At 64.2% G+C, this 43,549-nt stretch carries 43 protein-coding genes and 1 tRNA gene; 29 read left to right on the top strand and 15 right to left on the bottom strand.

The window, feature by feature from the left end; genetic code table 11:
• Nucleotides 1–95: 95 nt before the first annotated feature.
• From NZ849_RS02565 to NZ849_RS02555, 3 genes are all read right to left on the bottom strand, one after another.
• Nucleotides 96–917 (bottom strand): carbohydrate ABC transporter permease, encoded by an 822-nt coding sequence (locus NZ849_RS02565; RefSeq protein WP_295403710.1) that lies wholly within the window; start codon nucleotides 915–917, stop codon nucleotides 96–98.
• A 255-nt stretch (nucleotides 918–1,172) separates the two neighbouring features.
• Nucleotides 1,173–2,405: an extracellular solute-binding protein gene (locus NZ849_RS02560; protein ID WP_295403708.1), complete on the bottom strand. Its 1,233-nt coding sequence runs from the start codon at nucleotides 2,403–2,405 to the stop codon at nucleotides 1,173–1,175.
• 106 nt (nucleotides 2,406–2,511) lie between these two features.
• Nucleotides 2,512–3,537 (bottom strand): LacI family DNA-binding transcriptional regulator, encoded by a 1,026-nt coding sequence (locus NZ849_RS02555; RefSeq protein WP_295403704.1) that lies wholly within the window; start codon nucleotides 3,535–3,537, stop codon nucleotides 2,512–2,514.
• A gap of 98 nt (nucleotides 3,538–3,635) precedes the next feature.
• On the opposite strand from NZ849_RS02555, the gene NZ849_RS02550 reads away from it, so the two are divergent.
• From NZ849_RS02550 to NZ849_RS02485, 14 genes are all read left to right on the top strand, one after another.
• The gene (locus NZ849_RS02550; protein ID WP_295403701.1) at nucleotides 3,636–4,460 is read left to right on the top strand and encodes a hypothetical protein; all 825 of its coding nucleotides are present in this window, start codon (nucleotides 3,636–3,638) and stop codon (nucleotides 4,458–4,460) included.
• 116 nt (nucleotides 4,461–4,576) lie between these two features.
• The gene (locus NZ849_RS02545) at nucleotides 4,577–6,283 is read left to right on the top strand and encodes an ABC transporter ATP-binding protein (protein ID WP_295403698.1); all 1,707 of its coding nucleotides are present in this window, start codon (nucleotides 4,577–4,579) and stop codon (nucleotides 6,281–6,283) included.
• Nucleotides 6,284–6,288: 5 nt separating this feature from the next.
• Nucleotides 6,289–8,115 carry an ABC transporter ATP-binding protein gene (locus tag NZ849_RS02540; protein WP_295403695.1) on the top strand — a complete coding sequence of 609 codons (1,827 nt, stop codon included), beginning with the start codon at nucleotides 6,289–6,291 and terminating at the stop codon, nucleotides 8,113–8,115.
• A 42-nt stretch (nucleotides 8,116–8,157) separates the two neighbouring features.
• Nucleotides 8,158–8,823 carry a heme exporter protein CcmB gene (locus tag NZ849_RS02535; RefSeq protein ID WP_295403692.1) on the top strand — a complete coding sequence of 222 codons (666 nt, stop codon included), beginning with the start codon at nucleotides 8,158–8,160 and terminating at the stop codon, nucleotides 8,821–8,823.
• A 159-nt stretch (nucleotides 8,824–8,982) separates the two neighbouring features.
• A complete protein-coding gene (gene ccsA / locus NZ849_RS02530) occupies nucleotides 8,983–9,675 on the top strand; it encodes a cytochrome c biogenesis protein CcsA (RefSeq protein ID WP_295403690.1) in 693 nt (230 codons plus the stop codon).
• A gap of 1 nt (nucleotide 9,676) precedes the next feature.
• Nucleotides 9,677–9,805 (top strand): hypothetical protein, encoded by a 129-nt coding sequence (locus NZ849_RS02525; protein ID WP_295403688.1) that lies wholly within the window; start codon nucleotides 9,677–9,679, stop codon nucleotides 9,803–9,805.
• Nucleotides 9,802–10,233, top strand: a complete 432-nt coding sequence (gene ccmE / locus NZ849_RS02520; protein WP_295403685.1) for a cytochrome c maturation protein CcmE — start codon at nucleotides 9,802–9,804, stop codon at nucleotides 10,231–10,233. The genes NZ849_RS02525 and ccmE overlap by 4 nt, the downstream gene beginning before the upstream one ends.
• Complete coding sequence (locus NZ849_RS02515) at nucleotides 10,230–12,221, top strand: cytochrome c-type biogenesis CcmF C-terminal domain-containing protein (protein ID WP_295403683.1); 1,992 nt, start codon at nucleotides 10,230–10,232, stop codon at nucleotides 12,219–12,221. Before ccmE ends, NZ849_RS02515 begins: the two co-directional genes overlap by 4 nt.
• A gap of 2 nt (nucleotides 12,222–12,223) precedes the next feature.
• Nucleotides 12,224–12,748 (top strand): redoxin domain-containing protein, encoded by a 525-nt coding sequence (locus NZ849_RS02510; RefSeq protein ID WP_295403681.1) that lies wholly within the window; start codon nucleotides 12,224–12,226, stop codon nucleotides 12,746–12,748.
• Nucleotides 12,749–12,753: 5 nt separating this feature from the next.
• On the top strand, nucleotides 12,754–13,209 hold the full coding sequence (locus NZ849_RS02505; protein ID WP_295403713.1) for a cytochrome c-type biogenesis protein: 456 nt from the start codon (nucleotides 12,754–12,756) through the stop codon (nucleotides 13,207–13,209).
• On the top strand, nucleotides 13,206–14,195 hold the full coding sequence (locus NZ849_RS02500; RefSeq protein ID WP_295403679.1) for a c-type cytochrome: 990 nt from the start codon (nucleotides 13,206–13,208) through the stop codon (nucleotides 14,193–14,195). The genes NZ849_RS02505 and NZ849_RS02500 overlap by 4 nt, the downstream gene beginning before the upstream one ends.
• A complete protein-coding gene (locus NZ849_RS02495; RefSeq protein ID WP_295403677.1) occupies nucleotides 14,192–14,767 on the top strand; it encodes a ubiquinol-cytochrome c reductase iron-sulfur subunit in 576 nt (191 codons plus the stop codon). Before NZ849_RS02500 ends, NZ849_RS02495 begins: the two co-directional genes overlap by 4 nt.
• A 269-nt stretch (nucleotides 14,768–15,036) precedes the next feature.
• Nucleotides 15,037–15,684: a monothiol bacilliredoxin BrxC family protein gene (locus tag NZ849_RS02490; RefSeq protein ID WP_295403674.1), complete on the top strand. Its 648-nt coding sequence runs from the start codon at nucleotides 15,037–15,039 to the stop codon at nucleotides 15,682–15,684.
• Nucleotides 15,685–15,703: 19 nt separating this feature from the next.
• On the top strand, nucleotides 15,704–16,594 hold the full coding sequence (locus tag NZ849_RS02485) for a histone deacetylase (protein ID WP_295403671.1): 891 nt from the start codon (nucleotides 15,704–15,706) through the stop codon (nucleotides 16,592–16,594).
• A gap of 10 nt (nucleotides 16,595–16,604) precedes the next feature.
• Here the strand turns inward: NZ849_RS02485 and NZ849_RS02480 are convergent, their stop codons facing one another.
• A complete protein-coding gene (locus NZ849_RS02480) occupies nucleotides 16,605–17,477 on the bottom strand; it encodes a universal stress protein (protein ID WP_295403668.1) in 873 nt (290 codons plus the stop codon).
• Between the two features lie 8 nt (nucleotides 17,478–17,485).
• Nucleotides 17,486–18,613, bottom strand: coding sequence for a VLRF1 family aeRF1-type release factor (locus NZ849_RS02475; protein WP_295403665.1), 1,128 nt, complete (start codon nucleotides 18,611–18,613; stop codon nucleotides 17,486–17,488).
• Between the two features lie 89 nt (nucleotides 18,614–18,702).
• Here NZ849_RS02475 and NZ849_RS02470 point away from each other — a divergent pair, with 89 nt between their 5' ends.
• Genes NZ849_RS02470 through NZ849_RS02455 form a run of 4 tightly spaced genes read left to right on the top strand, consistent with a single transcriptional unit; the run spans nucleotide 18,703 to nucleotide 21,360 of the window.
• The gene (locus tag NZ849_RS02470; RefSeq protein WP_295403662.1) at nucleotides 18,703–19,455 is read left to right on the top strand and encodes a Nif3-like dinuclear metal center hexameric protein; all 753 of its coding nucleotides are present in this window, start codon (nucleotides 18,703–18,705) and stop codon (nucleotides 19,453–19,455) included.
• Nucleotides 19,455–20,081 (top strand): dTMP kinase, encoded by a 627-nt coding sequence (gene tmk, locus NZ849_RS02465; protein ID WP_295403660.1) that lies wholly within the window; start codon nucleotides 19,455–19,457, stop codon nucleotides 20,079–20,081. The genes NZ849_RS02470 and tmk overlap by 1 nt, the downstream gene beginning before the upstream one ends.
• A 35-nt stretch (nucleotides 20,082–20,116) precedes the next feature.
• Nucleotides 20,117–20,869, top strand: a complete 753-nt coding sequence (locus NZ849_RS02460; RefSeq protein WP_295403657.1) for a glutaminyl-peptide cyclotransferase — start codon at nucleotides 20,117–20,119, stop codon at nucleotides 20,867–20,869.
• Complete coding sequence (locus tag NZ849_RS02455; protein WP_295403654.1) at nucleotides 20,866–21,360, top strand: DUF192 domain-containing protein; 495 nt, start codon at nucleotides 20,866–20,868, stop codon at nucleotides 21,358–21,360. The genes NZ849_RS02460 and NZ849_RS02455 overlap by 4 nt, the downstream gene beginning before the upstream one ends.
• Before the next feature lie 54 nt (nucleotides 21,361–21,414).
• Here the strand turns inward: NZ849_RS02455 and NZ849_RS02450 are convergent, their stop codons facing one another.
• Together NZ849_RS02450 and NZ849_RS02445 are read right to left on the bottom strand one after the other, a co-directional pair.
• Complete coding sequence (locus NZ849_RS02450) at nucleotides 21,415–22,371, bottom strand: SPFH domain-containing protein (protein WP_295403651.1); 957 nt, start codon at nucleotides 22,369–22,371, stop codon at nucleotides 21,415–21,417.
• Between the two features lie 92 nt (nucleotides 22,372–22,463).
• Nucleotides 22,464–22,691 (bottom strand): FmdB family transcriptional regulator, encoded by a 228-nt coding sequence (locus NZ849_RS02445; protein ID WP_295403648.1) that lies wholly within the window; start codon nucleotides 22,689–22,691, stop codon nucleotides 22,464–22,466.
• Between the two features lie 115 nt (nucleotides 22,692–22,806).
• On the opposite strand from NZ849_RS02445, the gene NZ849_RS02440 reads away from it, so the two are divergent.
• On the top strand, nucleotides 22,807–23,352 hold the full coding sequence (locus tag NZ849_RS02440) for a 5-formyltetrahydrofolate cyclo-ligase (RefSeq protein ID WP_295403647.1): 546 nt from the start codon (nucleotides 22,807–22,809) through the stop codon (nucleotides 23,350–23,352).
• Here the strand turns inward: NZ849_RS02440 and NZ849_RS02435 are convergent.
• The 3 genes from NZ849_RS02435 to NZ849_RS02425 form a co-directional block, all read right to left on the bottom strand.
• Nucleotides 23,339–24,328: a M23 family metallopeptidase gene (locus NZ849_RS02435; protein ID WP_295403644.1), complete on the bottom strand. Its 990-nt coding sequence runs from the start codon at nucleotides 24,326–24,328 to the stop codon at nucleotides 23,339–23,341. The two genes, NZ849_RS02440 and NZ849_RS02435, sit on opposite strands and share 14 nt — an antisense overlap.
• Nucleotides 24,329–24,335: 7 nt before the next feature.
• Nucleotides 24,336–25,550 carry an MFS transporter gene (locus tag NZ849_RS02430; RefSeq protein ID WP_295403641.1) on the bottom strand — a complete coding sequence of 405 codons (1,215 nt, stop codon included), beginning with the start codon at nucleotides 25,548–25,550 and terminating at the stop codon, nucleotides 24,336–24,338.
• Between the two features lie 56 nt (nucleotides 25,551–25,606).
• Nucleotides 25,607–25,681: transfer RNA gene (locus tag NZ849_RS02425), tRNA-Lys, on the bottom strand.
• 284 nt (nucleotides 25,682–25,965) lie between these two features.
• Here NZ849_RS02425 and rplS point away from each other — a divergent pair.
• Complete coding sequence (gene rplS / locus NZ849_RS02420; protein WP_295403637.1) at nucleotides 25,966–26,400, top strand: 50S ribosomal protein L19; 435 nt, start codon at nucleotides 25,966–25,968, stop codon at nucleotides 26,398–26,400.
• 103 nt (nucleotides 26,401–26,503) lie between these two features.
• A complete protein-coding gene (gene ispG, locus NZ849_RS02415) occupies nucleotides 26,504–27,724 on the top strand; it encodes a flavodoxin-dependent (E)-4-hydroxy-3-methylbut-2-enyl-diphosphate synthase (protein WP_295403634.1) in 1,221 nt (406 codons plus the stop codon).
• Here the strand turns inward: ispG and NZ849_RS02410 are convergent.
• Complete coding sequence (locus NZ849_RS02410) at nucleotides 27,721–28,107, bottom strand: hypothetical protein (RefSeq protein ID WP_295403631.1); 387 nt, start codon at nucleotides 28,105–28,107, stop codon at nucleotides 27,721–27,723. The genes ispG and NZ849_RS02410 overlap by 4 nt on opposite strands.
• Nucleotides 28,108–28,159: 52 nt before the next feature.
• The gene (locus NZ849_RS02405) at nucleotides 28,160–29,149 is read right to left on the bottom strand and encodes a malate dehydrogenase (RefSeq protein WP_295403628.1); all 990 of its coding nucleotides are present in this window, start codon (nucleotides 29,147–29,149) and stop codon (nucleotides 28,160–28,162) included.
• Nucleotides 29,150–29,330: 181 nt separating this feature from the next.
• Between NZ849_RS02405 and NZ849_RS02400 the strand changes: the two genes are divergently transcribed.
• Nucleotides 29,331–31,388, top strand: coding sequence for a (Fe-S)-binding protein (locus tag NZ849_RS02400; protein WP_295403625.1), 2,058 nt, complete (start codon nucleotides 29,331–29,333; stop codon nucleotides 31,386–31,388).
• Nucleotides 31,389–31,622: 234 nt separating this feature from the next.
• Nucleotides 31,623–32,768: an ABC transporter ATP-binding protein gene (locus tag NZ849_RS02395; RefSeq protein WP_295403621.1), complete on the top strand. Its 1,146-nt coding sequence runs from the start codon at nucleotides 31,623–31,625 to the stop codon at nucleotides 32,766–32,768.
• Nucleotides 32,769–32,774: 6 nt separating this feature from the next.
• Here NZ849_RS02395 and NZ849_RS02390 read toward each other — a convergent pair whose 3' ends face one another.
• On the bottom strand, nucleotides 32,775–33,716 hold the full coding sequence (locus tag NZ849_RS02390; RefSeq protein WP_295403618.1) for a carbohydrate kinase family protein: 942 nt from the start codon (nucleotides 33,714–33,716) through the stop codon (nucleotides 32,775–32,777).
• A 57-nt stretch (nucleotides 33,717–33,773) separates the two neighbouring features.
• Between NZ849_RS02390 and udk the strand changes: the two genes are divergently transcribed.
• The 3 genes from udk to csaB are packed head-to-tail and all read left to right on the top strand — an operon-like array spanning nucleotide 33,774 to nucleotide 37,212.
• The gene (gene udk / locus NZ849_RS02385; RefSeq protein WP_295403615.1) at nucleotides 33,774–34,418 is read left to right on the top strand and encodes a uridine kinase; all 645 of its coding nucleotides are present in this window, start codon (nucleotides 33,774–33,776) and stop codon (nucleotides 34,416–34,418) included.
• A gap of 10 nt (nucleotides 34,419–34,428) precedes the next feature.
• Complete coding sequence (locus NZ849_RS02380) at nucleotides 34,429–36,162, top strand: DUF5693 family protein (protein WP_295403612.1); 1,734 nt, start codon at nucleotides 34,429–34,431, stop codon at nucleotides 36,160–36,162.
• A gap of 57 nt (nucleotides 36,163–36,219) precedes the next feature.
• On the top strand, nucleotides 36,220–37,212 hold the full coding sequence (gene csaB / locus NZ849_RS02375) for a polysaccharide pyruvyl transferase CsaB (protein ID WP_295403609.1): 993 nt from the start codon (nucleotides 36,220–36,222) through the stop codon (nucleotides 37,210–37,212).
• Between the two features lie 3 nt (nucleotides 37,213–37,215).
• On the opposite strand, the gene NZ849_RS02370 is transcribed toward csaB, so the two are convergent.
• Nucleotides 37,216–38,286 carry a J domain-containing protein gene (locus tag NZ849_RS02370; protein ID WP_295403606.1) on the bottom strand — a complete coding sequence of 357 codons (1,071 nt, stop codon included), beginning with the start codon at nucleotides 38,284–38,286 and terminating at the stop codon, nucleotides 37,216–37,218.
• A gap of 253 nt (nucleotides 38,287–38,539) precedes the next feature.
• Here NZ849_RS02370 and NZ849_RS02365 point away from each other — a divergent pair, with 253 nt between their 5' ends.
• Nucleotides 38,540–39,655, top strand: a complete 1,116-nt coding sequence (locus NZ849_RS02365) for an aminotransferase class V-fold PLP-dependent enzyme (RefSeq protein ID WP_295403603.1) — start codon at nucleotides 38,540–38,542, stop codon at nucleotides 39,653–39,655.
• Here the strand turns inward: NZ849_RS02365 and NZ849_RS02360 are convergent.
• A complete protein-coding gene (locus NZ849_RS02360; RefSeq protein WP_295403601.1) occupies nucleotides 39,641–40,351 on the bottom strand; it encodes a diguanylate cyclase in 711 nt (236 codons plus the stop codon). The two genes, NZ849_RS02365 and NZ849_RS02360, sit on opposite strands and share 15 nt — an antisense overlap.
• Nucleotides 40,352–40,421: 70 nt before the next feature.
• Between NZ849_RS02360 and NZ849_RS02355 the strand changes: the two genes are divergently transcribed.
• Nucleotides 40,422–41,681 carry a replication-associated recombination protein A gene (locus tag NZ849_RS02355; RefSeq protein WP_295403598.1) on the top strand — a complete coding sequence of 420 codons (1,260 nt, stop codon included), beginning with the start codon at nucleotides 40,422–40,424 and terminating at the stop codon, nucleotides 41,679–41,681.
• A gap of 79 nt (nucleotides 41,682–41,760) precedes the next feature.
• On the top strand, nucleotides 41,761–43,470 hold the full coding sequence (locus NZ849_RS02350) for a VanW family protein (protein WP_295403595.1): 1,710 nt from the start codon (nucleotides 41,761–41,763) through the stop codon (nucleotides 43,468–43,470).
• The last annotated feature ends 79 nt before the right edge of the window (nucleotides 43,471–43,549 follow it).

The raw sequence follows: 43,549 nt of genomic DNA, 5'->3' as shown, positions 1-43,549 counted from the left end.
GCGCCACCGCCAGCACTCCTCCTATAGCCAAAAGGGCATACCCCCCCAGGCGCAGCAGCCACCTTCCCAAAGAGGGCTTTCCTTGCTTTGACATTTCAGTCACCCCCTCGAGCCGCACGGCCGAAAACCAGGTGGTTGAGGTAGGTGAGGATGCCGATGAAAACGAAGAGAATCCAGGCAATGGAAGCTGCGGTCCCCATCTCGAGCCACTCAAAGGCGGTGCGGTACATGTACATGGTCACGGTCTGGCCGCCGGGCGTGGCAGCACTGGCCCCACCGTTCAGAAGCACAAAGGGCTGCTCAAATAGCTGCATGTTGCCAATAATGGTGAGGCTCACTGCGAAAAACATCATGGGGCGCAAAAGGGGCAGGGTGATGTAGCGAAACTGTTGCCAACGGCCAGCTCCGTCCACCTCAGCGGCCTCATAGAGGTCTTTGGGAATGGCCTGAATAGCCGAGAGGTAGAGCAGGATATTCCAACCGGTAAATTGCCAGACCACCACCACCGCCAGCGCATACTTGATGTTGGCGCTGGTGAACCAGTTGATGTTCTGGTCGGGCAACAGCACCCCCAAAAGCGGCCAGGTGTTGAGATGAGCGATGGTCAGGTTGATCACTCCATTGTGGGTGGCAAAAAGGGTGTTGAAGATAAGCGCGATAGCTACCGAAGAGGTGATGTAGGGTAGAAAGTAGACCGCGGTAACAAAGGTCTTAAAGCGGCTCAGCACCATGTGAATTACGAAAGCCATTGGGATGGCGATGAGGTGCTGCGGGACTCCTGAGAACACCCCTAGCCAAACCGTATTCCATACGGAGCGCCAGAACATGGGGTCTGTGAGGGTGAAAGCGTAGTTCTCAAAGCCCACAAACTTCCAGCGGCCCCAGCCGTCGCTGGGCGTCCAGGTCTGAAAGGACATGTACAGCGAAAAAAGGGAGGGGTACAGGCCAAATATCAGAAATAGAATGAAAAATGGGCTGATGAAGATATAAGGTGCATAGCGCCGCTGAAATCTGCTCCAGCGCATAGCCCAGCGGGAAGGCTCAGGAAGAAGGCCGACTTTGCTAAGGCTCTCTTGCACACTTCCTCCTTATCGTTGACCCCAGAATTTCTGTTCTGTGTTTAGACAGAGCCACAGAAAGGGGAGAAGGAATTACCCTTCTCCCCTCTCCTGCTAGCGCATTCGGCGCTCAATGAGCCGCTTAGCCTCAGCCAAGGCAGAGGGGATATCCTTCCCCTCATCCAGCACCTGCGAAAGCGCAGCGGTGATAATTTCGTAGGCGATACGGTCGTATTTGTTGGCCTTGAGGGGCTTGACACGGCGAGCCGCATCGCGCCAGAGTAGCCGGGCTTGCTGGCCGCCCAGGAATTCTATGGGCTCAGAAAAAGAGGGATCGTTCTGAGCCGCAAGCAATGCAGGAAAGGCACCAATAGCCTTGAATGCGGCAATCTGGGCCTCCTCGGTGGTGGTTACGTACTTGATGAACTCCCAGGCCAAGGTCTTGTTCCTCGAAGCGGTGGGGATGCCGTAGAAGCTACCACCCCAGGAGGCGTACATCCCCTCGGGAAGCTGTTGCACCCTCCACAGGCCTTTGGTCTCGGGAGCCATCCAGTTTTGTAGATGGCCCTGCAGCCAGGCCCCAGAGAACTGGGTGGCTACGGTACCCTTCTTGAAAGCGTCGTACCACTCGTTGGTCCAAGCCCCGATGCGAGCATCCAACCCTGCGACGCGGATATTCCGGGCCAGTTCGAAAGCCCGTACGAAGCGGGGGCTATCCACCACTACGTTTCCTTTCTCATCGAAGTAAGGGCTGTTGTTGGCGGGGGTGGTGGCGAAGATGTTAATCCAGGCCACGTCAGCAGCATCTGCAATAAGGAAAGCACCGGTGGTGCTCTTGATTCTACGCCCTGCTGCAATATAGCCGGGCCAGGTCAACATGTTCCTAGGGTCTACCCCAGCTTTTTGTAGGATGTCGAGCCGATAGAAAAAGGTACCGGGGCCGATGTCGGTGGGCATAGCAATGAACCGACCATCGGCTGATGTGGCCTGGGCAATGGTGTAGGGGGTGAAAAGCCGCTTATATTGGCCAGCGTTGTAAGGAGCTTTGTTTAGGTCCTCAAAGCCTTGACCCTCGGCAAAACGCCCCACAAAACCAACCTCAATGGCCGCCACATCAGGCAGGCCCTGCCCAGTGGCTAGAGCAGTGGTAAGGGCGTTGTGGTGGTCGGCGTACTGCTGGATGACCAGCTTTACCTCGACATTCGGGAACTTCTTGTTGAAAAGGGTAATCTGGGCCTTTAGAGCGTCGTCCAGGTTGGGGAAAACCGCCACCGTGAGGGTGGTTTTCTGGGCCAACCCCAGACCAAAGAACGCCAGCAGGGCCAACAAGGTAAGGATTCGTTTCACAAAACCTCCTTTTGGAGCTTCCCGCTCCCTGGATTGCCTTGAGCCTTTTTGAAAGCGCTTTCAAAGAAATTTTCTGCTCCGTTTCACCTCCTTACCAAGCCGAAAACTAGTCGGGGTGTACCCAGCGCACCCCAGAAGATCGCAACAGGGCGGTAGACTCGCGTATCACCAAGCGGGCCGCAAGAGGTTTGGGGTTATACTCGCCTCCCTCGAGCAACGCCAAGACCAGCCGGGCTGCCTCCCAGCCCATCTCCAGGCCAGGCTGGCGCACCGTGGTCAGGGGTGGAGTGAAGTAGCTGGAGCTGGGCAGGTCGTCAAAACCCACTAAGGAAACGTCGTGGGGTACCCGGATGCCCCGGCGATACAGGGCCACGTTGGCCCCGTAGGCCATCTGGTCGTTGGCAGCGAAAATGGCGGTAAACAAGGCTCCTCGGGTCAAAAGGGCCTCCACTGCCAAAAGGCCGGAGGGCTCGAGGTAGTCCCCCTCTACCACCAAGGCTGGGTCAAAGGGGAGGCCTGCCTCCTCCAAGGCTCGTTTGTAGCCGCGCAGACGCTCAACGGCATCAAGGTGGGACTGAGGGCCTGCAATATGGGCAATCCGGCGGTGTCCTAGCTCAATCAGGTGCCGGGTACCCTCGTAAGCCCCCTGGAGGTTGTCGATACTCAAGCAGCACAGGCCCGGGATATCCCGCCCCACCACCACCACCGGCATGCTCTGGGCCAGCTCAAGGAGCCTCTCCGCCGGTACGCTTCCGTCCATAACGATCAGGCCATCCACCTGCCGCCCTACCAGCACCTTGAGGGCAGCTTCCTCCTGGTCGGCCCGCCAGTGCCCACTGGCAAAGATTGGGTGGTAGGGGGTGCCTTCCAAAGCCTGCTCCACCCCCTTGAGCATTTCACCGTAGTAAGGGCTGCTAATCTCCTGGGTGACCACCCCGACGGTGAGGGAGCGCCCCTGGGCCAACCCTTTGGCCATTAGGTTAGGCCGGTAACCCAGCCGTTCTATGGCCCTGAGCACCGCCTCACGCTTACGGGCATCCACCCGGGCCGTACCGTTGATCACCCGAGAAACGGTACTCGGAGAAACCCCTGCCTCGCGGGCCACGTCGCTCAAGGTTACATTCTCGCGCAACTAAACCTCCAAACTCACGGGGTTTTTTGAAAAAAGTAAAACAGATTTTGAAAGCGCTGTCAAGAACCTTTCACCCAACCTTTAGGTAAGATGTTCAGGTGCGGGTTGGCATTTTGCAAAGCTGGCTGGGGGACCGTTACCTCCCCTTTTGGGAGGCCTACCTGCGGGCCTTGGAGGTTGAGGTGGTTCGGCCCCAGGGCCTGGAGGGGGAGCTTCCCCTACCCCTGCCGATCCGGCGAGTGGTGCAGGAGGCGCTCGAGCTGAAGGGGCAAGGGGTGGATTACCTCCTGCTTCCCGACGCCCAGCTCGGGGTAGAAGCCAAAAGGGGTAGCCCCTCCTTGTGGATGGTGGATTTGGAGGCCGCCCTGGCCCAGTTCGTACCGGGCCTGCCCCCGGTCCTGGAGGTGCCTGCCGAGCTCTCCCCCGAGCTGGCCGGCCTGGCCGCTCAGGTGGGGCAGACCCTGAGCAAGAACCCCATGCTGGCCCGGCGGGCTTTGGAGCGCACCAAGCGCCTGCTGGAGCCCTCCTACAAACCGCCACAGCCGCTCGGGGAGGGGGTGGGAATCGTGGCCCAGCCGATGCTCCTGCAGGGGGAGTGGCTCGAGGGGCTTCGGTCGGCCCTGGGACAGAAGGGTCTGCGGCTGCTCCGGGCAGACAAACCCCCGGCTGAGCTGAGGCAGGAGGGGGCTCATCTGGAGCTGGGCCTGGAGTTGCCCACCGACCTGGAGGCGGCTGGAATGCACCGCTACCTCTCCCGCCTAGGGCGGGTGCGGTCGTTGCTCTACGTGCACGACCCCGAGTACCTTCCCTTGCCCACCCCGCTGCGCAAGCTGCTGCGGCGTCACCCTCCCCCCAAGCCCTGGCAGGTGGTGGGGCTCGAGGACGACTGGAGCAAGGTAGCCTCGGGGCTCGTTCCCGATTAGGGAAAAGCTCACGCTCGTCCGGCGGAGGGGAGAATAGAGTGGTGCGGATGCAGGCAGGCCTTGAAGTTCCAATTGGGAGAACTGACCAGTCAGTTTTTAGCCCCCTGCGGGCCCTCATGCCCTACCTCCGCCGCTACGGCCCCCAGTACCTGTGGGGCATGCTGGCCGGAATTGCCGCCGTGGGAACCTCGGCGCTATCCCCCTACTTTCTGCGGCACGCCGTCGACGCCATCCGTGCAGGGGAGGCCTACCTCCCCTGGGCCGGGGCCATTCTGGCGGCGGCCCTGGCCTCTGCCCTTTTTGGCTGGGCTAATCGGCAGCTCCTTGTGGTCGCCAGCCGCTACATCGAGCACGACCTGCGGATGGACCTGTTCCGTAAAGCCCTTTCCCTGGACGCCTACTTCTACAGCCAAAATCGCATTGGCGACCTGATGAACAAGTTCACCACCGACCTAGGCGCAGTGCGGGAGATGCTGGGAGCCGGAATCAACATGGGCAGCCGGCTCCTGATGTTCGTCGTCTTCGCTCTCTTCTCGATGTACCTGGTCAACGTACCCCTAGCGCTGCTGCTCAGCCTGGTCTTCCCCTTGATTTTTGGCGTGATGTACCATGTGCTGCGCCTTATTGACCACCGCTACCGGGAAAGCCAGGAATCGTTTGACCGCATCTCCACCAAGGCCCAGGAGAACTTCTCCGGGATTCGGGTAGTAAAGGGCTTCGCCCTGGAGGAACGCGAACTCGCCGAATTCCAGGCCCTAAACAAGGACTACATCGCCAAAAGCCTAGCCTTGGCCCGAGTAGAAGGGCCGGTGCGGGCCCTGATGGGCCTTCTGATGGGTTTCGCCTTTCTCATCGTCCTGTGGGTCGGAGGAGGGATGGTGATCCGGAATGAGATGACGGTGGGCCAGTTTGTGCAGTTCAACGCCTACCTGATGATGATGGGCTGGCCCATCATAGGCCTGGGCTATACCCTCACCATCTTCCAGCGGGGCTCCACCAGCTACCGGCGGCTGGAAGCGTTTTGGCTCGAGCCAGCCCGCATTGCAGACCCCAAACCCAGCGGTGAGGAAGGCCTGGTCCTCTCGGGAGAAGTTCGGTTTGAAAACGTGAGCCTGGAGCTGGGGGGGCGCAAGGTGCTGGATGGCATCACCCTAACCATCCCCGAGGGCACCACCCTGGGCATCACCGGGCGTACTGGAAGTGGGAAAAGCCTTCTGGTAAGCCTGATCCCGCGCCTCCTCGACCCCACCGAGGGCCGGGTCTGGGTGGGGGGGCACGACGTCCGCACCCTGCCCCTGCACACCCTGCGCTCGGCTATCGGAATGGTTCCACAGGAACCCTTTCTCTTCTCCGATACCCTTTTGGAAAACATATGCTTTGGACTACCCAGCCCCGACCCCTCCCAGGCTGAATGGGCGGCCCGGCTGGCTGGGGTCCACGAGGACATCGAGAGCTTTCCCAAGGGCTACCAGACCTCGCTGGGCGAGCGGGGGGTAACCCTCTCGGGGGGCCAACGGCAGCGGGTGGCCCTGGCTCGAGCCCTGGCCCGCAGACCCAAGATCCTCATCTTAGACGACGCCATGAGCGCCGTGGATACCGAGACTGAGTCGCGCATTCTCCAAGGGCTTAGGAGCGTGCTGGGCCAGCAGACCACCCTGCTCATCGCCCATCGCACCTCAACCCTGCAACACGCCGACTGGATTGTGGTGCTAGAGGGCGGTCGCATCGTAGAGGAGGGCACCCATGAGATGCTCCTCTCCCAGGGGGGGCTGTACGCCGAACTGGACCGCATCCAACGCCTTCAGGAGGAGGTAGGGGAGTAAGCCCTATGCACGAAGAGGAAGCCTTCAAGAAGAGCTTTGACGCCCGGCTGGCCCGACGCATCCTGGGGTACGTACGCCCCTACTGGAAACAGGTGGGGCTGGCCCTTCTGGCCCTGGTGGTGAGCACCCTCACCGCAGCCTCCACGCCCCTTTTCCTCAAGTACGCCATTGACCACGCCATCGTGCCCAAGGAAGCGCTACCCCTGGCGGAGCGCTACGAGGTGCTTCTGCTCCTAGCGGCGGTTTTCCTAGCGGTGCGGGCGGTGGACTTCATCGCCAACTACGCCCAGACCTACCTGATCAGCTGGGTCGGCCAGCACATCCTTTACGACCTTCGCTCGGAGATTTTCGCCAAGCTACAGAGGCTGCACCTGGGCTACTTCGACCGCAATCCGGTAGGCCGGCTGATGACCCGGGTTACCTCCGACGTGGACGCCATCAACCAGTTCATCACCGGCGGGCTGGTGGGCCTCATTGCCGACTTCGCCCTGGTGATAGGTCTGATGAGCTTCATGCTGGCCCTGGACTGGCGGCTTGCGCTGGTCACCTTCACCATCATCCCGGTCTTTGTCGGGGTCACCACCTGGATCCGCAACGGCATGCGGGAGGCCTACCGCACCATGCGGCTCCGCCTCTCCCGGCTTAACGCCTCCCTCCAGGAAAACCTTGCTGGCGTACAGACCACCCAACTTTTCAGCCGGGAAGGGAAAAACGAGGCCCAGTTCAACCTCCTCTCCACCGAGCTTCGCAAAGCCTGGGTGGAGATTATCAAGTGGTTTGCCCTCTTCTTCCCGCTGGTAGGCCTGATGGGCGAGGTCACCGTGGCCTTGGTGGTGTGGTATGGGGGCGGCCAGGTGGTCCAGCAAGCCATTACCCTGGGGCTCCTGGTGGCCTTCACCGACTACGTTCGCCAGCTCTTCCAGCCCCTGCAGGACCTCTCCGATAAGTTCAACATCTTCCAAGCCGCCATGGCCTCTGCAGAGCGAATCTTCAGCCTGCTGGACACTGAGGAAGAGGTGCAAGACAGGCCCAAGGCCCTCCCAGTGCGGCGTTTCCGGGGGCAGATTGACTTCGAAGACGTGTGGTTCGCCTACGGCAAGCGGGAGAAAAAAGACCCCGACTCCCCCAGCGAATGGGACTGGGTGCTGCGGGGGGTGAGTTTCCGGGTGCGGCCCGGTGAAAAGGTAGCCTTGGTAGGGGCTACTGGGGCGGGCAAATCAAGCGTGATCAGCCTCATCGCCCGCTTCTACGACGTGCAGAAGGGGGCGGTCAAGATCGACGGGGTGGACGTGCGGGACTACGCCCAGCGCGATCTGCGCCGCGCCATCGGCATGGTGCAGCAAGACCCCTTCCTCTTCAGTGGAACTATAGAGTCCAACCTGCGCTTGGGGGATGAGCAGATCGGCCTGGAACGCATTCGGGAGGTCTGCGCCTTCGTGGGGGCTGATGAGTTCATCGCCCGGCTGCCGCAAGGCTACCAAACCCTGCTGCACGAGCGAGGCGGGGGTCTTTCCACTGGGCAGAAGCAACTCCTAGCGCTGGCCCGGGCCCTCCTGCACAACCCAGACATACTGCTTATCCTGGACGAGGCCACTGCCAACGTGGACGCCGAGACCGAGCAGAAGATCCAGGCCGCCCTGGAAAGGGTGATGCAGGGGCGCACCTCCATCGTAATCGCCCACCGCCTCTCCACCATCCGGCACGTGGACCGTATCCTCGTCTTCCGCAAGGGACGGCTGGTGGAGGAGGGCAGCCACGAAGAACTGGTGCGCAAAGGGGGGTACTACGCCAAGCTCCACGAGCTGCAGTACGCCCACGGGAGCGGAGACTAACCCCTCCTTCCCTTTTGGGGGCAGAACCGCTAGCCTTTCCCTGTGGGGCGAATTCTCTGGCTGGCCTGGCGGGATTTGACCCTCGAGCTCCGCGGCCGCACCGGCCTGCTTTCGGCGGTGTTCTTTCTTGCGGTGATGCTCCTCATCCTGGCCATGGCCTTTGGTCCAGCCCCTCAGGACCTACGCAAAGCAGCCCCAGGTGCCCTTTGGGTGGCTCTGGCCTTTGCTGGAAGCCTCCTGGCTGGCCGGGCCTTCGGCCTGGAAGTGGAGGATGGTACCCTGGACGACCTCCTGCTCACCCCGGGAGGCCGTGAGTGGATCTACTTCGGCAAGCTCCTCTTCCAGCTCACCCTGCTGACGCTGGTGGGCCTGGTGCTGCTGCTCCTTGCTGGGGGGCTTTTCTACCTTCCGCTTCAGCAGGCCGGTTGGCTCCTGGCGGTTCTGCTGCTGGGGGCCTTAGGCTACGCGGCCGTCTCTACCTTCTATGCCGGGATGCTGGCCCGGCTGCGCGGCCGGGAAGTGCTCCTACCGCTGCTCCTATTCCCCTTGGTTGTCCCGGTGGTGCTGGCCGCGGTCCGCTTTACCCAAGGCTTGGCTGAGGGACTCCCGGTAACCGAGCTTCTAGACTGGCTGCGGCTGCTCATGGTTTTTGACGCCATCTACGTGGCGGCCTGCGCGATGCTCTTTCCCCTTATCCTGGAGGGTTAGAACCCTAAGCTATAGCTGACATAACCCAAAGTGCACGGGGCCCGGCGCCACGGCTACCCCAAGGGGGTAAGCTGGGAGGGAACCGCCCGCGGGGCCATGGTTGTAATCTGATTTACGGCGCCCCGGCCCCACAGGGCCAAAATTCTAAAGAGAGGTGTTATGCAGCTTGCGCGTTCCAACCCTAAAAGCCGCCTGGATGGCCTAACCTGGCTCGTCCTGAGCCTAGGGGTTCTGGGAGCGGTGGTGGGGTTTTTCATGGCCATGTCCTCCCCACCGGATCAGAACCAGGGCTTTGTGGCCCGCATCTTCCACATGCACGTGCCCACCGCTTGGATGGCCTACCTGGCCAGCTTTGGGGCCCTCTTCTACTCCGTGGCCTACCTAGTGCGCCGGCAGGCCCACTTTGACCGGGTGGCCGCGGCAGCAGTGGAGGTAGGCCTCATCTTCATGGCCCTGGCCCTCCTCACTGGCATGCTCTGGGCCAGGCCCACCTGGGGGGTGTACTGGGACTGGGAACCCCGCCTCACCACCACCGCCATCCTCTTTGCCATCTATGTGGGCTACATGGTCGTACGTGGGGCCATTGAAGACCCCGAGCTAAGGGCCAAAGCAGCTGCAGGGGTAGCTATTCTGGGGGCCATCAACGTACCCATAAGCTACATGTCGGTCAAGTGGTGGCGCAGCCTGCACCAGACCCAGTCCATAGACCTGACCACCGGGAAAATCATGGTAGACTCGGCAATCTTGATACCCATGTTGGTCAACCTGGCCGCCTTTACCCTGCTGTACGTCGGGATGGTGCGGCTCAGAGGCATCATTGCGGCCCGCGAGGCGGCCCAGGAGGAAGCCTAGGATGGACAACCCCCTGTGGAATCCGGCCAACCCCTTTGTGGTCTGGACCTACACCGCGGTGTACGTAGCGGTGTTCGGCTACCTGGGCTACCTCCTGTGGCGCTACCAGAGAAAGCGAGGACAAGGATGAAGCCCAAATACCTCCTCGGCCTTTTGGTGGTGGGAGCCGCCCTGGCGTACCTGATCTTCGGTGGCCTGGGGCAGAACCTGGTCTACTTCATCACCCCAAGCGAGTACTTCCAGCAGGCCGAGCGGTACCAAAACCGTCCGGTGCGGCTCGGGGGACTGGTCAAAGCCGGTTCCCTTGACTACAACCCCAAGACCCTCGAGCTCCGCTTTGTGGTTACCGACGGGGTCAAGGAGATTCCGGTGCGCTCCAGCGGGGCCACCCCCCCGGCCCTTTTCGGCGAGAACCGAGGGGTGGTGGTGGAAGGCCGCTTCCAAGATGGCGTCTTCGTCAGCCAAAACCTCCTGGTCAAGCACTCCGAGAGCTACCAAGCGCCCAAGGAGGGCTGGACGCCCGAGCAGGTGCGCAAGCTGATTGAGGAGGCCGAATGACCCCAGGGCTTTTGGGTGGGATTGCCCTGGCAGGGGCCCTTGTCCTCTCCCTCCTGGGCCTAGCCCTGGCGGTTCTGGCCCACACCTTGCGGGACGGGCGCTACCTCGAGGCTGCTCGCCGCACCTCGCTGCTGAGCCTGGTGGCCGCAGCCACCAGCTTTGGGGCCCTGGAATGGGCCATCCTGACCGATGACTTCAGCGTTGCCTATGTGGCCAACCACAGCGCCTCGGTAAACCCGCTTTGGGTCAAGCTCGTCACCCCCTGGGCGGCCCTCGAGGGCTCCATCCTGCTTTGGGCCCTGCTGCAAACCCTCTACACCTGGCTGGTGAGCCTGCGGGTCGGGCGCAGCCTCGATTTCTGGCGGGCCCCCAGCGCCCTGGCCACCCTCTTCCTGGTCCAGGTCTTCTTCTTCGCGGTGATGGTCTTTGTGGCCCACCCCTTTGACAGGGTACCCAACCCCCCCGCCGAGGGCCTGGGCACCAACCCCCTGCTGCAAAACCACTGGATGATGGCCGTGCACCCGGTCTTGATGTACCTGGGGTTCGTGGGGCTTTCGGTGCCCTTTGCCTATGCGGTGGCGGCCATGCTGGCCCGGCGCTACCAGAGCTGGATCCACGAAACCCGCTGGTGGACCCTGGTGGCCTGGGGCTTCCTCACCGCGGCCATCTTCACCGGAAAGTGGTGGAGCTACGAGATTCTCGGATGGGGGGGTTACTGGGCCTGGGACCCGGTGGAGAACGCCTCCCTCATCCCTTGGCTTTTGGCTACGGCCTTTCTCCACACCGCCCAGGTGCAGGAGCGCAAAGGCCTCTTCAAGGGCTGGAATTTTGCCTTTATCACCCTGGCCTTTGCTGCCACCGTCTTCGGCACCTTCCTAACCCGCTCCGGCGTCATCCAGTCGGTGCACGCCTTTGCCAGCGGGCCGGTAGGGGCCTGGTTCCTGGCCTTCCTGCTGGGGGTGCTGGCCCTGGGGCTGGGACTTTTAGCGAGGGTTTTTGGGGACATCCGGGAGGCCGGCGAGGTGCGTTGGAAAAGCCGGGAGGGGGCCCTGCTGGCCGGCGCGCTGTTTTTCGGTACCTTCGCCTTTGTGGTGGTGGTGGGAACCCTGTGGCCTCTGGTGGTAGAGCTGCTGAGCGGGGCCAAGGTCTCGGTAGGGGCCCCCTTCTTCAACCAGGTCTCCGCCCCCTTGGGCGTTTTTATGCTCCTTCTGATGGGCATTGGGCCGTTGCTTCCCTGGCGGCAGGCTCGAGAGGAGGTGCTCAAGAACCTGGCCGCCATGCTCACCGCGCTGGGGGTGGGTATGCTCATCGGGCTGGGGCTAGGGCTAAGCTTGGGCGTCTCCCTAGCCATTGGGCTTTTCGCCTACAACCTCACCGCCGTCGTGCTGATGGTGGCCCAGGGGGTGAAGGAGCGCAGCCGGGCCCTAGGCATTCCCCCCAGCCAGGCCCTGCTGGACCTCGCCGCCAGCCACCGCCGGCGCTTTGGCTCCCACATCGTGCACCTTGGGGTGGCCCTGGCCGCACTCAGCATCGCCTTCAGCCAAACCTACCGCTACACCGAGCAGAAAACCCTACAGATAGGCGAGGTCTGGCAGACCCGCGGCCTGGAGGTTCGCCTGCTTGGCCTCACCGCCCGCGAGGAGGCCAACCGCTTCGCCGCCCTGGCGCCCATTCAGGTGCGGGCCACCAGCCGGGACGGCTGGGGAGCCGACGGGCGCTATGAAACCCGGCTCAACTTCTACCCCCAGATGAGCTCCCCCCTGGCCACCCCAGTGGTCCGCTACACCCTTTACAACGACTACTACTTCGTGCTGATGCAGTTCGACCAGGAGAGGGGGCAGTGGGCCACGCTCAAAATTATCGTCACCCCCATGGTCCTCTGGCTCTGGGTGGCCGGGGCCCTCATCGTGCTGGGCACGGTGTACATCCTCTGGCCCAGTGGGGCTCGGCTGCCCAACCGCCAGGCGGTACCCTCTGCGAGCGATTAGGTATGCTTAGGTTCTGGCCGGTATGGGTCCTCCTGTTGGGGGGGCTCCTCTTTTGGGGCCTGCAGCGGCCCGACCCCGAGGTCTTAGGGTCGGTACGGGTAGGCAGGCCAGCCCCCACCTTCAGCCTTCCGGTGCTGGCGCCCTACCGGGACCGCTTCGGGCCAGAGCTGGGCGTGGGAGAAACCCTAGAGAAGCCGGTTTTCCTCAACATCTGGGCAAGCTGGTGTATTCCCTGCCGGACGGAAGCCCCCCTGTTGGAAAGCTTCTACCGCCGCTACCAGGACCAGGTGTTGGTGCTGGGGGTGAACGTGCAGGACCGCGAGGAAGAGGCGCTGAAGTTTATCGCGCAGTATGGCCTCAGCTTTCCCAGCGTTTACGACGCTCGAGGCCGCATCGGCATTGAGTACGGCTACACCGGGGTTCCCGAGACCTTCATCATCTCAAAAGAGCGGAAGGTACTGGCCCGGCACATCGGGGAGCTGAGCGAAAGCAAGCTGCAAGAGTACCTACAGCAGGTGAGGCCATGAAAAGGATGCGCGGTTGGCTTTTGGGTTTGGTGCTATCCCCTCTCCTCGGGGCCCTAGCCCAGCCCGTTCCCAACACCCCGCCCCCCGACTTCCCACCCCAGGTCTTTGAGATTGCCCGCGAGCTGCGCTGTCCGGTCTGCCAGGGGGAGTCGGCAGCTGAGTCCAATGCGGGGATTGCCCTAGAGATGCGGCGTATCATTGCTGAGCAGCTCGAGCAGGGCAAGAGCCCAGCCGAGATCAAGCAGTTCTTCGTGGAACGCTATGGCGACTGGATCCTCTTCGAGCCGCCCGCCCGCGGCCTCACGCTTTGGGTCTGGCTCTCCCCCCTTTTGGGCCTGCTGCTCCTGGGGTACGGCCTGTGGCGGCACCAAGCCCGGGCAAAGGCCCTAGCCCAGGCGCAGGCCGAGGGGGTTTCCGAGGAGGAGATCGCCCGCCTTGAGGCTGAACTGGACCGACGATGACCCTTGCCTACCTCATCCTAGCCCTTTTGCTGATTCTGGCCCTGGTCTACGCCCTGTTGCCTTTCCGGGGCCGGCCCCTTCCCTTCCCGGCCAACCCGCGGCCCGAGGAGCTGAGGGCCGAGCTGGAGGTGCTTCGGACGCAGGCCAAGGAAGCCCAGGGGGAGGAGCGCAAGCGACTCCTGGCACAGATGGTGCGGCTCGAGCGGCAGCTCGGCGAGCTGGGCCAGGAAAACCCTGCCCCCCGCCGACCCAACCCCCTGGTCCTGGGGGGGGCTGTTGGGGGACTCCTCCTGCTTGGGATGGGCCTTTGGGCCTACACCGTACCCCGGCTGCCTGGGGAGACCCTGGTAACCAACCGCAGCGAGGCCCAGATTCTGGGGCGGCTTCAGCGCCAAGCCGAGGCCAGCGGCCAGGCCGCCGACTGGCTGGCCTTTGCCAACAAGGCCTACGAGCTACAGGACTTTGAGCGGGCCTTGCGGGGCTATCTGCGGGTTGTGGAGAAAGAACCCCGCAACCCGGTGGCGGTGCGGCGCCTCGGAATCCTCCTCTTCATGAGCGGCCGGCCCGCTGAGGGAGCCCAAGCCCTACAGCTTGCGGTCCAGGCCGATCCCCACGAGCCCGAAGGCTGGCTCTTCCTGGGCAACGCCTACTTCCAGATGGGCCGTTATGCCGAGGCTATCTCGGCCTGGGAAGGTTACCTCAAGGCAGGAGGGGAGGCCAGGGAGCGGGTGGAGAACCTCATAGAAACCGCCAAAAGCCAGCTCGGCGCCGGCTCCACAGGGCAGCAGGTCTACCTGAGCCGCTGCGCGGCCTGCCACGGCGCCGAGGCCCAGGGGGGCCTGGGCCCGCGGCTGAAGGGCAACCCCGTCCTACGGGTACCTGAGGCAGTGCGGGAGGTGGTGCAGAAGGGCCGGGGCCAGATGCCCGCCATCCCCCTCAGCGAGGCGGAGATGACCGCACTCTTGCAGTATCTCTCCGGGTTATGAAGCCTCCCAAAAAGCCCCGCCTGGACCGCCGCGACCTGCTGTGGATTATCCCCAGCATGGTCACAGGAGGCTTCTTCGGCTGGCTGGCCTGGCGCACCTACGTAATCCACTTCACCAAAGCGGGGGTACAGGAGCCAGCTTGGCGGGCGGGACCCCGGCTCCAGGTGGCCGCCCTGGAGGAGCTGCGCTCAGTCTGGGGGTTCAAGTACTTTGACTACCTCTACGCCGAAAGCCCTCTCAAGGCCGTGCTCATCCGGCTCCCTCAGCCGGTGCTGGGCGGCCTAACCGTGGGCGAGCGCCACTTCCTGGCCCTTTCCCGCATCTGCACCCACCAGGGCTGCACGGTCAACTTCGTAGACAACCCAGAGCTGGGCGCCATCGCCTACAACTACCGCACCGACCACCCCTTCCTGGGCTGCCCGTGTCACTTTGGGGCCTACGAACCCCTTCAGGCCGGCAGGGCTGTCTATGGCCCACCTCGCTTCCCTCTACCCCGGCTGCGGCTGGAGGAGGAGGGGGGTGTGCTCTACGCAACCGGCCTCGAGGTGCCCTTCCGGCCCCTCGAGCGCTAGGTCGCCCTCGGACGGCACCCCCCGCCCAGCCCCCGGCCGCACAACCAATGCCCAGCGTAACCGCCGGTCAGGCGCCAAAGCCGGTTGGGCCTCCCCTCCCTGCTGAAGTGTTTTCGCCCACAAGGGCCGGGACCCCCAGTTCGTCTGAACTCCCCCAGGGCCTCTTATGGCCGGAGGAAACCTGGCCTGCCCAGGCCAAAAACCAAGCCGGCCGCGCGTAGTGTCCCGGCCAACGTTTGACAGCCGCTACGGGGAATAAACTCGGGGCCATGAGGGAGCGGATGTACCCCCTAACTACCCCCGAGGAAGCCGATGCCTTCGTTGACGGGCACCCCATTGCCGCCGTTTTTAAGGCCGGCACCTGTCACAAGACCATGCAGGGCTGGGGCCACGTGGAAAGGGTGCTGCGCGAGCGGCCCTCCATTCCGGTGGGAATCATCCGGGTGGTGGAGCACCGCCCGGCCTCCAACCGGGTGGCTGAGCGAAGCGGTATCGTCCACCACTCGCCGCAAATCATCCTCTTCCGACACGGACAAGCCCTCTTTGAGCTCAACAACTGGGACATCACCTCGGAAAACCTAGAGGCCCTCTTCGCCGAGCACCTGGCCGACGTGCCCAAGGTGCCCCCTCAGGCCTCCCACAGGAGCAACCTCGAGCCTTACAAACGGCTCCTGGACGCCTACTTGGCCGGGGCCATCAGTGAGCCGCAGTTCGCCTGGACCTACCTCAACATGTTCCGCGAGGACGCCTCGCTGCGCTCACAGGAGGAGTTTGAGCTGCTGAACTCCCTATTTGGCAACCCCGACGAGCACCATATCCACCCCATGGCCATCCTCCAACACGAGCAGCAAAACCCCCAGGCCACCCCCCTGTACGAGCGGGCCCGGGCCCTCAGAGAGAAACTGGAAGCAATCTAGCTAGGGCCCCTTCCCGGCCATGCGGCCTGCCTACACCACGGCCCACTGCGAGCTCGAGCTACCCGAGTACCACCCCTTCCCCAAATACAAGTACCGCGGCGTAGCCGATGCGCTGAAGAGCCTCCTGGAGGTGCGACCCGCCCCTCCCATCCCCTGGGACATCCTGGCCCTGGCCCACGAGAAGGCCTACCTACAAAAGCTCCGCCAGGAAGGGCTGAGCCGCGCCGAGGCCCACAAGGTGGGGCTGCCCTGGAGCCAGAGCCTGCTGGCTCGAGCCCTCCACGCCGCGGGGGGCACCCTGGCCGCAACCCTTGACGCGGTGGAGAGCGGGCTGGGCCTGAACCTGGCTGGGGGAACCCACCATGCCTTCCCCGACCGCGCCGAGGGCTACAGCCTTTTCAACGATGTGGCGGTGGCGGTGGCCTACCTTCGGAGGCAGGGTTTTAGGGGACGGATCCTGGTGGTGGATCTGGACGCCCACCAAGGCAACGGCACGGCGGCCTTCTTCCGGGACGACCCCAGCGTTTTCACCCTCTCGGTGCACGCCGAGCGCAACTACCCCTTGAAAAAGGAGCCCGGCGACCTGGATGTGAGCCTGGCCGACAGCACCGGCGATGCGGACTACCTCGCGGCCCTGGCCCCCGCCCTGGAGACAGCCTTTTCCTGGCAGCCCGAGCTGGTGTTCTACAACGCCGGCGTAGACGTGCTCGCCGGCGACCGCTTCGGCCGCCTGGGGCTCAGTCTGGAGGGGCTTGCGGCCCGCGACCGGGAGGTCTTCTCCTGGGTCAGAAAGGCCCAGACCCCCTTGGTGGTGGTCATGGGGGGCGGTTACAACCGCGACCCCCAACTGACCGTGGCAGCCCACGCCCAGACCTACCGACTGGCCCTGAAGGCGTTGGGCCATCGGTAGGGGACCAGGCTTAGCCAGAGCCGCCCCTCCCCAAGCCCGAGCGGACCAGCAGCAGCGGGACCGGGGCATGGTGGGCCACCCCCTCAGCTACGCTGCCCAAGAGCAGCCGCTCCAGACCGCTGCGCCCATGGGTGCCCATCACAATCAGGCCGACCCCCTCCTCCCGGGCGACCTCCACAATCACCTCCGACGCCCGCTGCCCCCGGGCTTTGCGCAAAAGGGTCTGCACCCGCGGGGCCTGAGCCTGCTCCTTTGCGGCCTCCAGGATGGCCTGTCCCTCGGCCTCCAGGGCCCTTCGGACCTCCTCCCAGCTGAACACCGGGAGGCCCCGGGCGGCCCAGGGCTCGCCCACCGGGGTGGGCAGAGGGGGCACCACGTGCAAAACCAGCAGCTCAGCCCCCAGGGCTCGCGCAAGCTCATCGGCCAGCTCAAAAGCCGGGCGCCCGACCTGGCTGCCGTCCACCGGAGCCAAAATCCGCTCCGGAAGGCCTAACCCTTCGCCGTCCCGAACCAGCAAAACCGGCACCTGGGCCAGTCGGCTCACCCGTTCAGCCACGCTCCCGAGGAGCATCCTCTGCAACCCTTCCCGGCCGTGGGTGCCCATGGCGATGAGGTCACACCCACCCTTTTGGGCCATACGGACGATGCCCTCTGCTGTATCCTCAGCCTTGACGGGCTCAGCAGCATGCTGAACCCCCATCTTCTGGCCCATGGCCGCCCAGGGCTCCAAAAGCCTTCGGGCCGGGTCCAAACCCTCTTCAAAGCGGTACACATGGACAAAAAACACCCCAGCCCCAATCGCCTTGGCCAGGTCCAGGGCGAACCTACCGGCCCGCTCACTACACGTAGATTCGTCCACCGCAACCAGGATTCTTCTGAACATCGCACGCCTCACCAGCGAGGAAGGCCAGCTAGGCCTCCCAGCTTCTCCAGTCGCTCCTCAGCCGGACCCCGCACAAACTCCAAACGGGTACCGTAGGCCGCGGCCAGCTCGGGGAGAATCCGCCTAAGCGCCACCTCCCGAACGGGCTCCCCGTGGGCTCGAGCCGACTCCAGGCAGCTGGAAACCCAGCCATCGGTGGCCTGGTAGGCAGAGCCCTCCAGCCTCCAGGGGAGCACCAAAAGGTACAGCCGCCCTTGCTGGAGGAACTCCAGGGTCTGCTCGAGCCCCGCCACCCCCCGTTCGGCTACCTCGTCCAGCAAGCGGGCCTCTCGCTCGTGCTCAATCGGCCCCAGCACCTCCTCCACCAGCTTCAGCACCTCGCTGGCCTGGGCTTGAGCATTGGGGAGCGAGGGCAAAACCGCCACCACCTGCTCGCGCAGCCGCCGTGGCAACATCTCCTTGAAGACGGAAACCTCAGCCCTCTGCCCTATCAGAACGAGCCGCTGTAGGTTCCGCTCGAGGCTGAGCTGCTCGAGCTGCTCGGCGACCGCTTTGTAGAACCGATGCGTCCAGGCCTCCATGCGGCGAGCAAAACGGTCGGTGTCGGCAGCAGCCCGGTGGGCTCGCCCTGGGCCGTAGCGCCGCCCCGGGCTATCCTGGGTCAGCCTCCTCCAGACCTGAGGGTCTACCGCCCGAAAAGCTCCGGTAAGCTCTTCAATCTCGCCCAGGTAGACCTCAAACACCCGCAGCCTCTCGCTGTCCAAGAACACCACCCCCACCCGGTCGTACTCATCAAGCAGGTAAAGGAGTGGGGTCAAGTAGGGCTCGCCCCAGTGGGCCTCCACCCCCTCAAAAAGCGGCAGCTCCACCTGCAGGTCGTAGCACTCCAGCTCCTCAGGGGTGGCGAAAACCACCCGACATCTAGCCTGGGGAACGTCCTGCAGGGCATCCAGCACCCTGCGGACAACCCCTGGAGGCGTGCCGACCGCCTCCATGGCCTCGCGGGCCCGCAAAAGGTAGGCTCGGTTGCGGTTGTTCGGATGGGCGGGGTTGACGTCCAGGTACAAGGAGAGCAGCGGGGCAGCTTTGGGGAGTAGGTGCTCGCGAATGCGCCGGACGTGTGCTTGAGTAAGCATAGCAGGCCCTCCTGCCCAGCACAGACAATATCATGCTGCACATTGGCACGGCCATTTGTCCCGCCAAGGGGTTTGGGTAGACTTGGGACATGCGGCGCGACGAGCTGGTTCGCTGGCTGAACGAGTACCTGCAGGTCTCCGCCTTCAAGGACCCCTCGCAAAACGGGCTGCAGGTGGAGGGCGAGGCCGAGGTGCGAAGGGTAGGGGTAGCGGTGGACAGCGCCCTGGCGGTCTTTGAAAGGGCCCGGGCAGAGGGGGTCAACTTCCTGATCGTCCACCACGGCCTATTCTGGGGCCAGCCTCTAGCGGTCGTGGGCCCGCACAAAAGGCGTCTGCAGGCACTGTTCGCTGGGGGCATCAGCCTCTATGCAGCCCACCTGCCCCTAGACGCCCACCCTGAGGTGGGCAACAATGCGGTCATCGCCCGGCAGCTGGGGCTCACCGAGCTCGAGCCGCTTCCCCACCCCAAGTACGGCAATATAGGCGTTGTGGGGCGGCTACCGGAGCCTAGGGGCCTTTCCGAGGTGGAGGAGCTGCTGGGCGAGCTGACCGGAATGCAGCCCCTGGTGCACACTGGAGGGGGCCGGCAGGTGGAGCGGGTGGGCATCGTATCGGGCGGCGGAGCTGGCGATGTGGCCTTGGCAAAGTCCTTGGGCTGTGACCTCTACATCACCGGGGAGCCTTCCCACGCTCACTACCATCAGCCCTTCGAGCTGGGCATCAACGTCATCTACATCGGCCACTACGAGAGCGAGACCTTTGGGGTAAAAGCCCTAGCGGAGCGGCTCGAGACCGAGTTCGGCCTGCCTTGGGTTTTCCTGGACCACCCAACGGGGCTCTGATGGAGGGGCTCTTCATCACATTTGAAGGGCCCGAAGGGGCTGGGAAGTCCACCCAGGCCCGGTTGCTGGCCGAGTGGTACCGGACGAAAGGCCGCGAGGTGGTCCTGACCCGGGAGCCCGGCGGCACCGAGCTGGGTCTGGCCCTGCGCCGGATAGTTCTGAGCCACCCGATGCGCCCCGAGACCGAGTTTCTGCTCTACAGCGCGGACCGAGCCGAACACGTCGCCACCGTTATCCGGCCTGCTCTGAAGCGGGGGGCGGTGGTGCTATGCGACCGCTGGCTGGACTCCTCCCTGGCCTACCAGGGCTACGGCCGAGGGCTTTCGTTGGAGTGGATGCGGGCAGTTTCCCAGGAATTTCTGGGCGACCTCAGGCCCCACCTAACCTTCCTGCTCACCCTACCCCCCAGGCTTGGGCTGTGGCGGGCCCGACACCGGCGGCGCTCCCAGGAGCCGGACCGCTTTGAGGAGGAGGAGCTGGCCTTTCACGAACGCGTCCTAGCAGGCTTTCACAAGCTAGCCGAGGCCGAGCCAAAGCGCTTCGTGGTGGTGGACGTCCAGCAGCCCCGGGCCGAGGTAGTGCAGCAGCGCCTGAGGGAGGTGCTCCAGGCAAGGGGCTGGGCCTGAGGGGTGTCCTCATCTTCGTAGGGTAAGGTATTGGGGTGGCAAGGGCCTTTGCTTTGCTGCTGTTTTTGGGTTTGGGGCTGGCCCAAACCACCCCCGTGTGGGGCTTTAGGGTAGTGAACACCTACCCCCACGACCCGGCGGCCTTCACCCAGGGCCTGGTCTACCACCAAGGGGTTTTGTACGAGGGCACCGGGCTATACGGCCAGTCCAGCCTGCGCAGGGTAGAACTCAAAACCGGCCGGGTGCTGCAAAGCCACCGCCTGGGCGCTGAATACTTTGGCGAGGGTGTTACGCTGTTCCAAAACCGCCTCTACCAACTTACCTGGCGCAACCGGGTGGGCTTCATCTACGACCTGAGCCTGAGGCCCATCGGGCGCTTCAGCTACGACACCGAGGGCTGGGGCCTGACCCACGACGGACGCTCGCTCATCATGTCCGATGGCTCGGCCCGGCTCTACTTTCTGAACCCCCGCACCCTGCGCCCCGAGCGCACCCTCATCGTGCGGGCAGACGGGGTACCGGTGGAGCGGCTCAACGAGCTGGAGTACATCCAAGGCCGCATCTGGGCCAACGTCTGGTTGACCACCCGCATCGCCATCATCCATCCCCAAAGTGGGGTGGTGGAGGCTTGGCTCGAGCTAGGCCCCCTGGCCCTGCTGGCCCAGGCCCGCAACCCCAACCCCGACGCTGTTCTGAACGGGATTGCCTACGATGAGCAAAACCGCCGCATCTACGTGACCGGAAAGCTGTGGCCCTACCTCTTTGAAATTGAGCCCCTCCGAAAATGAAAGCCCTTGGACAGCTTCGCGGCTACAGCGCCCTGCTGGTGGCCCTGGCGGTCGGCCTGGCGACCGCTGGGTACTTCCTGGCCGGACAGCTGGCCCCACCCCGCCCTGCCCAGACCATGCCCGAGCGGATAGCCCTTGTGGAAACGCCCCAAGGTCTCCTGGAACTCCCGGTCTACGCCCCCCTCAACAGGGCCCAAGGCCTCCTGGCGCGAAGCCGCCTGAGGGAAGGAAGGGGCATCTGGTACAGCTTCCCCGAACCCCGCGACGATGGCTGGAGCAACCTGGGGCTAAAAGAAGCAGCCTCCGCAGCCTTTCTGGACGCCCAAGGGCAGGTGCTCACCATCCTAGACCTACCCCCCTGCGACCAGGACTGCCGTATCTACTACCCCAGGCGGGTCTACCGGCAGGTGCTGGAAGTGCCCCAGGGCTGGTTTGCCCGAAACCAGGTGGGTCCGGGCCAGATCGTGCGCACCAAACCCACAGCCCCCTAGCCGGACCCAAAAGCCAGGCCCACGGTGCCCAAGCACCTTCCCGACCGCGGGAAGCTAGCGGCCTGGCTGGGTCTGGACAGGCTGAAGGCTCCTCAGGTCCAGAAGGAAGTTGCCCTCGCTGGGAATCATGATGGTCTGGATGTTGGGGGCCAGCTTCTCGGCCACCGTAAGCTGGACTACCTGAGGGCTTTGGCGCAGGGCCTCCCCCCTGAGGCGGATGGCCTGGGCCTCCCCCTCCGCCCGCAGGATGGCCGCATCGCGTTCTCCCTTGGCCTGGACCACCAACCGCTGGGCGGCAATTTCGGCCTGCTGGCGGCGGTTGATCTCCACCTGTACCTGCTGTTCGGCGGTCTGCTTCTCCTCAATCACTTTAGCCACCGAAGGGGGGATGTCTATGCGGCGCAAAAGCACCGAAACCAGCTCAATGTGCTGGCTCCCCAGGTCCTCGCGCAACTCCTTGGTCACCGCAGCCTCGAGCTGGGTTCTCTGCGTGCTGATAAGCTCGGCGGCGTTGAAAAGCCCCACTGCATCCCGCACCTTGCTGCGAATCTGGGGAACGATGAGGGTCTCCAAGTAGCCCGGACCCAGGTTGCGGTGAAGCTGGGGTGCCTCGTCCCGCTTGATGCGGTACTGGACGGTGATATCCACACCTATTTCCAGCCCCTCCTTGCTGCGGGCGGTGATGGCGTCCTCCCCGGGCGTGCTGGTGCCGGAAGGGGCAGGGCCTTTGGCCAGGGTTACCTCCTTGAGCCTCGCGTCGTAGAGAACCACACTCTGGATACCCGGAATCACCACGCGGATGCCCTCGCCCAGGGGAACCGGCTGCACCCCCCCAAAGACGTTGAAGACCACCCCCACATGCCCCGCAGGCACCACCACAAAGCTCTGCGAGAGAACCGCCAGGGCCAGCCCCAACAGGAGGAGCGGCCCGCCCAAAGCCCTCCTAGCTCCCCCCTGAGCGAGCAAAGCTATTCCCAAAACCGCCAGCGCCAAGCCCAAAAGCAAAACCATAGCCCTACCCCTTTCCAGCTGCGCTTGCAGCTCCACCCAAGGTACAAAAAAACACCCCCGCTGGCGGCGGGGCAGAGGCTGTGGGCCTGATGCTAGTCGGCGGCAGCGCCTTCGCTTTCGCCTTTCTTGCCGTTCTTGGCCTCGGCCTTGGAGTCCTTGATGTACCAGCCTGAACCCTTGAAGACCACCGCCGGGGCAAAGATCACCCGCTTGATGGGCGCCCCGGTCTCAGGATGATGGGTGTAGGCCGGCTCATGAAAGCTCTGCTCGAACTCGTAGCGCTCACCGGTCTCCAGATTCTCGTAAACATAGATGGGCATGGCTGACTCCTCTGGACAAAGACTCGGGGTCAACCCCCTTCGTCAGGCATTTTGACAAATGACTAGCCCGACTGTCAATCAGGGGTCCAGTGGTCAGGTATGGAATACTGGGTCCATGACCAAACCCGAGCTGCGCCGCTGGGCTAAGCAAGTGCGGAGCGAGCAGCCCATTCCTGAGCTTTCCCAACGGGTAGCCGAGCACCTAGCCGGTTTCCTGGAAAAGCAGGGGGTTGGGCACATCCTGCTCTACAGCGCCTTTGGCTCCGAACTTGACCCCTCCCCCCTACCGGCCCTCTACCCAGCGCAGTACTACCTGCCCCGGGTGCACGCCCGCGACCTGGAGGTGCACCCGCTGCCCTGCTCCCTGGTGCGCCACCCCTACGGCTTCCTGGAACCTGCCCCAGAGGCCCCCAGGGCCGCACCGGAGAACCTCGAGGCGGTGCTGGTGCCCGGACTGGCCTTTGACCCCTGGGGCAGGCGCCTGGGGTACGGCCAGGGTTTTTACGACCGCTTCCTGGCCCGGCTCCCCCCTCATGTCCTGACCATCGGCCTGACCCCCAGGACCCTCCTGGTCCCCACACTACCCCACGACCCATGGGACGTTCCGGTGGGGTTTCTGGCCACCGAGGCGGGGGTGTGCCCTGCCCTCAGGGCACGCTGAGAAACCAAGGGGCAGGGTCGGTGGGCACCCCCCCCACGCGCAGCTCAAAGTGCAGGTGAGGTCCGCTGGAGAGCCCGGTATTGCCTGAGTAGCCCAGCAGGTCGCCAGCCCTAACCCGCTGACCGGGAGTCACCACTATCCGCGATAGGTGCCAAAAACCGCTGCATACCCCCGAACCATGGTCAAGGACCACCGCCCCGCCCCGGACCGGAAGCCTCTCCGCCAAGCCCACCACCCCAGGGGCTGGGGCGTAGACCGGGGTACCTTCAGGCACCCCGTAGTCCAGCCCCTCGTGGTAGGTGAAGGTCCGGCCCTGGTCGTAGCTACGGCGGGTCCCGAACGGATCGGTGATGCGGTTGGAGGAAACCGGCCTGCGGAAAGGGCCTTGCCACAGCTGGGGCCGGCCGTGGTCGCAAGCCGCGATCACCCGCTCCCGCTCCGCTCTAAGCCGCTCTGGAAGCAGCAAGGCCCTCCGTTCGGGAGGCAGCCAGAGCACAAGGCGACCGAAGCTACCCGCCACCACCCGAAGCTCCAGCCGGAGCCGTCCTCCCTCTAACTCCAGCTCGGCCGGGTAGACCCCGGGGGGCTGCATCGCCGGGATGGGCAACAGGGCCCGATTGTGCTGGATGGGGTGATCCCTGCCGAGGAACCGCACCCACCCGGAAATCTCCACGGGGGCCTCCAACCGTACCACCGCTAGCCGGCCCTGAGGGGTTTCACGGGACCAGGTAAGGGCCCGAAGGGGAGGAGGAGCCGGCTCGAGCCGGCGTAGGGCGGGAACAGCCCCTTCTATCCGCAACACCTGCCCAACGCGAAGCCGCCGCGGGTCCTGGAGGCCGTTAAGCGCCTGCAGGGCCTCCACTGTGGTGCCATAGCGCTGGGCAATCCGAAACAGGGTCTCCCCTGGCTGAACGGTGTGCGTAGCCTGGGCCCAGGCAAAGGAAAGCAGCGGAGAAAGCAGAAAAGCCGCCCACATAAGCCCCCTACCGAACCGAGCGGATTTGGCGAACCAGCAGGGTGCCCAGCACGAAGCACACCGCCGCCAGCAGGAAGAGCACCGTGTAGCCAAGCCCCTCGCTTTGCCGATTGAGGCCATCCAAAACACCCCCAAAAGCACCCGCCAGCACCTGGGGCAGCACGATAGAGGTCTGCCAGAGACCCATATCGGTGGCGTGAGCCTCGGGGCTCGGCAGAACATCTGCCACCAGGGCCCAGTCCACCGCCAGGTAGGCTCCGTACAGCAAACCGAAAAACAACGACAGCACCAACAGGAGGTCAAAGCGCGGCAGGAGCCAAAGGGGCAGCATCAGCACAGCCAGCCCCGCCCCAGCGAGGTAGATGAGCGGCTTGCGCCCCTTCCGGTCGGAGATGCGGCCGGCTGGAACCGCAGCCAGGGCCGCCCCTACCGAGATGAGCAAGCCCAGGAGGGCCACCGCCTGAAAGGCCTCCGTAGCCAGAACCCGGCCAAAGGCATTAAAGCTCTGCACCACATCGGCCAGGTAGTACTGCAAATAGGTCTGCACGCCATACTGGGCCAACATGACCAAAAATCGGGTGAGCCAGACCCAGCGGAAATCGGCGCTGCGCCACGGGGCCATCAGGCTCTGGAGCAAACCCCGGCGCTGCGGCCTTAGGGAAACCTCCCCGATGTAGCGCAGGGTCAGCGCGGCCGTCAGCAGGTTGAGCAGGGCAACAAGCAAAAACTGGAGCTGAAGCTGGGCTAGGAGGAAGCCCGTGACCCCAGCCGCCACCTGTCCGCTTACCTGCAGGGTGCCAAGCCACCCCGAGGCCACCCCCCGTTCCCGGCGAGCGGCCAGGTCAGGGATAAGGGCGGAGTAGGGACCGGTGGCCATGTCGTCGGCGACCTGCAGCAGCAAATAGGCCAACACCAGCTGGAAGTAGCTGGGGGCATAGGCCATCCAGACCAGAGCGGCTGCGGTAAGCACAGCCCCAATTGCCAAAAAGGGCATCCGGCGACCCACCCGGTCGGAGACATAGCCCCACAGGGGAGGCCCGATGAGGGCCATTGCCGCTCCCAAAGCAAACAGAAAGCCCAGGCGGGTAGCCCGTTCTACCTCCGGGACCAGCTCCGCCACCCGCGCGGGAAGCAGAACCAGGAGAATCAAGAACCACTTGAAGCTGCTGGCAAACCAGTAGGAGGACAACACCAGATACCAAGGGGTGGTGTGGGGGCGCATTGCGCTCAGTATATAGGCCCAAAAACAAGCCCCGCCCGAGGGAGGGCAGGGCCTCTTGGTGGACCGCGCAGGATTCGAACCTGCGACCAACCGATTAAAAGTCGGTTGCTCTACCACTGAGCTAGCGGTCCGGAGGCGTGCTGAGAAAAGCGGGCTTCCTCAGCGACCTCAGCGATTATAGGCGAACCTCTGGGGGTTGTCTAGCGTGCCCTCACCAAATCAGCCAATCCCCACCAACCCTTCTGCCCATCACCCGCAACCGCAGTGCACCCCCACGCCCCAAAGGGAAGGCTTTTGACAAGCCCTCTTCTGATTGGTAGAATAATCTGGTTTCGCCCGAGTATCTGCTCGGCGGATACGCCCCAGGGCCCCTTTCCATGAACCAAAAATGGTTCCGCTGGAGCGAGGAGAAAACATGAACCGTGGTGCTTTGCTCAAGGTGGTTGAGGCCAAGTACACCCGCACCGACATCCCAGATTTCAAGCCTGGCGACACTGTGCGGGTCAACTACAAGGTCGTGGAGGGCAACCGCAGCCGGATCCAAGCCTATGAGGGTGTGGTCATCAAAATCAAACGCAACGGCTACAACAGCTCCTTCACGGTGCGCAAAATCTCCTTCAACGAAGGAGTAGAACGGGTCTTCCCCTTCAACTCCCCCCTCATTGAAAGCGTCCAGGTGGTCAGCCGAGGAAAGGTGCGGCGGGCCAAGCTCTACTACCTGCGCGCCCTGCGCGGCAAGGCTGCCCGAATCAAGGGCGACCGCAAGCGGCTCAACCAGGACGCGGAGGCCAAGGCCCAAGCCGCCCGCGAGGCTGCGGAGGTCAAGTCCACCCCTCAGGAACAAGCCTAGTCCCCAAGGTTCTCCCGCGGAGCGGCAAGCCGCTCCGCCTTTTTTTGCGAAAGCTCGAGCCAGCCCACTTTCCAGCTTGCGCGCATATTAGACTGGAAGGGGTATGGTGAAGCGCCGCAAAACCCCCACGGTCTGGGTAGGCAGGGTGCCCATAGGGGGCGACCACCCGGTGGTCGTGCAGTCCATGACCAATACCGACACCGCCGATGTGGAGGCCACGGTGGGGCAGGTCTGGGCCCTGGCTCGAGCGGGCTCTGAAGTGGTGCGCATAACCGTCAACCACGAAGAGGCTGCCCGGGCAGTACCCGACATAAAGCGCAGGCTCCTCGACTTGGGCGTGGAGGTGCCTTTGGTAGGAGATTTCCACTTCAACGGCCACATCCTCCTGCGCAAATACCCCGATATGGCCCAGGCGCTGGACAAGTACCGCATCAACCCAGGCACGGTAGGCCGGGGCAAGCAACAAGACCCCAACTTCCGCACCATGTGCGAGGTGGCCTTAGATTTCGGAAAACCGGTGCGGATTGGCGTAAACTGGGGCTCCCTGGACACAGGTCTTCTGGACGAAATGATGGAGGCCAACGCCAGACTGCCAGAACCCCAGGAAGCCCACCAAGTAACCCTGAAGACCATCGTGGAATCGGCGGTGCGCAGCTACGAGTGGGCCCTGAAGTATGGCCTTAGCGAGGACAAGATCATTCTCTCAGCCAAGGTTTCCCGAGCCCCTGATCTCTGGTGGGTCTACCGGGAGCTGGCCCGGCGCACCCCCGCCCCCCTGCATCTCGGCCTTACCGAAGCGGGCATGGGGGTCAGCGGCATCGTCAACAGCGCCGCCGGCTTGGTGCCCCTGTTGGCCGAGGGCATCGGGGATACCATCCGGGTCTCCATCACCCCTGCCCCCGGCGAGCCCCGCACCAAAGAGGTGGAAGTGGCCCTGGAAATTCTTCAAGCGGTGGGGATCCGGCAGTTCGCCCCAAGCGTAGCGAGCTGTCCCGGCTGCGGCCGCACCACCAGCACCTTCTTTCAAGAACTCGCCCAGCGGGTTTCGAGCCACCTCAGCGCACAGATGCCCCACTGGAGGCGCCTTTACCCTGGCGTGGAGAACCTAAAGGTAGCCGTGATGGGGTGCGTGGTCAACGGCCCCGGGGAGTCCAAGCACGCCGACATCGGCATCTCGCTCCCCGGCACCGGAGAGGCCCCGAGGGCCCCAGTCTACATAGACGGCCGGCTCGCCGCTACCCTGAAGGGCGACCGCATTGCCGAAGAGTTCATCGCAATGGTGGAGGAATACATCCAAAAGCGCTACGGCTCGAGCCCCACCTAAGGCCCAGCACACCCCAGCGCAGCGGTGGGAATGCCCCTCAGGCGCCAAGCGCCCAGGGAAGTTTCGCTGGCCTGGTAGTAGATATGCCCTGCAGCCTCGACCTGGGCCACCTGGAGCGCCGCGCACTGCTCAGGGTTAGCCCAGAGGTCGTAGAGCCGACCGCGCTGGGGTATTTCTTCCAAGCTGAAGCCCTGGCTAAGGGAGACCCATTGGTGAAGCCGCACCTGCACCCGGCACGCCCCACCGCCCAGGGGCCTTAGGGCCACCACCTGGGCGGTGGCGCTGTAGGCGCGAGGCGGGCCGCTCGGTGCTCCCTTGCCCCACCAGGCCTCGCCCATCAGAAAACCTGCGCAAAGCAACCCCAAAAGGGCTCGGCGGAGCATCTACCCTAGGGTAGCATAAGCTCTCGTTGAAGCCCGGAGCGCGGCCCCGGCATTACCCAATCAGCCCAAGCTGCAGCACCGCATCCCGCTCCTCGGCCAACTCCTTGGCGCTGGCGTCCATTCGGGAGCGGCTGAACTCGTTGATCTCCAACCCTTGCACGATTTGGAAGTCGCCGCCCTTACAGATGCAGGGATAGCTGTAGACCAGCCCCTCGGGAATCCCGTAAGAACCGTCGGAGGGCACCGCCATGCTCACCCAGTCGTTCTCAGGCGTTCCTAAGGCCCAGTTCCGCATATGGTCGATGGCCGCGCTGGCCGCGCTGGCCGCTGAGGAGGCCCCTCGAGCCTCGATGATCTCCGCGCCCCTCCGGGCCACCTTGGGAATGTAGGTGTTGACGTACCAGTCGTGGTCCCCCACCAGCTCGTAAGCGTTCCTACCTCCCACCTCGCAGTGGAAGAGGTCGGGGTACTGGGTGAGGGAGTGGTTGCCCCAGACGGTCATCTTCCTAATCTCACCCACCGGCACCCCCAGCCGGGCGGCAAGCTGGGAGATGGCCCGGTTGTGGTCAAGACGGGTCATGGCGTGAATCTGGCGGGGCGAGAGGTTGGGGGCGTTTTTGTAGGTGATGAGGGCGTTGGTGTTGGCCGGATTGCCCACCACCAGCACCTTCACCTGCCGACGGGCCACCTCCGAAAGAGCCCGCCCCTGGGCGGTAAAGATGGCCCCATTGGCCTGCAATAGGTCGGCCCGCTCCATGCCCTGCTTGCGGGGCATAGCTCCCACCAGCAGCGCATAATCGGCATCAGCAAAGGCCACCATGGGGTCGTCGGTGGCCACTATGCCTGCTAAAGTGGGAAAGGCACAGTCCTCCAGCTCCATGATTACCCCATTTAGAGCCTTCATCGCTGGGGGAATCTCCAAAAGCTGGAGGATGACCGGCTGATCCTTGCCCAGCATCTCGCCTGCTGCAATCCGAAAGAGCAGGCTATACCCAATCTGACCTGCCGCACCGGTTACCGCTACACGCACGGGGGATTTCATCACCAAAACTCCTTTCCGGGCTTTTGCCCGTTCATGCCGCTCACGATAATAACGGCTGCCATCCCCCCTGTCGAAGGGCGCAGTTGGGGGTAGGTACACACGGGGGGTGCCTGTCTTGCCAGAAGACGGGGGCACGGATAAACTTGTACCGAGTATAATTTTGTAGCCTAAAAGGGGTTTCATGCTGACGATTCCTGAAAAAGTGCTCTTCCTGCTCCTGGTGCTGGGCTCGGCCTACTTCGGTGGCCAGGCCCTGCTGCGGGTCTACCGGGCCATCCGCCGGGGCCAGCCGGAAGATCGGTTCAACCGGCTACCCGAGCGTCTTGGGAGAGCCCTCTGGCAGACCCTCACCATGCAGACGGTCTTCAAAAAGCGGCCCTGGGTGAGCCTCTTGCACGCCTTTGTGTTCTACGGCTTTGTGTTTTACCTGAGCGTGAACCTGGTGGACGTGCTCGAGGGCCTCTTCCCCTTCAAAGCCCGGGGGGGCTTCTGGAACGGCTACAACCTGGTGGCCGACCTCCTCACAGCCCTGATTTTGGTGGGGATTACTGGCCTCCTAATCCGGCGCTACTCCCCTGCGGGCCGCAAAACCTTTACCTGGAATGAGAAGACTCCCCTGCACGAGCGGGTGCGCCAGGGCATCCCCACCGACAGCGCCATCGTGGGGGGCTTCATTCTCTTTCATGTGGGCAGCCGGCTGCTCCACAAAGCGGCCCAGGCCGCCAACTTGGACTATGGCCCTGACCCCTACCAGCCGGTGGCCAGCCTGGTCTCGGGGCTTTTCCTCTGGGTGGACGTAGACCGGATTGTGATCCTCGAGCACGTTTTCTGGTGGTTTGCCATCGGCTCTATCCTGCTCTTCATCCCCTACTTTGCCCGTTCCAAGCACATCCACCTGTTCCTGGCCCCTTTGAACCTGGCCTTCAAGAAGGAAAAGCCGGGAGCCCTCCTGCCCATCGCCAGGGACTTTGAGGAACTAGAAAAGCTGGAGAAGTTCGGGGTAGCCAAGCTGGAGGACTTCACCTGGCCCCGCCTGCTGGATGCCTACAGTTGCATCATGTGCAACCGGTGCCAGGAGGTCTGCCCGGCCTACACCACCGGCAAGGCCCTCTCCCCGGCGGCCATCCTGATCAGCGAGCGCTACGAGCTGAACCAGATTCTGCCCGACTTCGCCGCAGGTAAGGAGAGTCCGCGTCCCCTGATGGACTTTGCCATGAACGAAGAGTCTATCTGGGCCTGCACCACCTGCAATGCCTGTGTGGAAGTGTGCCCGGTAGGCAACGAGCCCATGCTACACATCCTGGACGTGCGGCGCGAGCGGGTGATGATGCAGGGGGAGTTTCCCGCTCAGCTCAACAATGCCTTCCGGGGCATGGAGCGCAACGGCAACCCCTGGAACCTGGGGGCCGACAAGCGGCTGGCTTGGGCGGAGGGGCTTCCTTTCGAGGTTAAGACCCTCTCGCAAAACCCCGAGGCCGAGGTGCTCTACTGGGTGGGCTGCGCTCCGGCCTACGACCCCCGGGCCCAAAAGACTGCCCGGGCCTTTGCCGAAATCCTGCACGAGGCCGGGGTGAGCTGGGCAGTGCTGGGCAGGGAAGAACGGTGCACCGGGGATGCAGCCCGGCGGGCCGGCAACGAGTTTTTGTTCATGCAGCTGGCCACTGAGAACGTGGCGACGCTCAACGCGGCGATGGAGGCCAGACCCAAGACCATCGTGACCACCTGCCCCCACTGCTTTCATACCCTGGCCAACGAGTACAAGGACTTTGGCGGTGCCTACACCGTCAAGCACCACACCGAGTTTATCGCGGAGCTTATTGGCGCCGGGCGGCTCGAGCTCCTGCCCACGACCGGCGAAGTCACCTACCACGACCCCTGCTACCTGGGCCGGCACAACGGCGTGTTTGACCAGCCCCGTCGGGTCATCCAAGCTACCGGCCTCAAGCTGCAAGAGCCCCCCCGGCACGGCCGGGAGAGCTTCTGCTGTGGGGCGGGCGGAGCCCAATTCTGGAAGGAGGAAGAACCGGGCGAGGAGCGGGTCTCCGCCCACCGCTACCGCGAGCTCAGGGGAACCGGAGCTAAAACCATCGCGGTGGGCTGCCCCTTCTGCATGCAGATGATGAACCTGGAAGCCACCCAGGAGCCCGAAGGCCAGGCCCCCAGGGTGCTCGACATTTCCGAGCTAGTGGTACAAAACCTCAAGCGCAAGCCCATAGGGGCCGGTGAGGCCGCCGATTAGGTGCCCCCGGAGGGCTCTCCTTCGCCTGGGGCCCTGCTGGGGTGCCCAAAAACAATTGCCGTGGGGCCTCCAGATTGGGGAAAATCAGCGAGCGCCGGGCTTTTTACCGCGGTAGGGAGTCGGCGCTTGATGGGTGTAGCTTTTCCCAGTTAAACTGGCGGTGTACCCGTAATCCCCGATGGGCCCGTGCAGCGGTGACTCACAGCGTGGGAGGGGTACTGCCAGGAGGCCGAAATGGCGAAAATTAGGCTGGAACACGTTTACAAACGCTACGGCAACAAGGTCACGGCGGTAAAGGATTTCAACCTCGAGACCGAAGACGGTGAGTTCGTGGTCTTTGTGGGCCCTTCAGGCTGCGGCAAGACCACCACCCTGCGCATGATCGCGGGCCTGGAGGATATCACCGAGGGCAAGCTCTACATCGGCGACCGGCTGGTCAACGACGTACCCCCCAAGGACCGGGACATCGCCATGGTCTTCCAGAACTACGCCCTCTACCCCCACATGAACGTCTACGAGAACATGGCCTTTGGCCTGCGCCTGCGCCGCTACCCCAAGGACGAGATTGACCGCCGGGTGAAGGAAGCAGCCCAGATTCTGAAGATCGAGCACCTCCTAAACCGCAAACCCCGGGAGCTCTCCGGCGGCCAGCGCCAGCGGGTGGCCATGGGCCGGGCCATCGTACGGGAGCCCAAGGTCTTCCTCATGGACGAGCCCCTCTCCAACCTAGACGCCAAGCTCCGGGTGGAGATGCGAGCTGAGATCGCCAAGCTACAGCGCCGCCTGGGGGTAACCACCATCTACGTCACCCACGACCAGGTGGAGGCTATGACCCTGGGCCAGCGCATCGTGGTGATGAAGGACGGGGAAATCCAGCAGGTGGATACCCCCCTCAACCTCTACGACTACCCCGGCAACAAGTTTGTGGCAGGCTTCATCGGCTCCCCCTCCATGAACTTCATCCGCTCCAGGGTGCAGCTAGAAGGCGGCAACGTTTACCTGGCAGGCGAAGGCTTCAAGGTGCGGACCAACGGCGTCCTGGGCACCAGCCTGATGCCCTACAACGGCAAGGAGGTCTGGATGGGCATCCGCCCCGAGCACATCGGCTTGAAAGGCTGGACCTCCATCCCAGAGGGGGAAAACGTGGTGCGGGCTAGGGTAGAGGTGGTGGAGCCGCTGGGGGCCGACACCGAAATTCACGTCGAGATAGGGGGCCATATCCTCACCGCCAAGGTGGACGGCCACGCCATGGTGCGCCCTGGGGACAGCGTAGAGCTGCTCATAGACACCAGCAAGCTGCACGCCTTCGAGGTTGAGGGCCACGAAAAGGCCATCGGCCATGCCATGGCCCAGGACGCCCGCTCCTTGGCCCAGGTTTGAACCGAATCACCCAAAGCGCTCCCACCAGGCGTTGAGGGGTCCCTCGGGGGGGTAGGCTCCCTCTACCGCGCAGGTGATGGCGGCCAGGTGGCAGGAGGCCGCCAGGATGACCGGGAGCTGCGCACCATCCCAGGCCAGGAGCTCGAGCCGAGAGGTCAGCTCCTGTTTTAGGAAGCTGTATATCAACCCAGCGGTGAAGGCATCCCCCGCCCCCACAGTGTCCGCTACCCGCACCCGCACCGCTGGCACCCGGTACACGCGGGTACGGAAGGCGGCCCAGGCCCCCTGCTCCCCCAAAGTCAGCACTGTTATCGGGACCCCCAGCTCCACCAGGCGCTCCAGCAAGCCCTGAGGTTCCGCTCTGGCCAAGGGGAAAAGCTGACGGGCGTCGTCCAGGCTAGCCTTGAGCACCGAGATATAGGGCAGGTAGCGCCTTAGCTGCTCCCAGTAAGCCTCGTCGGGTGGGGTGTGCAGGTTGGGGTCGAAGCTGACCGGGACATCGTGCTCGAGGGCAATCTCCAAAAGCTTCTGGATGCCGGGTATGTTGCGGGGTTGGAAGGAGGATGGCGAACCAAAGTGGAACCACTTGGCGCGGGCCATCGCCGCGCTGTCGGGCTCAAAAAGGCTCGTCCCGTAGCTCCGGTAGAAGCTGTGCCGGGGCTCACCCTGCTCGTCCAGCTCAACCAGGCAAAGGGGTGTGGCAATCCCTGGAACCTCCCGGATAAATCGGGTCTCTACGCGGCGCTCGGCGATGCGGGCCAAGGCCCATCGGCCCAAAAAGTCCTGCCCCACCTCGCCCACAAAACGCGTGGGGACGCCCACCCTGGCCAAGGTGGTAGCGGCGTCGAGGGCCGCTCCTCTCAAGGCGCCAACGTAGTTCAGGGTTGCGTGGTCAATGGGATTGCGGCCCAGCATTTCCACGAAAATCTCCCCGGTTAGAACCACCATAGCCGCCCACACTCTACACCCTAGCAGGGCTCCTACCCAGGGGCGTGGGCGCGGCGTATGATGGGCGCCGTGGGTCGAGCCTTTGTCATCGGCATTGCAGGGGGCAGCGGCAGCGGCAAGACAACCGTAACCGAGGCCATCCTGGAGGCGGTGGGGCCGGAGTTTGTGGCCCTACTGCCCATGGACAACTACTACAAGGCCAACGAACACCTCCCTTTGGAGGAGCGCCGCCGTCTCAGCTACGACCACCCTGAGGCCTTTGACCTCGAGCTCTACCTGGAACACGTAAAGCGGCTCACCCAAGGGCAGGCCGTGAAGGTGCCGGTCTACTCCTTCAGAGAGTACACCCGCACCTTCGAGACCATCTTGGTCCGACCTGCCCCAGTGGTGGTGCTGGAGGGCATTCTGCTGTTCTTTGATGAGCGCCTAAGGGCCGAGATGAACCTCAAGGTCTACGTGGACACCGACCCCGACGTGCGGTTTATAAGGCGCTTACAGCGGGACCTGCAGGAGCGGGGGCGCACCGTAGAAAGCGTAATCCGCCAATACCTAGAACAGGTACGCCCCATGCATCTCTCCTTCGTGGAGCCCTCCAAGCGCTATGCCGATGTGATCATCCCCCACGGGGGACGCAACCAGGAGGCCCTGGCCATGCTTACCGCCCGGGTCAGGAGTCTGCTGAACAACCTACAAGCGTCCTAGGAGGCCCTACGTGAATTGGAAGCTCCCCTTGCGAATCGCTGTGGCCGCCTCAGCATTGCTTTCCTTTCCAGCCCTGCTGCCCCGCATACAGGCCGAGCATCCCGGCCCAGTGGTGCTCATTATGGACGGGGAAGAGGTGGCGGAGCGGGCCAGGGCCCAGGGAAAGGGCTTCTTAGAGCTCATGCAAACCTACCGGGCCCTCGGGGTGGAAGGGGTGGCCCTCTACGAACAGCCCGTGCGAAGCTGGGTGAACCGCGGTATGCTTGTCTACCACCCCTACAACACCCTGCGGTTTCTCTACCCAGAGGCCCCACTCCGGCCAGGCTGGTTCTACTTGGGGGGCCCTAGTGGGTGGCTGACCCAGATAGCTGCCCGCTGGAACATCCCCACCGAACGGGTAGAGTTCGGCGGCCAAAGTTGGCTGGCCACACCGGTCAACGTGGAGTTTTTCCCAGCAGGGTACGACCAGTCCCTGGTCCGGGAGCTGAAGGCCCAGGGCTTTTACCTGGCTGCCCGTCCCCTTGACCACCCCTACCGCCGCTACGACGTGGAGCTGGTACCCCCTGAGGCAGAGGTGGTAATTTTTGCCGGTCTAGATGTGCTGGGATACAAGGCCCATCTGGAAGAGGTGGCCTCGGGCCTGGCGGGAAAGCCCATCGCCTGGATTGAAGGAACCCCCCAACGCGGGTTTACCACCCTGGCCCAGACCTTACCGGTGCGCCGACTCTTTAGCATCCGCCCGGAGTGGCAGGACCGGCTGACCCCCGCCGAGACCGCAGACAAATTCGTGCTGGCGGCCCGGGAGCGAGGGCACCAACTCCTTTACCTACGCCCCTACCGGGAGCCCGAGGACACCGAGGCCTTTCTGCGCATCCTCAGGCACGACCTCGAGCGATCCCACATCCCCCTTGGCGAGCCTCGGGGGCGCGAATTTACCCCCTGGCCTCTGCGCCATCTAGCCTGGATAGGGGTGCTTTCAGGACTGGGGTTGCTGGCGCTGGGCCTACCCCAACCTCTGGGCCTACCGGCAGTGGGGTTTTTGGTGCTGCTGGCCCTAGGGGTAGCCCAGGAGGAGGCCGGGCCCCTGCTGGCGGCTATGGTCTTCCCTGCCCTGGGCTTCCTAGAACGCCTGCCGGGGCTCAGATTGTGGCTCTCTGGGGTGCTCTATTCTCTCGCTGGCGCGGTGTTCCTAACTGCCCTGGGCAGCACCCCCGAAAGCGTGCTGGGCCTGGAGCCGTTCCGCGGGGTTTCCCTCACCCTACTGGTACCCCCCCTGCTGGTGGGCCTCTCCTTCCTGCCCAGAGCCTACAAACCTGCCCTCACCGCCCTGTACAACCACCCCTTGCGGTTGGGCGAGGTGGGGCTGGCCCTGGTAGGGCTGGCCCTGGTAGGGCTGGCAGTGCTTCGCCGCGGAAACGAAGCCGCCCCCAGCCTAGTGCCGGAGTGGGAACTCCAGCTCAGAGCCCTTCTGCAGGACGTAATGGTGCGGCCCCGCTTCAAGGAAATCTTCGCCCACGCCCTGGCCCCGGTGGCCCTCCTTCTGCCCTGGCCCAACTGGTTTAGGAACGCCCTCCTGGTCCTGGTGGCCGTGGGCATGGGCTCTATCCTAAATACCTTCTCCCACTACCACACCCCCCTCAGCATCTCCTTCTTTCGGGTGCTCAATGGCATCCTGATTGGTCTGGCCTTGGGCCTGGCAGGGGTCTGGCTGGTCCAGCGGCTACGCCAATGGTGGTTCAGATAAGGGCAGAGCACGGCCAGGCGTGCCAAGATATAGCATTGCATTGTCCGGAGGGTTGCCATGCGCGTGGGGGTGAGCGGCTACTACGGGTTTAGAAACGCAGGTGACGAGGCCATTCTGGAGGCCATTGTGCAGGAGGTAAGGGCCCGTGGGCATGAACCGTTGGTGCTCTCCGGCAACCCCCGTGAGACCGCGGCCCGCTATGGGGTAGAAGCGGTAAGGCGCGCCCATCCCCTCGAGCTCTGGCGCTCCTTTGGCCGCATAGACCTGCTCCTCTCGGGTGGAGGAGGGCTCTTGCAGGACAAAACCTCACGCGCAAGCCTTTGGTACTACCTCACGGTTATCCAGCTGGCCCAACGGCGGGGCAAACCCGTTTTCGTCTTTAATCAGTCCCTGGGTCCGCTGAGCCCTTGGGGCGAGCGGCGGGTGCGGCGGGCGTTGAGGGGTGTACCCTGCCTCTTCCGGGATGGGGACTCCCTGGCTTACGCCCGTCGGTTAGGGCTGGAGGCTCAGCTGGGGGCCGACCCAGCCTTGCTCCTTTCCCCACCCCCCGTGGAGCGCGAGCCCAACATGGTGGTGCTGGTCCCCAAATACGGCACCGAGGCGGCCAACGCCAGCCTGCACAAACTAGCCGACCGGCTGCAGGGGGAGGGCTACGAGGTGGTGATCCTGGCGCTGCAGCCAGGCTTTGATGAACCGGTGCTAGAACGGTTCAAAAGCTTTACCCGGGAGCTGGCCTGGGACCCCCGCCGGGTGAGCTACCTGCTGGCTCAGGCCGGGTACGTTGTCTCGGTGCGGCTTCACGGAGCTATCCTAGCCGCTGCTGCCCACACCCCCTTCGCGGCCATTGCATACGACCCCAAGGTAGCCGGGTTCTGCCGCGATGCGGGCGCGGTCTTCGTGGAGCCACCGGGGAACCCAGAGGTCTTGGCCAACGCAGTGCTCACCTGCCAGCAACCAAACTGGAAGGCCATAGAAGAGATGAAGGTCCGCGCCCGGTCCAGCTTTGACCAGGTACTAAAGAGCCACCGCGGGCGGGTGAGGAGCCCCTGAGATCTACGGGCCTTTGAACACCCGCTTTACCTTCTCCCAAAACCCCTCTGGGGCCACCTCCTCTCCTACCTCCTGGGCGTACTGGCGCAAGAGGTCGCGGGCTCTTTTGGACAGGTTGCGGGGCACCTCAATCCGGGTCACCACCTGCAGTCTGCCCCGCCCACGGCCTCCGGGGCGGGGCAGGCCGTAGCCCTCCAGCTCAAAAACCTCTCCATCCCCCGTACCTGGGGGCACCTCAAAGGCCACCTCCCCCTCTAGACCAGGTACCTGCACCCGAGCCCCCAGCGCTGCTTGGGCCAGACCCAGCCTAAGCTCATAGACCAGGTTGGCCCCTTGGCGCACCAGGTGGGGGTGTGGGCGGATCTCCGGGCGCACAAAGAGGTCCCCCGGCCCCCCCGGACCAATGTTGCCGTAACCCGAAACCCTGAGGAGCTGGTTCTCCTCTATGCCTGCTGGAATGGTAACCCGTATGCGCTCCTTGCGGCTCACCCGGCCCCGGCCCCGACACGCGGCACAGCTTTCTCTCAGAATGTATCCACGCCCACGGCAACTCCCGCAGGGCACTTGGGCTACCATGCTCCCAAAGAAGGTATGCTGTACCTGCTCTAAGGTCCCCCGTCCCCCGCAGCTCCGGCAGACCTCACGCCGACCCCCCTGGCCCCCACAGGCCTCACAGGGCACCAGCCGGTCGTACTCCAGCTCCTTCTCGCCGTCGCGGAGCAGGTCGGAAAGCTCGAGCTCGAGGCGCACCTCGAGGTCCTCACCCCGCGGGGCCCGTCCCCCCCCGGGGGAACGAAAGCCGAACACCTGCTCAAAGAGGTCAAAGAGGTCTCCCACACCTCCCATCCCTCCTCCAGCCGGTGCGACCGTGCCGTGGCGGTCGTACTGGGCCCGCTTCCCCGGGTCAGACAGCACCGCATAGGCCTCGTTGATCTGCTTGAACTTCTCCTCTGCCTCCTTGTCGCCCGGGTTTTTGTCGGGGTGGTACCTTAGGGCCAGCCTGCGGTAGGCCCGCTTGATCTCCTCCGGGCTGGCATCCCTTGAAACCCCCAGTATTGCGTAGTAATCGTTCATCGAAGTTTAGTCTAGCAGGCTTAGGTATTTTTCATGTGGTACTGGGCACTTAGCCCCTTTTTGACAAACCCCAAAGCCCCAGGTATATTCGGAGCAGAGGTGCCTCCCTATCCAAACCAGGCTGGAAGGGGGTACACAAGGAAAGCGATGAACGGCCACCCCGCTCGAGCTACCCGCTGACGGCGCTCTTCCCCCAGGGAAGAGGCCGTGCGAGTTTGCTCGGCGGGGTACCCTCTTTTTGGAGGAAACGAGCATGGTGCTTCTAACCCCTGGCCCCACCCCCATCCACCCCCGGGTCCAAGCTGCACTTGGCAAGGAGATGCGCGGCCACCTCGACCCCGAGGTGCTCGCCATCAACCGACGCATCCGCAACTACCTGAATCATCTATTCGATCCGGGCGAGGGGGCTTTGCTGGCTGCGCTGCCCGGTTCGGGAAGTCTGGGCATGGAGGCTGGTCTGACCAACCTGGCCGATGAAGGGGACCCTGTCCTCCTGCTGGTAAGCGGCACCTTTGGCGAGCGAATGGTAGAGATCGCCCACGCCTACCGGTTGGACTACCGGGTGCTGCGCTCCGAACCAGGCCATCCCATTGACCCTCAGGCGGTCGCTCAGGAGCTCAAGCGCCGCCCCTACAAACTGGTGGCCCTGGTGCACGGCGAGACCAGCACCGGCGTGCTAAACCCGGTGGAGGCCATCGCACCCCTGGTGCAGGAACACGGAGCTCTCTTCATGCTGGACGCGGTGACCACCGCCGGAATGATGCCCCTCTCCATGCAACAGCTAGGCGTAGACTACGCCTTTACCGGCAGCCAGAAGTGCCTCTCGGCCCCACCCGGCCTAGCCCCCTTCGCCCTCTCCGAGCGAGGACGGGAATGCTTGGGTCAGGTGCGGGGGTGGTACTCCGACCTCTCCCGGGTAGCGGTCTACTGGGAGCAGGAAGGGTACTTCTGCACCTCTCCGGTGCTGCTGCACTACGCCCTGGAAGAAGCCCTGCGGCTAGCCCTGGAAGAGGGCTTGGGGAACCGGCAAAAGCGGGCTCAGCAGATGTACACTGCGGTGCTCTCGCTCCTGGAGGAGCTGGGCTTCAGCGCCTACGCAGCCCCCGAGGCCCGCTTACCCACCGTACTGGTGGTGCGCCCCCCCAAGGGGCTCAACGAGGCCGAAATTCGCAAAGGGCTCTACGCCAGGGGGGTTTCCGTAGCTGGCGGCATTGGCCCTACTGCCGGCAAGGTGCTGCGGCTGGGCTTGATGGGCGAAAGCGCCCGCCCCGAGCACTACCGGGTTTTCTTCCGTGCGCTGGGGGAGGTGCTGGGGCTGAGCGGCTTGGAGAGGGCTTTCGAGGAGAGGCTGGGGTTAGTGATGGGTTAGGTAGTAGTGGGCCAGCTCCCCCTCGAGCTGCCTCAAGGCTTGCCCAAGGGCGCCCTGGAGAGGCAAAACGGCGTAGGCCCTTATCGCCAGGTTCTGCCGGATGCGGCGGAAGACTACCTGAGCCCCCTCCGGACCGCTCCCCTGCAGGACCACCAGGAAGTGCCCTGGTTTTAGTTCAAAGACCAGGTCCGGCTTGCGCAAAAACCCCAAAAGGGCAGCCCCCGGCTGGTCGGGATGCGTGTGGAGCAAGAGGAGCGTCACCGGCCGTACCCTCGAGAGGGCCTCGAGGCCCGGAGCCAAGGCCTGCAGAGCGCTCTGGGGCAACACCCCCTCGCCCTGCACCGACATCAAGCCAGAACCCTCACCCCTCAGAAGGACGAAAAGGGCAGCGAGAAAAAGGGCGGGAGCAGCCAGGCCGGCCACCGAAGCTGTCACCACCAGGCCATCGGGCAGCTGGGCCAGCTCGTCGCTGGCGAGAAGCGCCCCCTGAACGGCTACGCTGGAGATTCCCAGAACCCAAAAAAAGCGCACCCTGGAGCTTAGGGGAGCCCGCGCGTAAAGGCTGGCCGTAGCGGCCAGTATAAGGGCCGCCAGGAGGAACAGCACGCCGGGGTAGAGGTTCTCCTGTCGGGGGAAAAACCAAAGGGGGAGCAGGCCCAGCAGCGTAAGCGCCCAGGGAAAAAGCGACAACCCCATACCCAACAGCATACGGTTGAACCCCCGGGGTACCGCCAGGGATGGGCCCGCACCCTGGTACAATCTCGGCGTGGGCGTACCTCTAGCCGAGCGCCTACGACCCCGCAGCCTGGACGAGGTGGTGGGCCAGGAGCACCTCACCGGGCCGGGAAAGCCCCTGCGGAGGATGGTGGAAACCCAGCGCCCTTCCTCCCTCATCCTCTGGGGCCCTCCCGGCAGTGGCAAGACCACCCTGGCCCAGCTGCTGGCCCAGGGGGTAGGACGGACTGCCCTGACCCTCTCGGCGGTGGAGGCTGGGGTCCGGGAAATCCGTGAAGCCGTGGCCTTGGCCCAGCGTCAAGGGGGTCTGCTCCTCTTTCTGGACGAGATACACCGCCTAAACAAGCCCCAGCAGGACGCCCTCCTGCCCCACCTGGAGTCGGGGCTTCTGACCCTGGTTGGGGCCACCACCGAGAACCCTTCCTTTGAGCTCAGCCCGGCCCTGCGATCGCGCGCTCGGGTGTACCTGCTCAACCCCCTGAGCGAGGCAACGCTGTACCGCTTGCTGGAGCGGGCCTTGGCTCACCCCAAGGGCCTCCGGGCAGAGGCCAGCCCCGAGGCCCTCCAACTCATCGCGCAAGCCTCCTCGGGGGACGCACGACGGGCTCTTTCGGCCCTCGAGCTAGCCGCCAGCCTAGGAAACGGGAAAATCACCCTGGAGCACGCAAAGGAGGCCCTGGGGCGCGGACCTTTGGCCTTCGACAGGAGAGGGGACAACTTCTACGACCTCATCTCGGCCCTGCATAAGGCTGTGCGGGGCAGCCACGTGGACGCAGCGCTGTACTACCTAGCCCGGATGCTCACCGCAGGCGCCGACCCGCTCTACCTGGTTCGCCGCCTGGTGCGCATTGCGGTGGAGGACGTTGGGCTGGCCGACCCCCTGGCCCTGCGGCTGGCGGTAGCGGCCAAAGAGGCCTACGAACTGCTGGGCAGCCCCGAAGGGGAGCTGGCCCTGGCTGAGCTGGTGGTCTACCTAGCCCTGGCCCCTAAGTCCAACAGCGTCTACGTGGCCTGGGAAAAAGCCCAGCAAGCCGCTGAGCGCTATCCGGACTCACCTGTCCCCCTCAACCTGCGCAACGCCCCTACCGCCCTGATGAAGGCCTTGGGCCACGGCCACGGCTACGCCTACTACCACGACGACCCTGAGGGCAGCTTTGCCCAGCCCTACCTACCCCAAGGGCTAGAGGACCTGACCCTCTACGAGGCCTGTGGGGAGGGCTGGGAGGAGCGGGTGCGGGAACGTCTTAGGTCTCTGCGGATGCGCTTCAAGGCCCCCTCCTCCAGGTCCTAGCGCCGCCCAGCTCAAGGCTTAATGGGGTCCGGAGGCTTGCCTCACATGCTCCACGGAGCAAGCCGCTATACTCAGCCTGATGAGGCGGGTTTGGTTGCTGGGCACCGCAGGATTCACAGGGCTGGTGCTGGGTTGGGCCCTCCTCGAATACCATTACCAGCAGCGAATATACCCAGGGGTAGTGGCCGCGGGGGTGCGGGTAGGAGGGCTGACCGTGGAAGAGGCCACCGCCCGCATCGCTGCTGCCGGGGAGCACCAGGCCCCACCCCGGCTCACCCTCAAGGCGGGGGATCAAAGCCAGGAGGTGTCCGCAACGGAGCTGGGCTGGAAACCCGACCCCAGGGCCACCGCGGAGCGGGCCTTCGCGGTGGGCCGCGGTCGCCTAGCCGAGCGGGTGGCCGCTCTCAGGGGGCAGGTAGAGGTTCCGCTGGTGGCCCACCTAGACGCCAAGGCCGTAGCGGAGCGCCTAAAGGTCATCGCAAGGCGCCTAGAGCGTCCCCCCAAGGACGCCCGGGTGGTCTACCGAAAGGGCCGCTACCAGGTGCTTCCCGAGGAAAGCGGCTTCCAGCTGGACATCCAAGCGGCGCTGGAAACCTACCTGCGCCACCCCGAGCTGAGGACCCTAGAGTTCTTTCCCCGCCCCGTCGCCCCTCGCATCACTGCGGGGATGCTCGAGGGCGTAGCTGCTCGAGCCAACGAACTCCTCCGTCCGATTGTCCTGGTCTACGAGGAGCCTGGCGGAAGGGTCCACCGCCATACCCTAGGGGTCGATGAGGTGGCAGCCCTGCTCCAGGTAGGGGAAGAGCTCCGGGTTAACAGGAAGGGGCTGAGCCGCCTGCTGGCGCAGTTTGCCGCCCGCCACGACCGCCTGCCCGAGGACGCCCGCTACGTGGTGGGGCCAGGGGGCCGGCTGGAGGTGCGCCCGGAAAAGGACGGCTTCAAGCTCAACCAGGCCGAAAGCCTAAGGCGTCTGGAGGTCCAGCTCCTGCGACCTGACCTGAGCGAGTTCCGCCTACCGGCGGTGCCCAAGCGGGCTCGGGTGCGGGCCGCCGACCTGCCCCGTCCCGAGGAACTGCAGCTCCTAGCCGAGGCCACCACCACCTACGCGGGCTCGAGCCCTGAGCGCATTGCCAATGTCCACGCCGCCGCGCGCAACCTGGACGGCTACGTTGTTCCGCCGGGGGGAATTTTTGACTTCAACCAGGCGGTGGGCTCCATTACCCCCGAAAACGGCTTCAAAGAGGCGCTGGTTATCTCCGGTGGGCGGACCGTAAAAGGGGTTGGGGGTGGGGTCTGCCAGGTCTCCACCACCGCCTTCCGGGCCCTCTATCAAGCCGGGCTGCCCATCATTGAGCGCAACCCACACGCCTACCGGGTGCGCTGGTACGACCCCATCGTGGGCTACGACGCGGCGGTCTACCAGCCCTACCTGAATCTACGGGCCCGGAACGACACCCCAGGCCCAATGGTGGTGCGCACAGCCTATACCCGCTCGAGCCTGACCGTGCGGTTGTACGGCATCCCCGACGGGCGGAAGGTTACCGTCTCTCCCCCGGTCATCCTCTCCCGCACCCCTCACCCGCCCCCTCAATACATTGAGGACCCCAGCCTGCGCCCCGGCGAGGTGAAGCAGGTAGACTGGGCAGTGGACGGATTCCGCACCCGCATTACGCGCACCATCACGCGCCCCGACGGCAGCGTGGAGGTTCACGAGCTCCACTCCAACTTCCGCCCCTGGCGGGCAGTCTATCTAGTGGGCCCAAAGGTGCCGGAAGCAGCTGCTGACTGAGCAACCCCCCGTCTGGCTGGCCAGATGCCCAGCAACCCCTCGCGGCCCAGCTCTTCGACCGAGCGGAGGGCACCTGCGG

This window comes from Meiothermus sp. (genome assembly GCF_025060375.1).
Lineage (GTDB): Bacteria > Deinococcota > Deinococci > Deinococcales > Thermaceae > Meiothermus.
The sequence above is the reverse complement of the archived record's forward strand: the minus strand, read 5'-3'. Positions and strand labels throughout refer to the sequence as shown.

What these genes read in the sequence shown, in the direction of transcription:
- NZ849_RS02565 (WP_295403710.1), bottom strand. Translation starts at nt 917, where the DNA reads ATGTCCTTTCAGACCTGGACGCCCAGCGACGGCTGGGGCCGCTGGAAG.
- NZ849_RS02545 (WP_295403698.1), top strand. Translation starts at nt 4,577, where the DNA reads ATGCCCTACCTCCGCCGCTACGGCCCCCAGTACCTGTGGGGCATGCTG.
- NZ849_RS02540 (WP_295403695.1), top strand. Translation starts at nt 6,289, where the DNA reads ATGCACGAAGAGGAAGCCTTCAAGAAGAGCTTTGACGCCCGGCTGGCC.
- ccsA (WP_295403690.1), top strand. Translation starts at nt 8,983, where the DNA reads ATGCAGCTTGCGCGTTCCAACCCTAAAAGCCGCCTGGATGGCCTAACC.
- NZ849_RS02525 (WP_295403688.1), top strand. Translation starts at nt 9,677, where the DNA reads ATGGACAACCCCCTGTGGAATCCGGCCAACCCCTTTGTGGTCTGGACC.
- ccmE (WP_295403685.1), top strand. Translation starts at nt 9,802, where the DNA reads ATGAAGCCCAAATACCTCCTCGGCCTTTTGGTGGTGGGAGCCGCCCTG.
- NZ849_RS02515 (WP_295403683.1), top strand. Translation starts at nt 10,230, where the DNA reads ATGACCCCAGGGCTTTTGGGTGGGATTGCCCTGGCAGGGGCCCTTGTC.
- NZ849_RS02510 (WP_295403681.1), top strand. Translation starts at nt 12,224, where the DNA reads ATGCTTAGGTTCTGGCCGGTATGGGTCCTCCTGTTGGGGGGGCTCCTC.
- NZ849_RS02505 (WP_295403713.1), top strand. Translation starts at nt 12,754, where the DNA reads ATGCGCGGTTGGCTTTTGGGTTTGGTGCTATCCCCTCTCCTCGGGGCC.
- NZ849_RS02500 (WP_295403679.1), top strand. Translation starts at nt 13,206, where the DNA reads ATGACCCTTGCCTACCTCATCCTAGCCCTTTTGCTGATTCTGGCCCTG.
- NZ849_RS02495 (WP_295403677.1), top strand. Translation starts at nt 14,192, where the DNA reads ATGAAGCCTCCCAAAAAGCCCCGCCTGGACCGCCGCGACCTGCTGTGG.
- NZ849_RS02490 (WP_295403674.1), top strand. Translation starts at nt 15,037, where the DNA reads ATGAGGGAGCGGATGTACCCCCTAACTACCCCCGAGGAAGCCGATGCC.
- NZ849_RS02485 (WP_295403671.1), top strand. Translation starts at nt 15,704, where the DNA reads ATGCGGCCTGCCTACACCACGGCCCACTGCGAGCTCGAGCTACCCGAG.
- NZ849_RS02480 (WP_295403668.1), bottom strand. Translation starts at nt 17,477, where the DNA reads ATGTTCAGAAGAATCCTGGTTGCGGTGGACGAATCTACGTGTAGTGAG.
- NZ849_RS02475 (WP_295403665.1), bottom strand. Translation starts at nt 18,613, where the DNA reads ATGCTTACTCAAGCACACGTCCGGCGCATTCGCGAGCACCTACTCCCC.
- NZ849_RS02470 (WP_295403662.1), top strand. Translation starts at nt 18,703, where the DNA reads ATGCGGCGCGACGAGCTGGTTCGCTGGCTGAACGAGTACCTGCAGGTC.
- tmk (WP_295403660.1), top strand. Translation starts at nt 19,455, where the DNA reads ATGGAGGGGCTCTTCATCACATTTGAAGGGCCCGAAGGGGCTGGGAAG.
- NZ849_RS02455 (WP_295403654.1), top strand. Translation starts at nt 20,866, where the DNA reads ATGAAAGCCCTTGGACAGCTTCGCGGCTACAGCGCCCTGCTGGTGGCC.
- NZ849_RS02450 (WP_295403651.1), bottom strand. Translation starts at nt 22,371, where the DNA reads ATGGTTTTGCTTTTGGGCTTGGCGCTGGCGGTTTTGGGAATAGCTTTG.
- NZ849_RS02445 (WP_295403648.1), bottom strand. Translation starts at nt 22,691, where the DNA reads ATGCCCATCTATGTTTACGAGAATCTGGAGACCGGTGAGCGCTACGAG.
- NZ849_RS02440 (WP_295403647.1), top strand. Translation starts at nt 22,807, where the DNA reads ATGACCAAACCCGAGCTGCGCCGCTGGGCTAAGCAAGTGCGGAGCGAG.
- NZ849_RS02435 (WP_295403644.1), bottom strand. Translation starts at nt 24,328, where the DNA reads ATGTGGGCGGCTTTTCTGCTTTCTCCGCTGCTTTCCTTTGCCTGGGCC.
- NZ849_RS02430 (WP_295403641.1), bottom strand. Translation starts at nt 25,550, where the DNA reads ATGCGCCCCCACACCACCCCTTGGTATCTGGTGTTGTCCTCCTACTGG.
- rplS (WP_295403637.1), top strand. Translation starts at nt 25,966, where the DNA reads ATGAACCGTGGTGCTTTGCTCAAGGTGGTTGAGGCCAAGTACACCCGC.
- ispG (WP_295403634.1), top strand. Translation starts at nt 26,504, where the DNA reads ATGGTGAAGCGCCGCAAAACCCCCACGGTCTGGGTAGGCAGGGTGCCC.
- NZ849_RS02410 (WP_295403631.1), bottom strand. Translation starts at nt 28,107, where the DNA reads ATGCTCCGCCGAGCCCTTTTGGGGTTGCTTTGCGCAGGTTTTCTGATG.
- NZ849_RS02405 (WP_295403628.1), bottom strand. Translation starts at nt 29,149, where the DNA reads ATGAAATCCCCCGTGCGTGTAGCGGTAACCGGTGCGGCAGGTCAGATT.
- NZ849_RS02400 (WP_295403625.1), top strand. Translation starts at nt 29,331, where the DNA reads ATGCTGACGATTCCTGAAAAAGTGCTCTTCCTGCTCCTGGTGCTGGGC.
- NZ849_RS02395 (WP_295403621.1), top strand. Translation starts at nt 31,623, where the DNA reads ATGGCGAAAATTAGGCTGGAACACGTTTACAAACGCTACGGCAACAAG.
- NZ849_RS02390 (WP_295403618.1), bottom strand. Translation starts at nt 33,716, where the DNA reads ATGGTGGTTCTAACCGGGGAGATTTTCGTGGAAATGCTGGGCCGCAAT.
- udk (WP_295403615.1), top strand. Translation starts at nt 33,774, where the DNA reads ATGATGGGCGCCGTGGGTCGAGCCTTTGTCATCGGCATTGCAGGGGGC.
- csaB (WP_295403609.1), top strand. Translation starts at nt 36,220, where the DNA reads ATGCGCGTGGGGGTGAGCGGCTACTACGGGTTTAGAAACGCAGGTGAC.
- NZ849_RS02370 (WP_295403606.1), bottom strand. Translation starts at nt 38,286, where the DNA reads ATGAACGATTACTACGCAATACTGGGGGTTTCAAGGGATGCCAGCCCG.
- NZ849_RS02365 (WP_295403603.1), top strand. Translation starts at nt 38,540, where the DNA reads ATGGTGCTTCTAACCCCTGGCCCCACCCCCATCCACCCCCGGGTCCAA.
- NZ849_RS02360 (WP_295403601.1), bottom strand. Translation starts at nt 40,351, where the DNA reads ATGGGGTTGTCGCTTTTTCCCTGGGCGCTTACGCTGCTGGGCCTGCTC.
- NZ849_RS02350 (WP_295403595.1), top strand. Translation starts at nt 41,761, where the DNA reads ATGAGGCGGGTTTGGTTGCTGGGCACCGCAGGATTCACAGGGCTGGTG.